Raw genomic sequence first — 50,000 nt, 5'->3', positions numbered from 1 at the left:
TCCGGATAACGCTTGCCACCTACGTATTACCGCGGCTGCTGGCACGTAGTTAGCCGTGGCTTTCTGGTTAGGTACCGTCAAGGTGCCAGCTTATTCAACTAGCACTTGTTCTTCCCTAACAACAGAGTTTTACGACCCGAAAGCCTTCATCACTCACGCGGCGTTGCTCCGTCAGACTTTCGTCCATTGCGGAAGATTCCCTACTGCTGCCTCCCGTAGGAGTCTGGGCCGTGTCTCAGTCCCAGTGTGGCCGATCACCCTCTCAGGTCGGCTACGCATCGTTGCCTTGGTGAGCCGTTACCTCACCAACTAGCTAATGCGACGCGGGTCCATCCATAAGTGACAGCCGAAGCCGCCTTTCAATTTCGAACCATGCAGTTCAAAATGTTATCCGGTATTAGCCCCGGTTTCCCGGAGTTATCCCAGTCTTATGGGCAGGTTACCCACGTGTTACTCACCCGTCCGCCGCTAACTTCATAAGAGCAAGCTCTTAATCCATTCGCTCGACTTGCATGTATTAGGCACGCCGCCAGCGTTCATCCTGAGCCAGGATCAAACTCTCCAATAAAGTTAGTTTGTCTAGCATCTAAAAATAAAAATTGACGTTTCACGTTGTTTGTTTCGTTCAGTTTTCAAAGAACTACTTGGTCGCTCAGAAGCGACTTTATCAATATAACATTTCGTTATATTCTCGTCAACAACTTTTTTCAATAAGTTGTTTTTCGTTTGTTTTGCTTGTTACCTTTCGTGGCAACGAATATAAATATACCAGTTTGATTATTAAAATGCAATAGTTTTTCTAATAAAATTTTTAACTTAGTAAAAAAGTATAAAAACAGCACATTTCTTCTATATAAGTATAATTTCTCGCACCATCAAGATCTATTATACTCACGCAACTCATACTCAAATAAAAAAAACTTTGGAGAAATCTCCAAAGCTTAATCTTGTTTATGGCGCATAGCAGGGAATAATAATACATCACGAATAGATGGTGCATTTGTTAATAACATAACTAGACGATCAATACCAATTCCTAATCCACCCGTAGGAGGCATACCGTACTCAAGAGCTTCAATATAATCGTCATCCATCATATGTGCTTCGTCATTACCTTGTTCGCGCTCTTTTAATTGCGCTTCAAAACGTTCTTTTTGATCGATCGGATCATTTAACTCAGTAAATGCATTTGCATGTTCACGTGCAACGATAAATAATTCGAAACGATCTGTGAATCGTGGATCTTGGTCATTCTTTTTCGCAAGTGGCGAAATTTCTACCGGATGACCGTAAATAAATGTTGGTTGGATTAATTTATCTTCTACTTTTTGCTCGAAGAACTCATTAATAATATGACCAACTTCCATTGTATCCTTAATTTCTACATTATGTTCTTTCGCAAGCTCACGTGCTTCTTCTACACTCATTGGATTCCAGAAATCCGCTCCAGAGTGTTGCTTAATTGCATCTACCATATGAAGACGTGTCCATTCTGGTTCTAGATTAATTTCATAATCACCATATTGGATTGTTGTTGTACCCAATACTTTTTTCGCAATATGAGCAACCATATTTTCTGTTAGTTTCATAATATCATTATAATCAGCGTACGCTTCATATAATTCAATCATCGTAAACTCAGGGTTATGACGAGTTGATACACCCTCATTACGGAATACACGGCCAATCTCATAAACTTTTTCTAATCCGCCCACAATAAGACGTTTTAAATGAAGTTCAATTGCGATACGCATATATAATTCCATATCTAACGCATTATGATGCGTAGTGAAAGGACGAGCAGATGCTCCACCTGCAATCGCGTGCATCATAGGCGTTTCTACTTCAAGATAACCGTTGTCATCTAAATATCTTCTCATTTCACGAATGATTTTACTACGAGTAACAAATGTTTCACGACTTTCCATACTTGTAATTAAATCTAAGTAACGTTGACGGTATCGTTGTTCAACATCTTTTAATCCATGGTATTTATCCGGTAACGGACGAAGAGATTTCGTTAAAAGCGTAAATCCTGTTGCTTTTACTGAAAGTTCTCCAACGTTTGTTTTGAACACTTTACCTTCAATACCTACTAAGTCACCTAAATCTGCTGTCGTAAATAACTCGTACTCTTCATCTCCAACAGTATCTTTACGAACGTAAATTTGAACTTGTCCGTGTAAATCTTGAATGTGCGCGAATCCAGCTTTTCCTTTACCGCGTTTTGTCATAATACGACCAGCGATAGCAACAGTGATTTCTTTCTCTTCTAATTCTTCTTTAGAGAATTCTCCATATAAACTTACTAAGTCGGTCGTTGAATTTGTGCGTTCAAATCGTTTACCGAACGGATCGATTCCTTGCTCACGTAAATTATGTAGCTTTTCACGACGAACAAGCAATTGGTCGTTTAATTCTTCGTGGTTCATGTTATCCATGATATTGATATCACTCCAGCTCTATTAATTTTTACAATATATACAGTATAGCATTTTCTACTCAACTAGAAAAACTGCCAGCAACTAACTGGCAGTTCTTCTTTCTTTCACGTAATTATAGGAAGTGTGTAGAAGAATGTCAATCTTCTCCGTCCCCCTTATTAACCAACGTAAATTGTTTGTTGTTTCGCTTCTACCTCTTCTACAAATGCACCTAATACATTCGCAAGGTCTTCACGTGTGTTGCAAGTATTGATACCACTACGCACACTCGCATTACCACGAACACCTTTTAAATACCAAGCCGCATGCTTTCTCATCTCTCTTACAGCAACATTTTCGTTCTTTAAATCGATAAGACGATCTAGATGCAACATACATACATCAATTTTCTCACGTACTGTTGGTTCCGGCATTAACTCACCTGTCTCTAAATACTTTACTGTACGATAAATCATCCATGGATCCCCAAGAGCCGCACGGCCAATCATAACACCATCTACACCAATCTCATCAAGCATACGCTTCGCATCTTGCGGTGTTTCGACATCACCATTTCCGATAACTGGGATATTCACAGCTTGCTTTACTTGTTTAATGATATCCCAATCCGCTTTACCTTCATACATTTGCACTCGCGTACGACCGTGAACCGCCACAGCTTGTCCACCAGCACGCTCAATAGCTCTAGCATTTTCTATTGCGAAAATATGTTCTTCATCCCAACCGATACGCATTTTAACTGTAACCGGCTTTTCAACGGCATCTACAACTGCTGCTACCATTTCATATATTTTATTTGGATCTAAAAGCCATCTTGCCCCCGCATCACATTTTACGATTTTCGGTACTGGGCAACCCATATTGATATCAATAATATCTGCTGTCGTATATTTATCTACGTATTTCGCAGCATCTACAAGAGTTTCTTTCTCTCCACCGAAAATTTGTAAACTTAATGGTTTTTCTCTTTCATCGATATATAACATATCTAATGTTCTTTTGTTATTAAGTAATATCGCCTTATCACTTACCATTTCAGCACAAACTAGACCTGCACCAAATTCTTTCACTGTTAAACGGAATGCAGAATTACACACTCCCGCCATCGGTGCTAATACAACCGGATTTTTCATCTCAATATTTGCAATCTTTAACAATCAACCTACTCCTTCCTGCACAGTCACTTTGGCATTAATTCATCTATCGAAACATTTAATGCCTTAGCAACTTCTACTACAAAATCTTGAGAAGGTGATCGATTCCCTCTCTCAACTTCACCTAAAACAGATACAGATACCCCTAATTCTTTAGCAAAACCTTCTTGCGTGTAGCCTTTTAGCTTTCGAAAAGCACGAATGCGTCTTCCCCATTTTTCTGCTTCCATACCGTTACTCCCTCTCGCCTTTTCATTTCTTCTACTTGTGAACGTGAAATGTTTTGTTTTATGTCTTGATTAATCTCTAACAACGGAACGATAACAAAAGCTCTTTCAAACATCCGCGGATGCGGAACAATAAGATTCTCTGCTTCAATATTCTCTTGATTATAAAGTAAAATGTCAAGGTCGATAGTCCTCGGCCCCCACCTAATTTCCCTTTTTCTTCCTAGGTCATTTTCTACTTTTTGTGTTACTTTCAATAATTCTTGTGGTGATAAATTGGTAGAAATTTTTATAACTAAATTTAAAAAGCAACTTTGGTCAGTATAGCCAACTGGCTCAGTTTCATATACAGATGAAATATCATCAACCTGAATATAAGGATTTTTATTTAAGAACTGAATCGCTTCGGTTAGATACGTATAACGCTCTCCAATATTTGACCCTAATGCAATGTATGCTACATTATTCATGGACGTTCTCTCGTAATTTCTACTGCTACAGCACGATAATGACCTGGTATCGGTGGATCCGGCTTAATTACCTTAATTGTACATCGTGAAATACTTTCATATTGTTTTAATATATCTGCAGCAATATTTTCAGCGATACTCTCCACAAGCTTATACTTTCTATCCTCAACAACTTTTCTACATAATTCGAAAAGCTCTCCATAATTGACCGAATGCTCTAATTCATCACTTTCCCCTGCACGCTTTAAATCCAACTCCACCGTTAAGTCAACTTTAAATCTCTGACCTAATTTATTTTCCTCCGGGAACACACCATGATAACCGTAAAACTCCATATCATGGATATAAATTTTATCCAATTACTTTACCCCCTTACCAATCATTGCATCCATCATTTTAGCCATACGCGCCATTTCTTTCACATCATGGACACGAACAAACTCACAACCCTTTTCAATACCAAGACAAACAGTAGCTCCAGTCCCCTCAAGGCGTTCCTCTACTGGCAAATCTAATACGTGCCCAATAAAGGACTTTCTCGAAGTACCTAAGAGAACCGGATAACCTAGCACATTTAACTGTTCTAAATTACGCATCACCTCTAAGTTTTGCTCAGGTGTTTTAGCAAAACCGATACCTGGATCTAAAATAATATTCTCATCTCGCACACCAGCATTTTTAGCAATTTTGATACTATCATACAAATCAGCAATCATATCCGCCATTAAATTACGATAATTCATATTATCGCGGTTATGCATTAAAATGATAGGTACATCATAACGAGCTGCGACTTCAGCAATTTTTGGCTCCGCCTTTGCTCCCCAAATATCATTAATAATATGAGCACCAGCCTCAATTGCTTGCTTTGCAACTTCAGCTTTATATGTATCGATAGATATAGGCAATTTTACTTCTTTTGAAACCGCTTGAATCATCGGGACAACTCGCTTTATTTCTTCTTCTACTGATACTTTAGCAAAACCCGGGCGAGTAGATTCGCCACCAATATCAATAATATGAGCACCTTCACCTTGCATTTCTTTTGCGTGACGTACCGCAGCATCTACCTCGTTGTAACTCCCACCATCAGAAAACGAATCTGGTGTTACATTTAAAATTCCCATAATTAATGTCTTTTCATTTAAATTCAATGTATATTCGCCGCAGCGTAAATCATAATCCCACTTCAAACTACACATCTCCTCTTCGTAATTCATTTCTGCTCCATAATTTCTCTCTCTGCATTCCATAAAGGTACATTAAACTTTTTGTAACCACTCCCACTTTCCCCGGGAAATCCTGCGCTTCTATACGATAAAGCGGAACAATTTCTTGAATTGAGTTTGTTACAAAGACTTCATCTGCTGAAAGTAATTCATCTTTTGTAAAGAAACCTTCCTTTACTTCTATATTCAATTCTTCAGCACTTTTTATAATAAACGCACGAGTGATACCATTTAAAATCCCTGTTTTTAACGAAGGTGTATATAAAACATCACCTTTCACAAAAAAGAGATTCGAAACAATACCCTCTGCAACATAACCTGCTTCAGTAAGGAAAATACCTTCCTTGCTCACTACATTTCCAATTTCACGCTTCCCTAAAATGTTATTTAGATAATGATGAGACTTCAGACGAAATGCTCCTTCTGGTGTATTTCGCACTTGTTTTAAAATAACCCCTTCTTTTTCTACTACATCTTCTGGAGCTGTTAAAGGTTTTATAAAAACAATAACCGAAGGGTCTTCATACATTTCCGTTTGTAATCCTATTTCATCTACACCTGCTGATACATTAAAACGTACATACGCATGTTCCAATTCATTCTTAGCGAGTAGATTTTTCAAAATAAGCATCACGTCATCTTTTGTCATTGTCCATTTAATTTGCAATATATCTAGCGCATCTATTAAACGGTTATAATGATCATCTAACAAAAAAGGATGACCATTATAAATACGAAATGTCTCAAAAACTCCCAGCCCATATAAATAACCATGGTCATAAGGGGAGATTTTCGCTTCACTCGCTTCTACATACTCGCCATTTACGTAAATTAACATGATGTCACACTTGGACTATATTTACGAATGAAGTTCTGTAGTAACTCTTTCCCATGAGAAGTCATAATAGATTCTGGGTGGAATTGCACACCCTCTATCGGCAGTGTCTTATGACGAATCGCCATAATTTCCCCTTCCTCTGTCCAAGATGTTACCTCTAAACAATCTGGCAATGACTCTTTCTTAACAATCAGGGAATGATAACGCGTTGCAGTAAATGGATTAGGAATATCTAAGAAAATTGTTTTCTCATCATGATGCATAAGCGATGTTTTCCCATGCATTAATCGCTCTGCACGAACAACTTCTCCACCAAATACTTGTGCAATCGATTGATGCCCAAGACAAACTCCAAAAATCGGAATCTCCCCAGCAAAGTATTTGATAACTTCCATACTAATCCCCGCTTCATTAGGACTACATGGACCTGGCGAAATCATTAAGAAATCTGGTTTCATATTCTCAATATCTGCAATACTCACTTCATCATTACGCTTAACAACAAGCTCTTGTCCAAGTTCTCCAAGAAACTGTACTAAATTAAATGTAAAAGAATCATAATTATCAATCATTAATATCATTTCTCTCACCTAACCGTTTCTTCGCTACTTTCTTTTGCACGCCATAAAGCAATTGCCTTTTTTAACGACTCTTTATATTCATTTTTCGGATTTGAATCAATTACAATTCCCGCTCCAGCTTGCACATGTGCTTGCCCATCTTTCGCAAGAAGCGTTCTAATGACAATATTTAATTCCGTATCTCCAGAATAACCAATCCAACCAATTGAACCTGTATAAATCCCTCGGCGAACAGGCTCTAATTCTTCTATAATCTCCATCGTACGTATTTTCGGTGCACCAGTAATTGTTCCACCAGGAAATACAGCTTTCACTAAATCGAAAGCATCCTTATCTTCTTCCACCTCACCACGCACATTGGAAACGATATGCATAACATGTGAGTACTTTTCAATTACCATAAATTCATCGACTTCTACAGTGCCATATTTACAAACGCGTCCTAAATCATTTCGCTCTAAATCTACAAGCATCACATGCTCTGCTCGTTCCTTTTCGTTCTCAATTAATTCCCTTGCTAAGTCTTGATCCTCTTGTTCATTTGCACCGCGGGATCTTGTACCTGCAATTGGTCGTGTACTTACTTCTTGCCCTTGTTTTTTAATTAGCAATTCAGGCGAAGCACTAACAATTTGAAAATCCCCAAGCTCTAAGTAACCCATATATGGAGATGGATTAATTTTACGAAGACTTGTATAAATTTCTAGTGGATGCGTTTGTAAAGTTCTTTCCTGTCTTGTCGACAAGTTTACTTGAAACACATCACCATTTCCAATATACTCTTGAATACGTTCAACAGCCTTCATAAAGCCCGCTTCTGTAAAGGCAACCGCTTCATTTTTCTTTTTAGGACGTTCAAACGGCATAGTCACTTCAGGCACTTCTGCCGTCCAAAGATCCTTCCATTCATTTAAACGTTCTTCCGCTTCTGCATGCTTATCTACATAATGTGTAATAATCCACAATACTTTTTCTTTTTGATCATAGACGAACACATCGTCAAATAATAAAAAGTATATATCGGGTATATTCAGATCATCCTCTGCAAGAGAAGGGAGTTTTTCGATATAACGGATACAATCATAACTAAAGTAGCCCATTGCACCACCTTGAAAAGGCGGGTACTCTGGATTGTAGTCTGTTTTCCATTGCTCCATATATTCTTGCATTAAATCTAATGGATTCCCTTTTTTTATTGTTTCCTTACCACTTTCACTTATATGTAACTTTTCACCCTTTCCTTGGATTACCGCTACCGGGTTTAAACCCACTATGTTATAACGACCGCCACGTCCACTTTCCAGCAAAATATGTTGCGGCTTATCCTGAGAAAGAAATTTATATTGCTTAAAGAAATCTAACTGATATGGAATAGAAAGCGCTAAAGATTTTCTTCGTTGCATATCAACACCCCGTCTTCTTTTATCCCACCCTCTTAGATGAACCACCTCAAACTACATAAGTTATTTATATAGAGATTGATTATACTCGAAGGCTAGTGAAAATAATTTAATTATACTACCTCTTATTTTACATGAAGTTTTCTAGTCATTCACTCTTTTCCTATTTCCAATCCAAAAAGAAAAAGCATCCTTTTTCAAGGATGCTTTTTCAATCGCATTTAATTATGATTCAAATTGATAAAGCGGTGTACTTAAATAACGTTCACCGTTACTTGGAATAATAACGAGTACCTTTTTCCCTTTACCTAACTTTTTCGCAACTTCTGTTGCTGCATAAATAACTGCTCCTGAAGAGATACCAACTAAAATACCTTCTTCTTTAGCCACTCTTCTCGCATATTCAAATGCTTGCTCTGTTTTCACTTGAATAATTTCATCATATACTTCTACATCCAATGTCTCTGGAACAAATCCCGCCCCAATTCCTTGGATTTTATGTGGACCTGGTTTCCCACCAGATAATACTGGTGAATCCGCAGGTTCTACTGCATAAATTTTAATACCTTCATATGCTTCCTTCAGCACTTCACCAGCACCAGTAATTGTTCCACCTGTACCAATACCTGCAATAAACGCATCTAATTGGTCGCCCATTTGTTCAATAATTTCTGGACCTGTTGTTAAACGGTGAATTTCTGGATTCGATTGGTTTTTGAACTGTTGTGGTATAAAGTAGCCATGCTCTTTCGCTAATTCAGTCGCTTTACGAATTGCTCCACCCATCCCTTCAGGACCTGGAGTCAATACTAATTCAGCACCGTAAGCACGTAATAAATTACGACGCTCAATACTCATTGTTTCTGGCATTACTAAAATTGCATTATATCCTTTAGCAGCCGCTACCATCGCTAAACCAATCCCTGTGTTACCACTTGTTGGCTCAATGATTGTATCGCCCTCTTTTAACAATCCCTTTTTTTCAGCATCTTCAATCATAGCTAGTGCAATACGATCTTTAACGCTACTCCCTGGATTCATAAATTCTAGTTTTAAGTATATATCTGCGCTGTCTGATTCTACGATGCGGTTCAACTTAACGATCGGCGTTTTCCCGATTAATTCTGAAACTGATTGTGCCACTCGCATTCCTGTCACTCCTAACACCGAGTATTTTTATTGGTTTTATCTATATTTAGATTTTGTCAGAAAATTCCCTGTTTGTCAATCTATTCGGAGGGTTAATCCCCTTATTACAAATTCTCAATTAAATTTGTAATATCTTCTTTAGAGAACTTGTATCGTTCATTACAGAAATGACAATGAACTTCTGTTTCTTCTTCTTCTTCACGAATTTGCTCTAACTCTGTTTTACCTAAACTAATTAACACACTCTCAATACGTTCACGTGAGCACGTACAATTAAATTGAACATCCATTGTTTCTAATACTTTTACTTTATCTTCTCCAAGGACTGCATATAGTAGCTCTTCTGGAGAAAGACCTTGTTCGATCAATGTTGATACAGGCGGGATTTTTTGCAAACGATCTTCAATGAATGAAATTGTTTCTTCCTGTGCGCCCGGCATAATTTGAAGGATAAATCCACCCGCCGCTAATACGCTGTCATCTCCATTTACAAGGACACCGACACCAACAGAAGAAGGCGTCTGCTCAGAAACTGCGAAATAATACGTGAAATCTTCCCCTAGTTCTCCCGAAACGATTGGGGATTGACCGATAAACGGCTCACGCATACCAATATCTTTAATTACTGTTACAAAACCTTCTGTACCTACCGCTTGATATACACGTAATTTTCCTTGTTCCGTTCCTTCAAAATCAACATGTGGATTCGTTACGTAGCCACGTACATCTCCATTTGCATGAGCATCCACTAAGATAGGGCCAATCGGACCATTACCTTCTACCTTAATCGTTAACTTTTGATCACCTTTTAACATCGCACCCATCATTGTACCTGCAGTTAAAGAACGACCAAGTGCCGCCGAAGCTGTCCTCCATGTATCATGACGTCTTTGTGCCTCACTTACTGTATTTGTTGTACGTACACTATACGCACGTACTTCTCCATCAAACGCTAACGCTTTTACTAAATAATCTTTCATACTTATTTATTCACCTTTCTCCTGCTGTAAATTTGCATTACGCTCATATAACATATACAAGCCTTTTAACGTTAAAAATGGATCTACAATATCAATTACATTCGATTCTTCTGAAATTAATTTCGCCAATCCACCTGTTGCAATAACTTTCGGTTCTTGTTTAGCTTCCTCTTTCATACGCTTAACAATACCTTCCACTTGTCCTACATAACCATAAAGAATACCTGATTGCATCGCACTTACTGTATTCTTCCCAACAACACTGCTCGGTTTTGTAATTTCAATACGAGGAAGTTTTGCCGCCCTACTATATAAAGCCTCTGCTGAAATCATAATTCCTGGCGTAATAACTCCACCCATATAATGCTTTTCTTCACTAATATAACAATATGTAGTAGCCGTACCAAAATCAACAATAATAAGTGGACTTCCATACAATTGGATTCCTGCTACTGCATTTACAATTCGATCTGCGCCTACTTCACGTGGATTTTCATATTTAATATTTAGCCCCGTTTTTATTCCAGGTCCTACTACAAGCGGTTTAATTTTAAAATATTTTTCACACATACGTTCTAAAGCGAACATAATTGGTGGTACGACTGAAGACACAATAATACCTTTCACATCTTCAAACGAGAGACCCTCATGATCAAGTAACTGTTTTACAAGCATTCCATATTCATCTTCTGTCTTATGACGATCTGTTTCCATGCGCCAATGCTGACGAAGTTCCCCCTCTTCAAACACGCCTAGTACAGCATTTGTGTTCCCTACATCCAATACAAAAATCATATTCTCACCACTTATCTTATTTAATCTATATTTGTGTAGTATGTATAAAACTTATAAAAACATCATATCACACATACTTATATAATCAGCTTTCCTATCCTCATCATTTTACAAAAAGATTGCTCTCTATTTCAATTTTTAATACTAGTTTTACTTAAATTACTTTATCCACTAAACCCTCAATAGTAATTAGCAAAAAACTTAACAAACAAAAAAGGAGTGACGATAGTCACTCCTTCATTTCTTACTTATCTTCTTTATCTTCATCGTCTTTCTTCATATTGATGTTTACTTTCACATCATCTGAAGATGTTGGACGCTCAGGTAATCTGCCATAATCATATAAATGATTAATTTGCTCTGCATCTAATGTTTCTACTTCAAGTAACGTTTTTGCGATAATATCAAGCTTATCTCGTTTTTCAGTAAGAATTTGTTTCGCACGAGCATAACAGTCTTTAATAATCGTTTGCATTTCCACATCAATTTCATGCGCAATTGCATCACTGTAGTTTTGTTCTGAATGGAAGTCTCTTCCTAAGAATACCTGACCACCTTGTGAGCTACCAAATTGCATCGGTCCAAGCTTATCACTCATACCGAATTCCGTAACCATACGTCTTGCAATACCAGTCGCACGTTGGAAGTCATTGTGAGCACCTGTACTTGCTTCACCAAATACAATCTCCTCAGCTACTCGACCACCAAGTAAACCAGTGATTTTATCAAGTAACTCTGGCTTTGTCATGAAGTAACGATCTTCCTTCGGAAGCATTACCGCATATCCACCAGCTTGACCACGAGGGACAATTGTTACTTTATGAACGACATCAGCTTCATCAAGAACAACACCAATTACAGTATGGCCTGCTTCATGGAAAGCAACGATATTACGTTCTTTTTCAGAGATAACACGACTTTTCTTAGCTGGACCTGCAATAACACGATCCGTTGCTTCATCGATATCACTCATATCAATTTTCTTCTTATCTCGACGTGCAGCTACTAAAGCAGCTTCGTTTAATAAGTTTTCAAGATCCGCACCAGAGAATCCTGGTGTACGAGTCGCAATTGCTCTTAAATTAATATGCTCATCAAGCGGTTTATTACGCGCATGTACTTTCAGTACAGCTTCACGGCCATTTACATCTGGACGATCTACTGTAATTTGACGGTCAAAACGACCTGGACGTAATAACGCTGGGTCAAGAATGTCTGGACGGTTTGTCGCAGCAATGATAATAATACCTTCGTTTGCACCGAATCCATCCATTTCAACAAGTAACTGGTTCAATGTTTGCTCACGCTCATCATGACCACCACCAAGACCTGCACCACGTTGACGACCTACTGCATCAATTTCATCAATGAAAATGATACAAGGAGCATTTTTCTTTGCATTTTCAAATAAATCACGTACACGTGATGCACCGACACCGACAAACATCTCTACAAAGTCAGAACCACTGATAGAGAAGAATGGAACGCCAGCCTCACCTGCAACAGCACGTGCTAATAAAGTTTTACCTGTACCTGGAGGTCCAACTAATAGGACACCCTTCGGAATACGGGCACCAACTTCAGAAAACTTACGAGGGTCTTTTAAGAATTCAACTACCTCAACAAGTTCTTGTTTCTCTTCATCCGCTCCAGCAACATCTCTGAAACGAACTTTTTTCTTTTCATCATTATATAACTTCGCCTTACTTTTCCCGAAGTTCATAACACGGCTACCGCCGCCTTGAGCTTGATTTAATAAGAAGAAGAATAAAATGAAGATGATGACAAACGGAATGATTGAAGTAAAGAATGTTACCCAAGCACTTGTTTCTTCTGCTGGTTGATACTTAACTTCGGCACCTTTCGCTTTATCATTGATTTTCTTTTGTAATTCCTCAGTATTTGGTGCATAAGTAACAAATTGTTCTCCTTGGCTAGAGTTATTGAATTGTCCTTTTACCTCAAATACACCATTTTTCGGTTGAAGTTGCACATTACGCACTTCACCGCTTTCTAGTTTAGTAATGAATTTGTCGTAGCTAACTGATGTCGTTTTTTGTGTCGAACCATTAAAATAGCTCACGATTCCAATTACTACTAAGAATATCAGTAAATAAAAGATGGTATTACGGAAGATACGATTCATTCCTAACCTCCTCTCACGGCATAAACACTATAGTAAATCGTAACATAGAAAAACTTTCCTATACAATTGTAAAGCCTGTATTTAATTAATTTGAGTAAACGCTTGGTTTTAATACGCCTACATAAGGAAGATTACGGTACTGCTCTTTATAATCTAATCCATATCCTACTACAAATTCATGTGGAACAGTAAATCCAACATAATCCGCTTTCAGATCAACCTTACGGCCTGTTGGCTTATCTAATAATGTAACAATTTTTACAGACTTCGCTTTACGATATTTGAATAAGTCTACTAAGTAGCTTAGTGTAAGACCACTATCAATAATATCTTCGACGATTAAAATATCGCGACCTTCTACAGAAGTATCAAGGTCTTTTAAAATTTTCACTTCGCCTGTTGAAACTGTAGAGTGACCATAACTAGATACAGCCATAAAATCCATTTCAAGATATGTATCTGTTCTCTTTAATAAATCTGCCATAAATGGCATTGCGCCTTTTAATACACCAATTGCAAGAGGTACTGTGTTTTTATAATCCTCTGCAATAACTGCACCTAGTTCGCGCACCTTTTCTTGTATTTGTTCTTCAGAAATTAATACTTTTTCGATATCTTGATTCATCATTTCATTATCCTCCCGGAAGACTCCTTGCTTTTGTAGTGAATAATCATATATTTACCCTTCTTTGCCATCTCTTTCGAAATTGCAAATGCAGATCGCTTCAACAAGGGTACCCAAATAATGTTCCCACTTGCATCACAAACGACCGGCCATTCTTCCCTTTTTTCTTTTGGTACTTTCGCTTCGATAAAAATAGCTTTTATCTTTTTCGTGCCATCCATACCTTGTATTGACATGCGATCTCCATTTTCCCTAGAACGAATACGAAGTGGATATGATATATCATTATACTTAGCAACAAATACTGTTTCATTCATGTTACTTGGTATATCTTCGCTCACCTCTGTTACAAATTCATCCCCGTTCAATAGTGTAATGATCCCGGGTACTGATAAATCTTGCAAAAAAGGAGAGACGATTTCTTGTTTAAATCTAAAGCTACACTCCTCGTATGTGCGAACAATTTTCAAATCACCTGGAAAATCAAGTGAACCTGAAGGTTGTGTCCGCTTAAAAAACTCAATCACCTTGTCAATATGTATAGAAGAAAGAGAAGATGGAATCTTATATTCATAAAGATAGTTTAATATTAGTTGAATCCCTCTTCTTTGTAAAGGCATAGACATGGATTCAAAGGCAGGAATTGATAAGCTAATTTGTTTATCACTTTTTTTTGTAATTACTTTATTCATTTTCTCAAAAGCTAATTCCTGCAAATAAGCCTCATCCTCTTGCATCTGCACGCTAAATTTTTGGAATTTCTCATGCATTTGTGGATTTTCTTCTTTTAAGTGAGGAAGGACATATTTACGTAATCGATTCCTTGTATATACTTCCTTTTTATTACTCGGATCTATACGTGGAATTAAATTTAGCTTATTACAGTAATCAACAATTTCTTCCTTCGTTACCCCAAGTAACGGCCTAATTAAATATCCATTATGAAAAGGACGCTTCACTGCAATTCCTGCATATCCTTTCGGAGTACTCCCTCTTACAAGACGCATTAAAATCGTCTCTACTTGATCATCTCCATGATGTCCAAGAGCAACATATCTTGCATCATATTTCTTCATTATTCTTTCCAAAAATGCATATCTGCATTCCCTAGCAGCAACCTGTGCATTCATCCCGTATTGCTGTTGATATTGTGATACATTAATCCTTATCGTTTCACAAATAATTCCCAGTTCTTCACAAAGGTCCTGCACAAACTGTAAATCCTCATGAGATTCATCACCTCTAAACATATGATCCACATGAGCTACTACAATTTCCAACTGTTTTTCCGCTCTTTTTTCTAATAAATAATATAAAAGGGCTAACGAGTCAGGACCACCAGAAACTCCCACAACAATTGTTGAATCATTCTTTAATACATCATGCTGCTTTACAAAGTCATCTACTTTTTCAACAAATGTATCTTTCAACTTCGCAATCACCTTTCATTAAACAAGAACAGCAACATTAGTCGCCTTGTCTATAATGGTACAACTTTTACAAACATTGTGCAAAAAAAAGATATACAAAAACTACATTTTTATCTTACATCCTCCGTCTGTATTCACAAAATCAATAGCATTACCTTTTCCCACAAAAAAACCTAGGTATTCGCCTAGGTTTTTAAAATCAAATTATAGATAAATATTCCACTTACATTTTACTGCGCCTGCATTCCTACAATCGGAATCGTAGCCCACTTCGGCATATTTTTCTTCACTTTTGCCACTACAATAGTCATATCATCATTTATATAACCATCACAAGAGCGAATCACTTCTTCCATAATGATATCAGCAATTTCTTGCGGGTCTTCGGTTTGTAATTCTTTAATTTTTCGTTTCATCCACAATTCATGATTCTCTACATGCTGCGCTCCCTCAAAAATTCCATCGCTCATCATAATAAGGATATCGCCCGTTTTTAATTGTTCACCCACCACATCAACTTCAACATCTTCGATGATTCCCATCGGCAAATTACTTGCTTCAATTTTCAAAATATTGTTCGCGCGTTTAACAAAACTCGGCGTTGATCCGATTTTTAAAAACCTTGCACTCGCATCTCGCAAATCTACCATAGCTAAGTCTAATGTCGTAAACATCTCTTCCGTCGTTCTCAAAGAAAGAATTGAATTAATAGACTTAATCGCTATTTCTTCGTCAATACCGGATTGGAGTATTTTTTGTAATAATTTCACCGTTTCCTTACTTTCCATATGAGCTCTTTGCCCATTCCCCATACCATCACTAATCGCAAGTGCATATTTGCCAACACTTAAATCCATCATCGCATAAGAGTCACCCGAAACAAATCCCCCGCCCTTTGCGGCTGTGGCCAATCCCGTATCAAGAGAATACGTCTTCGCCGAACCGAATGATATTAAACTGTGGCCATTCGGATAAGAAGACTTTTCTTCATGTTTAACGACAATATTTTCTTTAAGGATATCCGAAAGCATCGGTGCAACTAACTTTTCACATTCACCATGTTCATTAGATGCAACTGGAATCAACATTTCAATATCAATACTTCCTCTATCTAAACAATAGATATCAACATGCTCTACTTCGACACCAAAATCACGGAATGCTTGCATAATCTGTTCTTCCTGCACCTGATGATTTTCACGCTCTCGTTGTATCTCCTTAGCAAAATCCTCCATAACCTTTGATACACCTAATAGTTGCTCCGCAACTATTCTACGATTTTCCTTCATTTGTTTTCGTAATTTTTGTCCCTCATAGAAATGATCTAATTCACCTGCTACTAAATCCGTCACTTTTTTCCCTCTCACACAATGCTTGTCCCACTCACGAACTAATTTACGATTATGTTGCAGGGTTCCTTCTTCCGTTTCACTCATTATTTGTTTCATATAATCGTACGTTTTATCAAAATTCACTACCCAGCATTGATCCTTTTTAAAGCATGTTTGACATGTTTTCGCAGTAATTGTACTCAAAAACAAATCTGCTTCTGTCTCTTTATCTTCTTCCTCTACATACCCATATACAGAAAAGCTATTAGATAAAGCAGCAAATACATTTGCAAATTGGTTGATTTTGTTCGCTGTAACATCACGCATCCTTCTTAAATATTGTTGTTGATCTTGCGAATGCTCTTGTGTACCTGGCATAAATTTAGCAATACGATCCAAAACAAGCTTTGGCGTTAATAAGAAGATAGCAATCGCTACGGCTGACTCAATTAAAGTCGTTACAATATTTGTCTGTTTGTCTACATATAATGTAATTAAGCTTGTCCCAATTAATAAACCTAAACTAACACCTAAACGCTTCCCTTCTTTTAACAACCCACCAAGCAATCCAGAAAAAGCAAGAAGGCTAAGCTGAGACAAGCTAGATACATTTGCTAAACTTAATATCAATCCTGTTACGACCCCCACTGTAGATCCTGTAGCAGCACCCGCAATAAATGCAAATACTAGTACTAAATACCTTGTAAAAATATGTTGAATAGAAGCATCATATACAAACCAATCTGTTGTACCCGTTAAAACAGATGCTAGTAATATAATCAAACAAACAATTTCTTCCGTCTCTAACGCCTGTTGTTTTCCTTTCCTTTCCACTAAAAGCGGGACACTTTGTAAAAATATCATAGTTAATACGAAACTAAGCCCAGCCTCAATGGTACTAACGAGTAAATCGTACATGGTGACAGTTTGTTGTGCAAAATATACAACAACTAAGTGTGCGGTTAATGCGGAGATAAATACTTGAAATGGAACAAGTCCAACGGTTTTACGTGTAAATCTACTAAAGAAGATATTATAAATGAAGAAAGTAAAGATAGATGCAAAAGTAAAAAATAAATTATCTATCGAGACTGAAAGAGCTCCTCCCATTAGAGCTAAAAATGCTAGCGGCATCTTATCCCGCTTCATAACATAGACAGCAGCAAAAAACGGTAGTGCAAACGGTAAAATATTTGTTAATATATATGCTCTTCCCAAAAGAAAACCAATAACAACAATAATAAATCCCCATCTAAAGAAAACTTGTTCAAATTTCATTCGCAACTTACTCGTCCACTTTATTCCTCCAAGCTGACTCTCATTCATTGCCAATGCACTTGTATTCATAGTATTCCTTCCTGCTTTAGGCATACTTTTAACACCACCTGCATAGTTTAATTACTGTCATTATAAAAGATGATTGTTGGGATTTTTGTCAAAACAACAGTTTTCACTTTTATAATCGTTCGACTTTTTATTCGAAATAACTCTACAGATATACACGGTATGTAAGTTATTTTGAATTTTTTAATTAAATATTCAGAAAATATAGGGTGTTTTTGTAGAAGTGTTGTATGTCTTAATCCATTTAACAAAAAAAGATCATGCAAATTTGCATGATCTTTTTAGATGACCCGTACGGGATTCGAACCCGTGTTACCGCCGTGAAAGGGCGGTGTCTTAACCACTTGACCAACGGGCCGTTAAATTAAATATAGCGGCGGAGGGGATCGAACCCCCGACCTCACGGGTATGAACCGTACGCTCTAGCCAGCTGAGCTACACCGCCATGTCGTCGTATTTAACGGACAATTAGTATCTTACATCAGATATTATTTAAAGTCAACATATCTTGAAAAATTTTTAAAAATATATTTTAACATATAAAAAAGTACCCTGAGCCATCACTCTGGGTACCTCTCTATATGTTAAAAACTAAACGGCCTTATTATCCGCGACGTGCGCCACGGCCACCACGTTTAGACTCTGTGTTACGCTTTAAAGAAGTTAAACGATCTTCACTATCCTTTAAGAAGCGTGCCATCTTTTGCTCAAATGTTTCTTTTGGAGCTCGGTCGTTACCGCCACCGCGATTATCTCTGTTGAAAGAGCGATTATTACGTTGTGGACGTCCAGAACGTTGTTGATCACCACCGCGTTGATATTCACCGCGTGGACGATCTCCTTCTGTTTTTTCACGTTCTTTCGCTTTTTTGATAGATAAACCAATCTTTCCATCTTTTTCAACATTAATAACTTTTACTTCTACTTGGTCGCCCACTTTTAAGTGATCGTTAATATCTTTTACATAGTTATCAGCAACTTCACTAATATGAACAAGACCAGTTAAGCCTTCTGGCAGCTCCACAAAAGCCCCAAAATTTGTAATACCTGTTACTTTACCCTGTAACTTGCTGCCTACCTCGATTGACATAAAAAAAATGCTCCTCCTTAGTGGTTAAAAAGTCAAATTTTACTTTATTATATATAATCCTAAAATATAGTGTCAATAAGACATACTCTACTTCGAAACAGGAAAAATTATCTCCCCTTTACCAGAGAAGAAATAATCCCTTCTAGCAATCTTTAATACGTACTCTTCATCATTTAACTTTTGAACTTCGTCTTTTAGACTTTTTTCTTTATTCGTTAATGAATCCAGTTCTTTTTTCATGTCCTTAACTTTTGCTTCTTTTGCTTTAATGGAACTGTTTTGTTGATAAAACGTTACACTAATACTCGCAATAATTGTAAAAGTAAAGACAAGAAAAACCGCTAAACGGCGATAAAGTCGCTTCCTGTTCTCATCCGTTTGTATTATATGCTCTTTAACAGGATTTGGACTCTGTTTTTCGATTGTTCTTTGTCTCAGTTCCCTCATTTCCGAGGTCCCCCTAACTTCTTTTTTATACGCTCCCATATTTGGAAGATATGTCCCTTCAATTTTGCTATATATTGCAGGAACCCTATATGTTTCACTATAAAAAGTTTAACACGATTAGGGAGAAGTTTCCATATGAGCGAAGCAATAAATCGAACAGGCCAGAAAAAAACTTTCCATATGAAAAGTAATATCCAAATCACCATTTTCCATAACACATGTCCAATTGAAAGCAGTATACGAAATAAGAATAATATAAATGCAATAAATAGCTGCGCTATAATAATAACAGGTTTTATCATGAGTAGCTGTATAATTCGAACAAAAAAATATGTTGTTTGCATAAAAATATAGATGAGAAAATTTAACAGCTTCATGTATAGTGCTTTCAGTAAGCTTTGATATGCCGCAAAACCACATAATAATGCCAAAAACACATATATACGTAACTCAGCTTCATTTACGAGAAGCAATACATAAAAGACAAATAATGCTTGGACAATCCAAAATAGTATATCATGTATAAATACAAGCCAACGTTTACGTTCTTGACGCTTTAAAAAACGTTGATATGTATCTAAAGATGCTCCAATCCAAGCACCCATTCCAATCATTGAAAGCATTGTATACAACTGAATTGTTAAGCTCATTTAAACAACTTACTAAAGAAACCTTTAGTTTTTTCTCCTTGATTTTCATCAATATACAGCATCTCATGAACTTTCCCTTTAATCGACACAATACCTTTTTCTACATCTAAATTTTTCATTTGTAAATTTTGACCACGAATCGTTAAAAAACCCATTACGGTTTCGAGTAAAAACTCTTCGCTATCAAAACTCTCTACCTGCTTCACACCAGTAATATCAATTACACGCCTTCCACGCATAATAATATCATGCTCCACAGAAACATTTTGTTGATTAGAAGACGTAGGTGAGTAACCATTATTCACGTAAATCCCCCCATAGGTTTTTACTAGCTAATAGTAATGTATGAGGGGATAAATGATTTTAGAACAAGCCTTCTTCCGCTTTTACTTTTTCTTCGCGAACTAAGCTATACATATTTGCTGCATCTTCTTTTTTAGTTGTTTCTTTCAATTCATTTATTTTTACAGTCACTATTTTTTGACCAAAACGAATTGTTAATTCATCAGCTACTTTCACATCCGAACTTGCTTTTGCCACTTGACCATTAATAGATATTCTTCCTTGATCAGCTACTTCTTTCGCTAATGTTCTTCTTTTAATTAAACGTGACACTTTTAAAAACTTATCTAGACGCATCTCAAATCCCCCTATTAACGCTCTGTTTGTTTCGCTTCTTCCCATAAAACATCTAACTGTTCTAATGATAAATCTTCCATCTCTTTATTCATTTCAGCTACTTTTGCCTCCATGTATAAAAAACGACCAGTAAATTTCTCATTAGTTGAACGTAACGCCTCTTCTGGATCTATTTTATAATGACGAGCTATATTAACAAATGCAAATAGTAAATCACCAAACTCACCTAGCATCTTTTCCTCATCCATGTTTGTAACTTCTTGTTGGAACTCTTGCCATTCTTCCAAAGCTTTCTCTATCATAGGCTGCACATCAACCCAATCAAATCCAACCTTACCAGCTTTCTTCTGAATTTCATAGGCGCGTAGTAACTGCGGCAAACTTTTTGGAACGCCATTTAAAACAGATTCTTTCACGAATCCTTTTTCTTGTTTTTTAATTTCTTCCCAATTGGCAATCACTTCATCAGCATTGTTTACATCCGTATTTCCAAATACATGTGGATGGCGACGAACCATTTTCTCAGATAGAGTTCGAATGATATCATCTATAGAAAACCAACCTTCATCTTCTCCAATTTGAGCATGAAGCATAACTTGTAATAATATATCACCTAATTCTTCTACTAAGTGATCATCATCCTCTTCATCAATTGCTTCCAATACTTCATAAGCTTCCTCAATTAAATATTTCTTTAATGATTGATGTGTTTGCTTTTTATCCCACGGACAACCATTTGGGCCTCGAAGTTCTGCAATAATTTCTCTAAGTACATCGAACTGTTGATACAAGGATGCACGCTCCTGAACTGGCGGCACATACACACTCGTTAAATTATTCAATTCCGTTTCATGATCTAACATATACAACGGTACCTTCTTTACTTGTTCAAATGAAGTTCCTGCAGCTGTTACGATATACACTTCATAATCATCCGGCAACATCTCCATTAATGTTAATTTCACATCAGATGCAACGAATGCATCATATACTTGGCAAAAGATTAGATGTTGACGTAATTCTAATTGTCCTCTTTTAAATGATGTAGCGTCAAGTAATTGAAATCCTTCAATTGGATCAATCTTTAGGCTTGCAAACATAGGATCAAGGAAACTTTGTCCACCCTCAATTCGCACTTCAACATTTGAATCTTCACCTTTTTCCAACAGTAGCTGAACTGTTCTTTCTGCTACAAGCGGATGCCCTGGAACAGCATAGATAATTTCTGTACCTTCAGCTTGTTCTAGCAATTTATTCGCAATTGTTTCATATACAATTTCAAACGTATCATGCGCTTCATATACATCATCAAAAGCCGTATATTGTACGCCTTCTTTCTCCAATTCTTCTATAACTGGATGTTCCTTCGTCCTAACAAACAGATGATCTGCTTCTTTTATCTTTCGATATACACCCATCGTTAGCTGATCTAATTCACCAGCACCTAAACCTAAAATAGTAATGATTCCACTCACAATCTGTCACCTCTATCCACTCTTCTTCAATGAACCTTCTTTTTTCTCTTGTTTCATAACGGTTCCTAATTCTTTTTTTGTAAATACATGTAATTTCAAAATTAAAAACATATATGTCAATCCGCCGACAACTACACCTAGCAACGCTTCAAGCGTCGCGATTCCTCTATGTTCCGTATCAATTACTAATCCAGACACCTGCAACACACGTGTGAACATCATTAATACAAATCCCATACAGATACCACTAATCACTACACCTAACATATTTCGCTTATTGATAAGCGATCCTGATACAGCTCTCATAAGCAACAAACTATTTAGCCCAGAAATTATAATTAACGCACACAAAGTCGCAAAGGCTGCCCCTTTCACACCAAAATAAGGCATAAATATATAATTTAACGCTAACTTTAAGCAACCTCCAAATACAACAAATAATGCTGGCTTAAATGTTTGTCCCAACCCTTGTAAAATAGAAGCCGTCGTAATTGACAACGAACTAAATAAAATAGATAAAGATAAAATAGATAAAACATCTGATCCATCACTATTTTCAAACAACATAATATTCGTAGGTTGAATAATACAAGTTAGTCCAATAGCTGCTGCAAGTCCAATAACAAGTGTTATTTTCATTGCTAACTTTACCTTTTCTTGAATAAAGGAAAGATCTCCTCTTTCCTTCGCCGCTGTAATAATTGGAATAAGTGACAACGAGAAAGAAGTCGTCACAACAGTACCTAATTGCATTAGCGGAATACTTCTATCATAAACACCCTTTAATACCTTTGCACTTTCAACCTGTTCTCCCGCACCAATAAGTAAGGTGTACAAGGATATTGAATCTGCCATCTGTATAAAAATAAGCACTAAATTACTAACACAAATCGCTAACCCCTGCCAAAAAAGGATTTTAATTATCCTCCTTTTGCCCTTAATTCTCGCTACACTTTTGAAAAATATAGAACGAAAATCTCGACGCATATACAACATAAGTACAATAATCCCAATAAGTCCACCCGCAATTGAGCCTAACATAGCCCCTGCACCAACTGTATATAAATCAAATCCGTGAGCAATTAGGAATAGCGATAAAAATACAATAATAGAAACTCGAATTGTTTGTTCTATTACTTGCGAAACAGCTGTTGGCATCATATTATTGAAGCCTTGAAAATACCCTCTTGCTACAGACAAAAACGGCATCAATAAGAATGAAAATGAAATAACACGTAGTAACTTATCTAAGTATATATCGCCCATAGCTATCGCAATTGTTTTAGCCCCCAAAAACAATGTAAAGAAGCCTATAAAACCAATTCCTAATAAAAACCAAAAAGATACACAAATAATTTCTTCTGCTTCTTTTTGTTTTCCCCGCTCTAGTCGTTCTGCAACCATTTTCGAAATGATAATAGGAAACCCATAAGTAGCTAAAATTAAACAAAATCCATAAAACGGGTAAATTTGTTGGTAAATATAAAAACCAATATCACCCGCTATATTTTGATATGGAATACGGTAAAAAGCGCTTAATATTTTTGTAACAAAACTTGCAATCGTTAATATAATAGCCCCACGCCAAAAGGCTTGATACTTCTTCGCCTCCATACAAGAAAACTCCTTTTTCTATTCTCACCTCTCGTATTATATCATAAAGAAATGAACAAGCTGCCTTACCACTACGGGTAATAATAGGTTCCTGCACCGTTAAAAATACTCAACGAAAAAAGGTAGCAAAGCGCTACCTTCATTCAATATACATATATCTCCAAATAATTGATTTCTCAAAAAGAAAGATCATAATTAGGAAAGATTGCTACTTCTAAAATTATACACCCTTACTGTTCCATTTGTTTCGCTAAGAAACTGGCAGCAGTATTAACCGCTTTATGCTCGATTTCGCTTATAATAGCTTCTTTTGAAAAGATAATGACGGCTCCAATCGGGTCTCCGTTTGCAATAATCGGTCCAACTGTATAAGAATGAACCTTTTCTGTTACACCATCGATAATGGAAATATCACTTTCGTCCGTCATAATAACAGACTTTCGTTCTTCCATCGTTTTTTCGATTAAATCGCCAACACTTTTATTTAAGTATTCTTTTTTCGATACGCCTGATACTGCGATGATAGAATCTCGATCACAGACAAGCACATTATGTCCTAAGCTGTCATATAAAGCCTCAGCATATTCTTTTGCAAAATCACCTAGTTCACTAATTGGAGAATACTTCTTTAAAATTACCTCTCCATCGCGATCAACAAATATTTCTAGTGGGTCTCCTTCTCGAATACGTAAAGTTCTACGAATTTCCTTCGGGATTACTACCCTGCCTAAATCATCAATTCGACGTACGATTCCAGTTGCTTTCATTCTAATGCTGCCTCACTTTCTACTGATGATCAAAGTGGTGAATTTACCTGTTCATGTAAAAATCACCAACTGTTAGACATAGTATTTTACACATTAGTTCTTCTATGCACGTCGAATTGTATTTTTTTATCTTATTTTAGGCATTTATTACTTCTTTTTTTACATCTGGTAAGCCTTTTAATAAATTTTCAGCAATTGTTAACCACTTCGATGTCTCTAAACCATTTGTTTTCATAACAATTTTCAATTGTGATCCTTCCATTCCTAAACCGATCATACGTCCAAAACTATTTCCGAGCATGAATAATTTTCCACCATCAATATTTTGACTTGCTTGTTCAGAAAACAGGAATGTTACTTCAAATTTATTCTGTTTAATTAACTCAATTTGTTCTTTCATTGCCAATACTTTAATATTTGCAATTTGTAATAAATAACCAACTTCTTGTGGGTAATCACCGAATCTATCGATCATTTCTTCCTGCAATTCCTCAATATCCTCAATTGCAGAAACACCTCTAAATTGTTTATACATCATAATTTTTTGCTTACTATCTGAAATATAAGCATCTGGTAAGTATGCATCTACCTCTAAGTCAATTTCAACATTAACTGTATTTTCAGCCCCATCTGTTCCTCTACGCTGTTCAATTGCATCTTTTAACATTTGAGAATATAGATCAAATCCGACAGAATCAATAAATCCATGCTGCTCTGCCCCTAACAAATTACCCGCTCCACGAATAGATAAATCTCTCATTGCAATTTTGAAACCAGATCCAAGTTCCGTGAACTCTTTAATTGCTTGCAGACGCTTCTCTGCAACCTCTGACAGCACTTTGTCACGTTTATAGGCAAAGTATGCATATGCAACACGATTAGAACGTCCAACACGCCCACGAAGCTGATACAACTGTGATAATCCCATACGATCTGCATCAAATACAATTAACGTATTTACATTCGGAATATCTACACCCGTCTCAATAATTGTTGTACTTACAAGAACATCATGCTGTCCTTCTAAAAATGATAGCATAACAGACTCTAATTCACTTTCGTTCATTTTCCCATGTGCGTACGTTACGCGGGCATCTGGAACTAACATCGAAATTTCATCTGCTTTTCTTTCAATATCCTCTACACGGTTATATAGGAAGTAAATTTGACCGCCTCTTGCAAGCTCTCGCTCTATCGCCTCTCGCATTAATGCTGGATTATACTCTACTACATACGTTTGGACTGGGAAACGATTTTCTGGCGGTGTCTCAATAACAGATAAGTCGCGCACACCAAGCATAGACATATGAAGCGTCCGCGGAATCGGAGTTGCCGTTAATGTTAATACGTCAACATTCGCCTTCAATTGTTTAATTTTCTCTTTATGCGTCACACCAAATCTTTGTTCTTCATCAATAATAAGAAGCCCTAAATCTTTATAAGCAACATCTTTAGATAAAATACGATGTGTTCCGATTACAATATCTATTGTGCCATCCTTTAAACCCTTAATCGTTTCATTTTGTTGTTTTCTCGTACGGAATCTACTTAATAATCCTATATTGATTGGATAATCTTGAAAACGCTCTCGAATTGTTTCATAGTGTTGCTGCGCAAGAATCGTTGTCGGTACTAAAATTGCAACTTGTTTTTCATCCATAATTGCTTTAAATGCCGCACGAATAGCCACTTCAGTCTTTCCATACCCTACATCACCACAAAGGAGCCTATCCATCGGGCGTCCGCGTTCCATATCTTTTTTAATCTCGTCAATAGAACGTAACTGATCCTCTGTCTCTTGATATGGGAAAGATGATTCGAACTCTTGTTGTTCTGCTGTATCTGGCGTATATGCATAGCCTTTTGAAGCTTCGCGTTCAGCATATAGTTTAATTAGGTCATCCGCAATGTCTTGTACAGATTTTTCAACTTTCGTTTTAACCTTTTTCCAATCATTACCACCTAATTTGTAAACTTTTGGATCCTTACCTTCAGACCCTACATATTTTTGGACTTGATCAATTTGTTCAATTGGAACGTATAACTTATCATTACCTTGATATTTAATATTTAAATAATCTTTATGAACACCATTAATCTCTAATGTCTCAATACCTAAAAATTTACCTATACCATGATTTACATGAACTACATAATCTCCAACTTTTAATTCCGAATAACTTTTAATACGTTCAGCATTCGATAACTTTTGTTTACGTTGTGATTTTTTAACTTTCTTATGAAAAAGCTCCTTTTCAGTAATGACAACAAGCTTTTGCATCGGCATTTCAAATCCTGCATGTAAATCACCTACAGCAATTTGTAACCTTCCAGGCAATAAGATATCTGTACCTTCTACAATATCTGCCTCAATATCATAATCACTTAAAATATGTTGTAATTTTTTCACACGTTCATCATCTGTTCCAAGTACAACAGTCGTAAAATGCCCTTCATTCCATCTATCAATTTCTGTTTTTAACAAATTCATCTGTCCATGGAAATCTTGCATTGTTTTACATGTTACATTCACAATATTTTGCGGATGTGTGTGTGCAATATGACGCAAGAATAACGTTAAATATACAAAACTTCTTTTTTTATGATGAAGAAATCCCTCGAATGCGTGAGAGAAAGATAAATCTTGAATAATTGTTCCTTCACCAAGAAGTGATATATACCATTCCGCCTCTTCTGTTTCTAGATGTGATGCTGTTTCTTGAATACGGGAAATCTCATCTAAAATTACAACACCGTCTTCTGGTAAATAATCTATCAGACTAGCAGGTTCTTTATAGAAAATAGATAAGTATTTAAACATCTGTTCTATACTTTGCCCGTTTTTCAACATCTCAATTTCATGACTTACCGTCTCAAGTACTGTAGTCTTTAGTTTATCATCAGAAAGTTTTTGCATCGTCTTAGTCAAACCTTCTTCAAGATGCTGAATTCCTGATTTTAATTCTTCCTGTGAAAATAAAAACTCTGTTGCCGGACCAAACTTAACGCTTTCTTTTTTTCCTTGAGAACGCTGTTCATCCACATCAAATAATCGAATAGAATCGACTTCTGTATCGAAGAATTCAATACGAAATGGTAGTTCTTCAGTTAAAGGATAAATATCTAATATTCCCCCGCGCAAACTGAACTCCCCTGGAGCTTCTACCATCGACTTACGTTCATAGCCAATATGATGTAAAGTATGCAAGAGCGCATCTAAATCAATCTCTTGCCCTAGATTGATTTCAACTTGCTTTTGCTTCCACAATTCTTTTATTGGTAAAAATCTACGCAATCCTGCCACTGGAGCTACAATGATTCCATTCTCTCCCGCAGCCAAACGATTTAATACTTCTATACGTTGCGCCTTCAATTCTGGACTTGCAACCCCAATTTCCGATGCTATCAGTTCATTCACTGGATATAGCCACACATCTTTTTCACCAAGTAACGCCACTAAATCTTCATGTACTTTTTGCGCTTGATATAAGTTATGTGTCACGATTAATTGTGATTTTTTTGTTTTTTTATATAAAGCCGCCATTAATAATGAACGAGAAGACGTTGCCATCCCTGATATAAGTTGTTCCTTTAACCCATCTTCTAATCCATTAATAACCGATTGTATCTCTTCATTTTTATAAAATTGCTCTAATAAACCTATCATTTTTAAAACTCCTCTCAACATAAAGAGCAAGTCATTCTATTTTATGCAAATATTTCGGAAAAGGAAAACAGAAAAATGCTTTGGACATGCCAAAGCGACAACATTTTATTGCAGAAATTTTTCATATTCATAATACTCAGGATAAGATGCGAGCGTTTCTTGACACGATTCACAAATCGTTTTTATATATATATTTCCATTCTCATGAAAATGAATCATCTCTACTACTTCTTGCTCTGTTAGTTGAAATAAAACGTCGCTATATACTTTTTCTGCGTTAATGGAGCCTACATTACCTCCGCAGTGTCTGCAATAATAATACCCTTCCATACTAGCCTCCTAAAAATTAAATTACTACTAGTATGGGTAAAACAAAAGAGAACTATTCCTAATCTCATTTTTAACTATTGAAAGTATTCATGATTTGGAGAAAAGGCTTATTTAGCCACTCTTCACATGCATCCGCTGCTTTTTCAATAGAATGATTAACATCCGGAATCTCTTCAGATGTAAAGCGTCCTAATACATAATCGACTACCTTCATTCCATTTTTCGGGCGATCAATTCCCATACGGATACGTTGAAATTCTTGTGTTCCTAGGTGTGAAATCGTTGACTTTACACCATTATGTCCACCAGCACTACCTTTCATGCGAAGACGTAATTTACCTACAGGAATGTCTAAATCGTCGTACATAACAACGAAGTCCTCAACATCAATTTTATAATAATCCATGAGTGGACGAATACTTTCCCCAGATAAATTCATATATGTTAGCGGCTTTAATAAGATTACCTTTTCTCCATTAACAAACCCTGCACCAAATACACCTTTAAATTTTTGTTCATTCAAAGAAATGTTCCAACGCTTCGCAAGCTCATCAATGGCCATAAATCCAATATTATGCCTTGTTAATTCATATTCTCTACCTGGGTTCCCAAGTCCTACTATCAATTTCATTCTTGTACCACTACTTTCTTTTTTCGATACGAAAAGACGTAACCAATTTTGGTTACGTCTCATTCTATCCAATTAATTGAATAATACACTCACAGATTCTTCTTCGTATACACGAATGATTGCTTCTCCGATTAATGGAGCAACTGAAAGTTCATGTACTTTGTCGATTTTCTTCTCTTCCGGTAATACGATAGAGTTCGTTACAACTAACTCTTTAATATTTGAATTTTGAATACGCTCAATTGCTGGACCAGATAATACTGGGTGTGTACAGCAAGCATATACTTCAGAAGCGCCGTTCTCAACAAGAGCGTTTGCTGCTAATGTAATTGTACCAGCTGTATCAATGATGTCATCAATTAAAATCGCTGTTTTGCCTTCAATATTACCGATAATGTTCATTACCTCCGAAACGTTCGGGCGAGGACGACGCTTATCAATAATAGCGATTGGCGCTTTTAGACGATCTGCCATTTTTCTTGCACGAGTTACACCACCATGATCAGGAGACACGATTACGATATCTTTAAGACCTTTTGTTTCAAAGTAATCAGAAAGAATCGGTACACCCATTAAGTGGTCGATTGGGATATCAAAGAACCCTTGAATTTGTGGAGCATGTAAATCTAGAGTGATTACACGAGTTGCACCTGCTGTTTCAAGCAAGTTTGCTACAAGTTTCGATGTAATTGGTTCACGAGAACGCGCTTTACGGTCTTGACGCGCATAACCATAGTAAGGAATAACAATATTAATTGTTTTCGCAGATGCACGTTTTAATGCATCGATCATAATAAGTAATTCCATGATATGTTCGTTTACTGGGAAGCTTGTAGATTGAATAATGAATACATCGCAACCACGGATACTTTCTTCAATGTTAATTTGAACTTCTCCATCACTAAAACGATCAACAGAACATTTTCCTAGTCCTACTCCAATATGCTTTGCAATCTGCTCAGCAAGTTCCTTATTAGAGTTTAAAGAGAATACTTTCAAATTAGAATTTAGATATTGAGTCGACATCTAGATTAACCCTCCACATTATGATTTTTTCTTATTCAGCAATTGATCAACATAGTCTTCTTTGTTAACTTGACGTGCACGTGCTACCGATAATGCTTTTGATGGAACATTCTCTGTAATTGTAGAGCCTGCTGCCACATAAGCACCATCTTCAACTGTTACTGGAGCAACAAGGTTTGAATTACATCCAATAAATACCCCATTACCAATCACAGTTTTGAATTTATTCTTACCGTCATAGTTCACCGTAATTGAACCACAACCAAGATTCACGTCTTCTCCAACTTGTGCATCCCCGATATAACTCAAGTGTGAAGCTTTACTTCTATTACCAAAGACAGTCTTTTTGATTTCCACGAAGTTTCCAACGCGTACTTCATCTCCAATAACTGAATCTGGGCGAATATGTGCAAATGGACCAACCGATACTTCTGTACCAAGTTTACTATCATGTACAGTAGATTGACGAATTGTCGTACGATCTCCAATTTCACTATCACGAATTACTGTATGCGGTCCAATTTCACAATCAGAACCAATTACAGTGTTCCCCTCAATAATTGTTCCTGGATGAAGAACTGTATCACTACCGATAATTGCATCAGCAGAAATATAAGTGTTACTTGGATCAATAATTGTAACACCATTTACCATGTTCTTTCGGTTAATACGGTTTTTCATAATAATTTCCGCTTGCGATAGAGCGACTCTGTCGTTAACACCTAACGTTTCATCGAACTGCTCTGTTTGATAAGCTGATACGATATGACCTTCATTTTTTAAAATCTCAATAACATCTGGAAGGTAATATTCACCTTGTACGTTATCATTTGAAACTTTAGAAAGTGAAGCAAATAAAGCCTTATTATCAAAACAATACGTACCTGTATTGATTTCTTTAATAGCTAATTCTTTCTCATTTGCATCTTTATGCTCAACAATCTTTTCAACATGACCATTTTCATTACGAACAATACGGCCATATCCAGCAGGCTCTTCTATGTATGCTGTTAGCACCGTCGCCATTGCTCCTGCTTCTTTATGTTGCTGAAGTAATGCTTCCATCGTTTCAGCAGTTATTAGAGGCGTATCACCACAAATAACTAAAGTTGTTCCTTCTTCATTTGCAAGTACACTTGCAGCTTGATCTACAGCATGTGCTGTACCAAGTTGTTCTGCTTGTAATGCAAACTCACTTACGTTCCCTAGCTGTTCTTGTACCATTTCAGCACCATGTCCAACAACCGTTACAAGTTTCTGCAATCCTAATTGAGATACTTGATCGACTACGTGTTGTACCATAGGTTTTCCACATACAGGATGCAGCACTTTGTATAGCTTAGACTTCATACGTGTGCCTTTACCTGCAGCTAGAATCACTGCAAATCTGTTTGACATATAGACCCTCCATCGCAACCTATTTATCCATTAAAGATATTATCCTAAATCATCATATATTTCAAGAAACACATTTTAACTATTAAATTTTACCATAATTCTTATAAGATGTTTTACTCTTTAGTATCTTTTTTAAGAAATAAGCTATACTATTTAAAATGATTTTGAAAAAATTAGTAGTTTCTTCTTTTTATGTTAATGAATTATGAAATTTTCAAATATAAAGCCAAAAAAACAAACTCCTGTAAATGCTTACAGGAGTTTGCTACAAAATTATAAGGCTTTTCGTCAAAGCCCTTTTCATTCGAATTTTACGAAGCACCTGCTTCTTCAAACTCAACCTCTTCTAACTCGCCTAAACGATGATACTCTGTTAAAACCGCATCTTGAATTTTAGAGCGTGTACCAGAATTAATCGGATGTGCAATGTCACGGAACTCTCCATCTGGAGTACGTTTACTTGGCATTGCTACAAATAATCCATTATTACCATCAATTACACGAATATCATGAACAACAAATTCATGGTCCAAAGTAATAGAGGCAATTGCTCTCATGCGGCCTTCTGTGTTTACGCGGCGTAATCTTACGTCAGTCACTTCCATCTTGTGTTCACCACCCTTTTCTAAATAAGCGATATATTTGTATAAATTCCACAAATTTTCTATTTTCCCTTTAATTTTTTAAAAATTTTTAAGATAAAAATTTTTAATGTAGTTGAATATAGAGATTAGTGGAGGTTATCGCTTACAAAAGGTTACTTAACTAGGGCGATTACTTCAATTTCAACGGAAACATCTTTCGGTAATTTTGCTACTTGCACACAAGATCGAGCTGGTTTATGAGTAGAGAAATAAGAGCTATACACTTCATTCACAGCATTAAAATCATCCATGTCCTTTAAAAATACTGTTGTTTTTACGACTGTATCAAATGAAGCACCAGCTTCCTCTAATACCGCTTGTAAATTTTGAAATACTTGTTCTGTTTGTACTGTTACATCTCCTGTTACAAGCTCCCCATTTGCCGTCAATGGAATTTGTCCTGAGCTATAGAACATATTATTTACAATAATCCCTTGCGAGTAAGGTCCAATTGCTTGTGGTGCCTTGCTTGTTTGAACAACTTTCATACTTTTCACCCTTTTATTATTTATTTTACTCTTTAAAAATAGTGTACGAAAGGCAGTTTGTCCATCTATTTTATAATCTATAAATAAAATAAAAAAGATAGAGCTATCTAATCTGCTCTACCTTTTATTCAGCCTCTACAAGCCCTTCATCAAATGGTGCAAGAGAATAATTCCCTTTTTCCACTTGAATCGTTTTTTCTTTCACATCAACTTCCGATAGACGAATTAATGATACAAAATTATTAATTAGTCGTTCTTCAATATCTGTGGATTCTACTAATACACCAATACCAACAACATTAGCCTTGAACTCTTCTAACATACTCATCATACCTTGAATCGTTCCGCCAGCTTTCATGAAGTCATCAATAATTAAAACATTCGATCCTTCTGGAAGGCTGCGTTTTGCTAACGTCATTGTTTGAATTCGTTTAGAAGAACCCGACACATAGTTAATACTAACAGTCGGACCTTCTGTTACCTTATTATCTTTCCTTGCAATTACAACTGGTACATCTAAGTAATTTGCCACTGCATAAGCAAGTGGAATCCCTTTCGTTGCCACCGTCATAACTGCATCAATTGATTGCCTAGCAAAAACAGAAGCAAACAAACGACCTGCGCCATTAATATGGCGAGGATTACTCAATAAATCTGTCATGTACAAGTAACCGCCAGGCAAAATACGATCTGGATTTTCAAATAAGCCACAAAGCTCATCAATAATTAGATCTGCCTCTTCTTCACTTATATACGGTATATATTTCACTCCTCCTGCTGCTCCTGGTATCGTTTGCAATGTGCCGACCCCTTGTTGTTCAAACGTTTGCTTAATAATAACTAAATCTTCACTAATAGAAGACTTAGCCGATTGATACCTTTTAGCAAAAAAAGTGAGAGATACTAGCTGACGAGGGTTTTGTAGCAAGTAATAAGTCATATCGACTAATCTTGTACTTCTTCTAATTTTCATACTCTCACCTCAAATCACGAATATTCTAAACAAATCATAACGTATTATACGTCTTTATTCAAGCGTTTCTCGCTCTCCTAATAAACGTACCGCATAGACTTGTTCACAAAATCCTTTTAATCCGTTATAAATGCGATGCATTCGTGAATCATGGTGTACAAGTCCAAATACAGTTGGACCACTTCCACTCATCAATACAGCATCCGCTCCGAATCGCTTCATCTGTGATTTAATACGTGCAACTTCAGGATGCATTCCAAATGTTACATCTTCTAAAACGTTACCAACAGTATCACAAATCCCTTTATAATCCCCAGAATTTATGACATCAACCATTTTATCTACATTTGGATGTGTAACTCGATTTAACTTTAAATTTCCATACACATCAGCAGTAGATACACCTATATGTGGTTTCGCTAAAATAACCCAACAAGAAGGCGGAGTCTTTATATGCTCAATTTTCTCTCCTCTTCCAGTGGCAATTGCTGTGCCGCCGTATACACAGAACGATACATCTGATCCAATTTCTGCGCCAAGCTCTGCTAACTCATCAATTGTAAGCCCTAAATTCCATAATTTATTAAGACCACGTAATGTCGCTGCTGCATCACTACTTCCACCTGCTAATCCAGCTGCTACTGGAATCGTTTTTTCAATAGTAATAGATACACCTTTTTTTACATTGAACTTCTCTTTTAATAATTTCGCTGCCTGATAAGCTAAATTTCGTTGGTCGTCTGGGACATACCGATTATGGGATAAAATTTCAATACGGTCTTCTGCTAATTCCGTTAGTTCTAGACGATCTGCTAAATCAATGGTTGTCATAATCATTTTCACTTCATGATATCCGTCTTGTCTTTTTCCCAGTACATCTAACGACAGATTAATCTTTGCTGGTGCTTTCACTAGTAGCTTCAATCTATTCACCCACTCTATGTACTCAATCTTTTATCGTTTATTTTACCATAAATTTATAGTAAGACGATGACACTTCCCTAATTATAACGAAAAGCATTCAGAATGAAACTACTTATGTAAAATGATGGCACCTTTTCGAGTACAAAAAGCCGAGGAATGTCTCCTCGGCTACCGTAGCATAGAAAGTATCTTACAACTACTGGTTTCGTTTCATTAATTGCTGTTCTGCAATTTCTATAGCACGTTTCACCATGTTACCAGCATCTTTCGCACGAATTCCGCCCCATCCTTCTTTCTGAACAACATCATAAAAGCCAAGCTCTTTTGCTAGCTCTTCTTTAAATTGGTTTGACATGACACCTCTTCGTCTACTCAATGCAGAGTCCCTCCTTATTTTGCTACGGTACAGTTAGTATGCAAAATAATATAGCCTTTCATTTATGGGAATATATGTAATGTATACGGATTATAAAATGACCTCATTATGAGGGTCTCCATAAAATGTTAACTCTACTGTCTCTGTTAAAACATCTGCATAACTATAAGATACACGTTGCAACGCATCTTCTTGTTGATCCAATTGTACAACAAAAACGGAACGGTATGTTTCTGCTAGTACACCTGATTGCTCCACAGTTTTTCTTCTTCCACTATTTGCTTTTAACATAAGTCGCTGTCCAAGATGGTGATCTAATTCGCTTTTAATTTCATCTAAACGTTTTGACATATACTTCGCTACACCTCGCTGTAATTTAGATTGAACACTTAAAGCACGATATATCTATCCTAATTATTAACCGCGATTCACAGCTAATATCATCCTGCGTTTGAATAGATAGAAGAAATACTATATTGTAAAAGTATCATTATGTAGTCTGTACGTTCTTATCTCTTTTTATCCAAATTCATTTAAATCCTTCCATACAAAAAAGCAAGATACATATGTACCCTGCTTACTCTTCGTAATGTTGAAAAGGTAATCCCGTTCGTAAAATCCCTCTCGTTTCAATTCCACCTAGTCCCTTTTCACCAGTAATTGTATTACGTACGACATCCCATACATTGACTCTCTCCATAAATGAAGTAAAACTAATTTTACCAACTACATATACAGGATCTAGTGCATGAATATTAATTCTAGATGGTGAACTAGCGAAATTGGCCCCTGCACGAATTAGTGCCTCAAAGTGCGATTGACATGCCCCAGCAAAAATAACAAGTTGATCCAATGATGGATATTTTTTTCGCACTTCTCGAACAGCCTGTACAAAATGCCTTGAATGCCTATATGCCGCTAAATCCCCCTTCACTCCTTTCGATTTTGTATATGCATCATGCCCTGTAATAACGAGAATGTCTGGGCGAAAGTGATCTATTAAGTCTACTACTTTTTCATGCATCTCCGTTTCTTTACAATGAATACCTTGTACAGGAACGCCAATTTTGTTATATAAGTCTAAGCACTTGCGCAAATATAAAGGGTCTCCATCTATATGCAATACACGTCCCGGCATTTGAAAATAATTCACCTCACTTGTGTATCCACCAGTTGAAGTATGTTCATGCCTTTGTTTCATTAATACATAATCTTGTTGAAACAAACGATACGTGCGCTCCATTGTTTCTTTCTCACGCTTCACCCTTTTTTTATGTTCTCGTTGATCTATACTAATTAAATCTTCAAGTGGCGCATCCGCCACCAGTCTAATTTCCTCTCCAAACAATATAGCTATTTCGCCTTTTATTTCTATGATACGAAAAAGAATATCCCTCTTATGAGAATATCGTTCCACTAATTCTCCAACATGTAAAGCCATTCTCCTACCTCCAAACTCATTAGGCCATCTTACCTGTTTTTAAAATATGAATTTAGAGGGAGAAAGGTGACAAAAGGGACAGTTCAAGTTGAACTGTCCCTTTCATATTCTTATGATAATTTATGAAGAACTAATGCATTACTTAATGTTGCAAACTCTTCAATAGATAGCGTTTCGCCTCTTCGCTTTGGATCAATTCCCACTTCTGTTAAAATTCGATCCAATAACTCCTTATCTTTCGGGAAACCATTTAAATTATTTGATAAATTATTCATTAAAGTTTTACGGCGCTGTGCGAAACTCGCTCGTACTACTTCAAAGAAGAACGTTTCATCTGTCACCTCTACAACCGGTTTAGGACGCTTTAGAAGGCGAATAATTGCAGAATCAACATTTGGCTGTGGTACAAACACTGTACGCGGTACAGTCATAACTGTTTCAACTTCTGTATAATACTGAATGGCAATCGATAAAGAACCATACTCTTTCGTTCCAGGTTTAGCAGCTAAGCGATCTCCAACTTCTTTTTGCATCATAACAACAAATCCGCGAACTGGTAATTTTTCTTCAAGCAATTTAAATAAAATTGGCGTTGTAATATAGTATGGCAAGTTAGCTACTACCATTACATCTTGCCCTTCTTCAAATTGCTCATTAAATACTTCATGTACATCCGCTTTTAGTACGTCTTTATTAATAACTGTAACGTTACCATATGGCGCTAACGTCTCATCTAAAATTGGTAATAGTCTTTGATCAATTTCAAAAGCCACTACTTTTTTAGCACGCTTCGCTAATTGCTCTGTTAATGCACCGATACCTGGTCCAATTTCAATTGCACCACTTTCTGAACCAATTTCTGCATGATCGACAATACGATTTAATACATTTGTATCAATTAAAAAGTTTTGTCCTAAACTTTTTTTGAATGAAAATCCATACTTTTCAACAATGTCTTTTGTACGATTTGGCGTTGCGATATCCTTCATTTTTTTTCCTCCTGTATTACTTGCTTATAAGCTTCTCCAAATGATTCCTTTGAAACTTGAAACATCTGTAATCGTTTATGTAACTGTTTTGCATTTGTATAACCAATCTTTAATAGCTTACCCATTCTTTCTCTGCGGCTCTTTGCCATTTCTCCGCCCACTAAGCCTGCATCGACTAAATCACTCCAACTAATTTCACTTGTGTAAGCTTCCATTTCTTCATGTATATTCTCTAGAGCACGGCGAATCGACTCATTAGAAGCGTGTTCAATCCCAACACCCTTTTTCCTTTTAGCGAGCGCTTCTTCCTTCGGTAAAAAGGCATGCTTACAGCCAGGAACCTTATCAGAAATAATTTTTCGAATACGTTCTCCAGGATAATCCGGATCTGTGAAAATAATAACGCCCCTTTTTTGCTGCGCTAATTTAACTTGCTCAATAACATGATCACCGATTGCTGAACCGTTCGTTTCAATTGTATCCGCATCAACAGCACGCTTAATCGCAACTGTATCATCTTTACCTTCTACAACGATAATCTCTTTTATTTTCATGCTTGCCTCCACACTCGTTTCGTCTCTACTTAGTAAAACAAAAAAATGACGACTTTTCCATTATTATTTTCCCCATTCTTATATTTTAAAAAATAGAATAGAAAAATCTTTGTTCTCTGTCTTTATTGTAACACTTCATCATTCACATTTATTTTCTTCATCACTTCTACTAGTGTTTTTCAAAATAAAAAAGAACAGGTTTCCCCATTCTTTTTTATTCAACACCAAATAAAACTTTTGCATTTTTGGTTGTCATTTCTGCTACTTCCTCATAAGAAATTCCTTTTAAATTCGCAATTTCTTCTGCTACAAGCTTTACATAACTCGGTTCATTTCGTTTTCCTCGAAATGGATGTGGTGTTAAATATGGACAATCCGTCTCTATTAACAATTTCTCTAATGGAATCTCCGTGGCAACTTCTTTCGGTTTCTTAGCATTTTTAAATGTAACTGGGCCGCCTAACGAAATTAAAAAGTTCATATCAACACATCGCTCTGCTACTTCTACACTGCCGCTAAAACAATGCATAATGCCTCCCACTTCAGCTGCATTCTCTTCTTCTAGAATATCAACAATATCTTGAGTTGCATCGCGGTTATGTATAATAATCGGCAATTTCACTTTTTTAGCTAATGTAATTTGTTTACGGAATACTTCTTTCTGTATTTCTTTTGGAGACTTATCCCAGTGATAATCTAAACCCATTTCTCCAAGTGCAACGACTTTAGGATGAGAAGCAAGTTCTTCTAACCAAGCTAAATGTTCTTCTGTCATGTCAATTGCATCAACTGGATGCCATCCAACCGCAGCGTAAATAAAATCATAGGCTTCAGCTAATTCCATCGCCTTTTTTATCGTTACTTCATCAAAACCAACAACAACTGTATAAGTAACTCCCGCTTCTTTCATTCGGGCAATAACTTCTTGCAAATCTTCTTCGAATTGCTCTGCATTCAAATGTGAATGTGTATCAAACAACATAATACATAACTCCTTTTATATTGAAATCAAGTTTATTCTACAAAAATAAGTTCTTTAATAACTTAACGATAACAATACTACAATCTTAATGCAAAAATAGAGAGTGTAAAAAGAAAAAAGACGCTTCACACATGTTACACGTGAAACATCTCTTTTCTTGTCTTAATTACTTGATTTTTGTACCATTTGGTAGGTTTTGATCAATTGATGCTAATGACAATACGCCATTCTCTTCACCCGCTAAAATCATACCTTGCGATAATTCACCGCGTAATTTTACAGGTTTTAAGTTTGTTACACAAATAACCTTTTTACCTTTTAGGTCCTCTGGCGAATAGAATTTCGCAATTCCAGAAACAACTTGACGCTTTTCTGTGCCTAAGTCTAGTTGAATTTTTAACAACTTGTCTGCTTTTTTCACAGGTTCAGCAGATAGTACTTCAGCTACGCGTAATTCTACTTTAAAGAAATCATCAATTGTAATTTCTTCTGCCTTCGGTTCTTCTTCTTTTTTCTCTTCTACTTTAGGAGCAGAGCTTTTCATTTGTTCCTTAATGTACTCTACTTCCACTTCCATTTCTAAGCGAGGGAAAATTGGGTTTCCTTTTTCTACTTTTGTTCCAGCTGGAATACAGCCAATTGTAGATAGACTTTCCCAAGATTTATGAGCCTCATCAGTAAGGCCAAGCTGAGCGAACATCTTGCTTGGTGCTACTGTTAAGAATGGCATAAGCATAATACCTGTTTGACGAAGTACTTCTGCTAAATGAGCCATTACAGAAGCTAACTTTTCACGATCATTCTCATCTTTCGCTAATACCCATGGTTGTGTTTCATCAATATATTTGTTCGTACGACTAACCAATTGCCAAATAGATCCTAACGCTACAGAGAACTCCATATTCTCCATTGCCTCTTCTACTTTTTTCAATGTATCTTTTGCAAACGTTACTAACGTTTCATCAAATTCCGTTACATCCGCTTTAAATGCAGGGATTTCTCCATTAAAGTACTTATCAATCATAGCTACTGTACGATTTAATAAGTTACCTAAGTCATTTGCTAGATCGAAATTAATACGCTCCACAAATCCTTCTGGTGTGAATACACCGTCAGATCCGAATGGAACTTCACGAAGTAAGTAATAACGTAATGCATCTAATCCGTAACGATCGATCAATGTAACTGGATCTACTACGTTTCCTTTTGACTTACTCATCTTTCCATCCTTCATTAAAATCCAGCCATGAGCAAAGACTTTTTTCGGAAGAGGTAAATCTAATGCCATTAAAATGATTGGCCAATAAATTGTATGGAAACGAACGATTTCTTTTCCAACTAAATGCACATCTGCCGGCCAGAATTTCTTATACATCTCTTCATTTTCTGTTCCATAACCTAATGCTGTAATGTAGTTAGATAATGCGTCAACCCATACGTAAATAACGTGTTTCGGATTACCTGGAACACGAACTCCCCAGTCAAATGAAGTACGAGAAACTGCTAAATCTTCTAAGCCTGGTTTAATGAAGTTATTAATCATTTCATTCTTACGAGACTCTGGCTGAATGAAATGTGGATTATCTTCATAGAATTTTAATAGTCTGTCGACATATTTACCCATTCTAAAGAAATATGATTCTTCACGAACAAGTTCTACATCATGACCACTATCTGGACTTTTTCCTCCAACTACTTTGTCACCTTCCATAATTGGATCTACTAATTGATGCTCCGTATAGAATGTCTCATCTTGTACAGAATACCAACCTTCATATTCATCAAGATAAATATCACCTTGATCTACTAGTTGCTTAAAGATTTTTTCAACAACATCTTTATGACGATCTTCAGTTGTACGAATAAAATCATCATAAGAGATATCCATCTTCTCCCAAAGTTCTTTAATTCCTGCAACAATATTATCCACATATGCTTGTGGTGTAATATTTAATTGTTCTGCTTTTTTTTGGATTTTCTGTCCATGCTCATCAGTTCCTGTTAAATAATGAACATTGTATCCTTGCATACGCTTATATCGTGCCATTGCATCTCCTGCTACTGTCGTATAAGCATGTCCAATGTGTAATTTTCCACTTGGATAATAAATTGGGGTAGTAATATAAAAGGACTTATTTTCCTCTGTCATTGTTTTGGACCTCCCGAATAACCTCATATGTATTTATAAACAGTATATCAAAAACTCATATATAAAGTGAAACTTTAATCAGCGGGGTTTTTGTTCATCCCCACTGATTATTAGCCCACATCAATCGGGCTTTTACGAGCAGCCCGAATCTCACTTATCTTCTTTACCCCAACCTAATTTTGAATTTGGGTTCTTAATGCTCGATATCTTTATCATCTATTGCTCATATTCCAAAAAAATATACAATCTCCACTTAAAATTTGTTAATTTTTCAGAAAACAATGTAAATAATTGTGGAATTTCCTCTCAATCTATTATATATAAGAAATAAGAAATCTATAAATCTTTTTAAAAAATATAGAATTTAAGAATTGACGGAAATGTAAATGATTGGTATCATATGTCCATAGGGTATTTTGTCGAAAAATGACGAATCTAAAAATAGACTCGAAACTTATAAACTATTTATTTAGGAGGAAAAAAATTATGAAATCTACTGGTATTGTTCGTAAAGTTGATGAATTAGGTCGTGTAGTAATTCCAATCGAATTACGCCGTACTTTAGGTATTGCAGAAAAGGATGCTCTTGAAATCTATGTTGATGACGAAAAAATCATCTTAAAAAAATATAAACCAAACATGACTTGCCAAGTAACTGGTGAAGTATCTGACGGTAACCTTTCTTTAGCTGAAGGTAAAATCATCTTAAGCAAAGAAGGCGCTGAGCAAATCTTAAACGAACTTCAAGATTATATCGAAACAGCAAAATAAGCTTCTCAATTATGAGAAGCTTATTTTTTATCGACATGATAGATTTGATATACATCTCTTTTCGACAAATCTCGATCTTTAGCGACTGTTTTAATCGCTTCTTTTGAATTCATACTTTTTTCATTTATATAGTGTTCAATATGATCATATACTGAAAGAGATTCCCACCATTGTTCTTCTGGAGTAGGTTCTTCTGTTGAACCAGCTACTAAAATACAAAACTCACCACGTACTTCATTTTGCTTCGTCCACTCAATTGCTTCTTCGACTGTTCCTCGAATAAATTCCTCAAATTTTTTCGTTAACTCCCGACATAATACAATCTCTCTATTTCCCAACACTTCCTGCATCGAAATTAAAGTATCATCTAAACGATGAGGCGCTTCATAAAACATCATTGTAGTTTTTACATAACGAAGCTTTTCTAACTCCATCTTTCGTTCCTTTTTATTTCTCTGCAAGAAACCATAGAAATAAAACTGCTTTGTTTCAAGACCAGATGCAATTAATGCTGTAAGGGCTGCATTTGCTCCAGGAAGCGGAATTACATGATATTGCTCAGCTACTGCCTCAACAACAATATCGTAACCTGGATCAGAAATACACGGCATACCAGCGTCACTAACAAGTGCTACATTCTTTCCATCCTCTAATTTCTCTAATATTTTCTTCCCACTTACTTCTTTATTGTGCTCATGATAACTCGTGACAGGTGTTTCAATTTCAAAATAATTACAAAGTTTTTTCGTTTGTCTCGTATCTTCAGCAGCAATTAAATCAACTTCTTTTAAAATTCGTATTGCACGAAATGTCATATCTTCTAGATTTCCAATAGGAGTTGGTACTAAATATAAAACTCCCTTTTCATTTTGTTGAAAGCTTTTTTGTTGCCACATAGCGTTCTCCTTTTTGCATATATGCCTCTTTTTGTTTTCTCGTTAATTGCTTAAAATAATACTCCGCTTGCATAGCTGTACGCTTATCATCGTGGGTCTCTACATATTTTAAAACGACAGGACGCCTGACGCGTGTATACCTAGCTCCTTTGCCGCTATTATGAGTCTCAATTCGTTTTTCTATATGGTTTGTATATCCAGCATAATAACTTCCATCAGAGCACTCTACCACATAAAAAAAATGCTTATTCTTCTCCATATAAAATTGAACGTATCTCCTTTGTATATTCGTTATTGTCCTCATATACAACGAGGGGTGGTAAAATTTTCAAATCTGCATTTCCATCCTTAATTCCTTCAATTAACAATGTATTTGCTTCTTTTCCAATCTTAGGATAAACAAATCGCACACGCTTTGGTTCAATTTTATATTTACGCATTAATGTGACAATGTCGAGTAATCGTCCTGGACGATGTACAAACGCTACTTTCCCGCCTTGTTTTACTAACTGACTACTTGCAGATACAACATCTTCTAATGTACACATAATTTCATGACGAGCTATCGCTAAATGTTCATTCATATTTTTCTCTGAAGTTTGAGGCGTTTGAAAATATGGTGGATTACATGTAACAACATCATATTGATGACGCCCGAGTTTCTCTGGCATATCTTTCAAATCTCCATGTATGAGGTGAATTCTTTCTTCCAACCCATTGTATTGCACACTTCTTACTCCCATATCATATAAGCGTTCTTGAATTTCTACACCAGTAATCTTTCCTTTTGTTCTTGTACTTAATAGAAGGGGGACAACCGCGTTACCTGTACACAAATCAAGTAAATTTCCCTTTTGAATCGGTACCCATGCAAAATCTGCAAGTAAAACAGCATCTAAAGAAAAATTAAATACTGATGGGCTTTGTATAATCTTCATGTCTTGCGCTAATAAGTAATCTAAACGTTCATCTTCATATAAATTCATATACTGCTCCTTTTCTTACCCTTAACCTACCCTATTTCATGTATAAAAAATTACCTTTCCAATTATAATTGGAAAGGTAATTTCACTTTTTATTTAAGAATGACAGACAGAACAAACAATCTCCCTCTTTACGTACACTTCCATAATGAAGATTGCAAATATGAAAACCTTCTTGATACAGTCTCGCTAAATTGTCATAGCCTTCACCAATATCTGTTTTCGGCTTCACTTCTTTACGTTTTTGAGTTTTTTGTTTTTCTTTATTCTGCACTTCTTCAAAACGGTGTCGCAAATTGTTATTTTCCATTTTTATATGCTGGTTTTCTTCCAACAACTCTGCAAGATGCTGTTTTAACTCTCCCAACTGTTTGTATAAATGTCCAATTTGCTCTTCCATACTAGAAACCGATTCAAAAATATCTTTTTTCTCCACAAGCACCCACCTCATTAATCTGTGGTTTGACTCGAAACGACCCCTTTATTCACTAACTCATCTAACGTATATTCTACTATCCGTTCCTTGTCTACTAGTTCCACTTGAATTAATCTTTCTAAAATATTTAATCCGATAACACGGCCAGTACCATGCGGGGTTTGTATACGTTGATCTAAATCAGGAAGTTGTTCCTTTGCTGCCTCATATTCATCATTCTCATATTTTAAGCAACACATTAAGCGACCACATAAACCAGAGATTTTTGCAGGATTTAATGATAAATTTTGATCCTTTGCCATTTTAATGGATACAGGTTCAAAATCTCCTAAAAAAGTAGAACAACAAAGCATACGACCACATGGACCAATACCACCTAGCATCTTCGCTTCATCACGAACACCAATTTGTCTTAGTTCAATTCTTGTTCTAAAAATTGCCGCTAAGTCCTTCACTAGTTCGCGGAAATCGATCCGACCATCCGCAGTAAAATAGAAAATAATCTTATTACGATCGAATGTATACTCTACATCTACAAGTTTCATATCAAGATTATGCTCTACTACCTTTTGCTGACAGACTTGATATGCTTCTTTTGCAGCATGTTTGTTCTCTTCAACAATGGTACGATCATTTTCATTTGCAATACGAATAACCTTTTTTAGCGGTAATACAACGTCGTTTTCATCAACTTGCTTTTTGGTAATAACTACTTTTCCATATTCAATACCTCTTACCGTTTCTACAATGACAAACTCATTTTCAGAGATATCGAACTGATTTGGATCAAAGTAATATACCTTTCCGGCCTTCTTAAAGCGAACACCTACTACATCATACAAAACGGTCATCCCTCCTGCAACCGCAACACTAACTGTTCGAACACAAGCTGCGCATTTACATTAGCGTTGATTCTATTTTTTGCCTCTAATATATTAAAGAGAGCTGATACAATGCGCTTCTGAGCATAGGAAAATGATTCAAACATCTCTTTCTGCTCATGAAAAACAAGACGATCTTCTTCTCCAAGTTGAACATATAGTAAATCCTTATAAATAAGGAGTAACATATCTAAACCTTGCTGTAATTGTTCTTTCTCTCCAAAGTGTTTTCCCCATTTTTCTTGTACAAAAAAAATAGAGGTTTTATCTTTTTCGAGCGCTTCACATAATTTTATCACTAAAGCTCGTGCTTGTGCAAACCATTCATCACTACATAAAGCTAAAGCTTCATCAAAACTATTTGTGAGTTGAGCAGCAAGTGTCGATAAAGATGCTGTAATACCTTCTTCCTGTAATCTTCTAATTAAAGATTCCGTAGGTAACGGTCTAAACGTAACAACTTGGCAGCGAGATAAAATCGTATTTAAAATTTGATGACTTTGTTCAGTAAGTAAAATAGCGGTTGTATCACTACTTGGTTCTTCTAAAAATTTCAAAAGTGTATTTGCCGCATTTGCTGTCATACGATCTGCGTGCTCAATAATATATAATTTTTTATTTGCCTCTAATCCTGTTTTTGAAAACTCTCCTTGTAAATCATGAATTTGCTGCTTCTTAATAGATAATCCGTCTGGTTTTACAATATGTAAGTTAGGGTGGTTACCTGAATCAATTCGCTTACAATTTGTGCATACATGACAGGGCTCTACTCCATTCCGCTGAGAACAGAGGAAACTCTTTGCCATTTGAATTGCTGTCGCAAACTTTCCCGTACCTTTCCCTCCCTCTAACAAGTAAGCGTGGGATATACGCTCTTTTGCAATGCTATTCATCAACATTTTTACACCGATGGGTTGTATAGCAGAAAGCTGCTCCCACGTCTTCATCATAATGCATACCTCACTTATTTCATTCTTTCCTTCTATTATAACAATTTATCTTCTATAATCTGAACAACTTCTTCTATAAGTTTTTCCATCGGCTGATCAGCATTTACCAATACAATACGATCCGAGAAACGTTCTACAACTTGTAAATACCCCTCGCGTACACGTTTATGGAAAGAGATATCTTCCATATCTAGTCGATTTACTTCACGTCCTGCATCTTTTTCAATCCGAGCCAAACCAACCTCAGGCTCAATGTCTAGATAAATTGTTAAACTAGGCATACAGTCCTCTGTTGCGAAACGATTTATTTCAAATACCTTATCCATACCCAATCCTCTTGCATAGCCTTGATATGCTAAAGAGCTATCTATAAAACGATCACATAACACGAGATAGTTCTCATTAAGTGCTGGCATAACTTTTTCTACTAAATGTTGTCTGCGCGCAGCAGCATAAAGAAGCGCTTCTGTACGTGCTTCCATCATCGTATATTCTTGTTTATGTAAAATCGTCCTAATATCCTCAGAAATTGCAATACCACCTGGTTCCCTTGTCGCCATTACCTTTTGTGCTCTTTGTTCAAAATATGGCAATAAGCTTTTAATTAACGTTGTTTTACCTGAACCTTCTGGGCCCTCAATTGTTACAAATAATCCCTTCATCCTAAAACCTACTTTCTATATCATACACTTTCATATATTTCGTATTACCTTGAAAACGAGCTCCTGCTCTCTCTAAATACATAATTTGCTCTTTATGCTCTGAAGTAATTCTCTCTCCATACATAACCAATGGAATTCCAGGTGGATACGGAATTACCATTTCCGCCGCTATCATTCCAACAGCCTCTTCTATAGATACTACCTTTGTTCCATATCCTTCTAGTTGTTTATACGTATACGGCAAAGGAGAGAATTCATCTTTATAAGTATAACGAATAGATTCCCTCTTGTCTTTCACGTCATAATGTTGCAATGCTACTCGAATCATCTCTATAACCTTCATATACCCCTCATTTACTTGCAGGGGTAAAATAAATAGGACATTGTACGGATCAGCCATCTCTGTATATATACCGACCTTTTCAAATACGGACTGTAATTCGTACCCTGATAACTGACAACGAGTTTGTACGGTAACCTTTAACTCGTCTTGCAACGGATATTCTAAAATGGCGATTTGGGGAATAGAACGTAACCGTTCCTTAAATCTCCGTAAAAACTCAACAATTTCACCATGTCCTTCTTCTTTTATACGCGCCATTGTAAAGCGTGCTATATCCAAGGAAGCCATAATTGGATACGATGGACTACTAGATTGTAGCATACTTAAATAAGTAGTAACCTTCTCTTCGTCTACTAAGTGACTATTTATATGTAAATAGGAACCCATTGTCATTGCGGGTAATGTTTTATGTGCAGAATGAACTACAATATCTGCACCATATGTTAACGCTGATTTCGGGAATGGTTCTCCCAAACAAAGATGTGCCCCATGTGCCTCATCTACCAAAACAGGTATTTTATGTGCATGTGCAAAAGCGATGCTTGCCTCTAAATCCATCCCCATACCATAATAATTAGGATGCGTTAAAATGAGTGCTTTCGCATTTGGATATTTTCCAATTGCTTTCTTAATAATTTCATTACGAACTCCCACTGGTACGTTATAAACTTCATCAATCCATGGATCTAAAAAAATGGGATTTGCTCCCGCTAGTTTTAAACCATTAATAATTGATTTATGACAATTTCTTTGTACAAGAACAATATCATGTTCCCTGCAACAAGACAAAATCATTGCTAAGTTCCCGACTGTTGAACCATTAATTAAAAAATAACTTCTCTTTGTATCATACACTTCAGTCAATAATTGTTGTGCCTCATCTATACATTCAAACGGACTATGCAAATCATCTAGTCCTGCTAACTCAGTTACATCAATAGATAGAATATCTTTAAACTCTCTTATTGCCTTCTGTGGGAAGTTTAAACCATTCTTATGACCTGGAACATGAAAGGATAACGGCCCTCTTTCTTTAAACTCTATTAACGCCTCATATAAAGGCATATGATTTTGATTCATCTACATCTCTTCCTTATTATTCATTCTCTATCTATTATACAGAACAAAAAAAATAATAGGCATATGCCTATTTAAAAATATGATACTTCTAATTTTCGAAGTTGCTTTAAATAATATATATATTTCGGATCACCTGTCTCTGTATTCACCATATCCTTTTCACATTCATAACATATTAAATTATTATAAACATATATACCTTCTTTTCTTTTTGTCTCACAAACAATACAAACTTCACTTTGTAATTTCATAACCTTCCCTCCCTATTTAAGTGAACTTATTTTATACTTCTAATCCTTAACAATTTCCAGAAAAATATACACCCATCTCTTATATAATATGATTAACCCTTGGGCAACGTGTTTGTATTACCATTACTTCTTTCCCATTCTTTTTAACAATACAAAAAAACACGAGTCAAATGACTCGTGTTTTAGTTGCTTGGCGACGTCCTACTCTCACAGGGACAAGGTCCCAACTACCATCGGCGCTAGAGAGCTTAACTTCCGTGTTCGGTATGGGAACGGGTGTGACCTCTCTGCCATCATCACCAAACTATGAAGGCATATTCCTTCAAAACTAGATAACATTTGCTACATATTATATGGTTAAGTCCTCGATCTATTAGTATTCGTCAGCTCCACATGTCACCATGCTTCCACCTCGAACCTATCAACCTGATCATCTTTCAGGGATCTTACTAGCTTACGCTATGGGAAATCTCATCTTGAGGGGGGCTTCATGCTTAGATGCTTTCAGCACTTATCCCTTCCGCACATAGCTACCCAGCTATGCCCTTGGCAGAACAACTGGTACACCAGCGGTGCGTCCATCCCGGTCCTCTCGTACTAAGGACAGCTCCTCTCAAATTTCCTACGCCCACGACGGATAGGGACCGAACTGTCTCACGACGTTCTGAACCCAGCTCGCGTACCGCTTTAATGGGCGAACAGCCCAACCCTTGGGACCGACTACAGCCCCAGGATGCGATGAGCCGACATCGAGGTGCCAAACCTCCCCGTCGATGTGGACTCTTGGGGGAGATAAGCCTGTTATCCCCGGGGTAGCTTTTATCCGTTGAGCGATGGCCCTTCCATGCGGAACCACCGGATCACTAAGCCCGACTTTCGTCCCTGCTCGACTTGTAGGTCTCGCAGTCAAGCTCCCTTATGCCTTTGCACTCTACGAATGATTTCCAACCATTCTGAGGGAACCTTTGGGCGCCTCCGTTACACTTTAGGAGGCGACCGCCCCAGTCAAACTGCCCACCTGACACTGTCTCCCGGGTCGATAAGACCCGTAGGTTAGAATTTCAATACAGTCAGGGCGGTATCCCACCAGCGCCTCCACCGAAGCTAGCGCTCCGGTTTCAATGGCTCCCGCCTATCCTGTACAAACTGTACCAAAATTCAATATCAGGCTACAGTAAAGCTCCACGGGGTCTTTCCGTCCTGTCGCGGGTAACCTGCATCTTCACAGGTACTATAATTTCACCGAGTCTCTGGTTGAGACAGTGCCCAAATCGTTACACCTTTCGTGCGGGTCGGAACTTACCCGACAAGGAATTTCGCTACCTTAGGACCGTTATAGTTACGGCCGCC

General features: G+C 36.5%; 50 protein-coding genes, 2 tRNA genes and 3 rRNA genes (2 of these 55 running past the window's edge). 1 reads left to right on the top strand and 54 read right to left on the bottom strand.

Annotation, left to right across the window (positions count from 1 at the left end; genetic code table 11):
• The 43 genes from MHI26_RS00435 to metG form a co-directional block, all read right to left on the bottom strand.
• Positions 1 to 568, bottom strand: a 16S ribosomal RNA gene (locus MHI26_RS00435); it reaches 984 nt to the left of the window's first position.
• A gap of 373 nt (positions 569 to 941) precedes the next feature.
• Positions 942 to 2,441, bottom strand: coding sequence for a lysine--tRNA ligase (lysS, locus tag MHI26_RS00430; RefSeq protein ID WP_000369679.1), 1,500 nt, complete (start codon positions 2,439 to 2,441; stop codon positions 942 to 944).
• Positions 2,442 to 2,602: 161 nt separating this feature from the next.
• A complete protein-coding gene (dusB, locus tag MHI26_RS00425; RefSeq protein ID WP_000912243.1) occupies positions 2,603 to 3,601 on the bottom strand; it encodes a tRNA dihydrouridine synthase DusB in 999 nt (332 codons plus the stop codon).
• 23 nt (positions 3,602 to 3,624) lie between these two features.
• Positions 3,625 to 3,828 (bottom strand): helix-turn-helix domain-containing protein, encoded by a 204-nt coding sequence (locus tag MHI26_RS00420; RefSeq protein WP_000387030.1) that lies wholly within the window; start codon positions 3,826 to 3,828, stop codon positions 3,625 to 3,627.
• The gene (gene folK / locus MHI26_RS00415; protein WP_001066691.1) at positions 3,780 to 4,295 is read right to left on the bottom strand and encodes a 2-amino-4-hydroxy-6-hydroxymethyldihydropteridine diphosphokinase; all 516 of its coding nucleotides are present in this window, start codon (positions 4,293 to 4,295) and stop codon (positions 3,780 to 3,782) included. Before folK ends, MHI26_RS00420 begins: the two co-directional genes overlap by 49 nt.
• Complete coding sequence (folB, locus tag MHI26_RS00410) at positions 4,292 to 4,654, bottom strand: dihydroneopterin aldolase (protein WP_000358066.1); 363 nt, start codon at positions 4,652 to 4,654, stop codon at positions 4,292 to 4,294. The genes folK and folB overlap by 4 nt, the downstream gene beginning before the upstream one ends.
• Positions 4,655 to 5,515, bottom strand: a complete 861-nt coding sequence (gene folP, locus MHI26_RS00405) for a dihydropteroate synthase (protein WP_042972332.1) — start codon at positions 5,513 to 5,515, stop codon at positions 4,655 to 4,657.
• A complete protein-coding gene (gene pabC / locus MHI26_RS00400; RefSeq protein WP_000909862.1) occupies positions 5,490 to 6,362 on the bottom strand; it encodes an aminodeoxychorismate lyase in 873 nt (290 codons plus the stop codon). Before pabC ends, folP begins: the two co-directional genes overlap by 26 nt.
• Entirely contained in the window at positions 6,356 to 6,943 is a 588-nt protein-coding gene (pabA, locus tag MHI26_RS00395) for an aminodeoxychorismate/anthranilate synthase component II (RefSeq protein WP_000602283.1), read from the bottom strand. The genes pabC and pabA overlap by 7 nt, the downstream gene beginning before the upstream one ends.
• 5 nt (positions 6,944 to 6,948) lie before the next feature.
• Positions 6,949 to 8,346 (bottom strand): anthranilate synthase component I, encoded by a 1,398-nt coding sequence (gene trpE, locus MHI26_RS00390; RefSeq protein WP_061666996.1) that lies wholly within the window; start codon positions 8,344 to 8,346, stop codon positions 6,949 to 6,951.
• Positions 8,347 to 8,568: 222 nt separating this feature from the next.
• Positions 8,569 to 9,492, bottom strand: a complete 924-nt coding sequence (gene cysK / locus MHI26_RS00385) for a cysteine synthase A (protein ID WP_001261711.1) — start codon at positions 9,490 to 9,492, stop codon at positions 8,569 to 8,571.
• Positions 9,493 to 9,596: 104 nt separating this feature from the next.
• On the bottom strand, positions 9,597 to 10,472 hold the full coding sequence (gene hslO / locus MHI26_RS00380) for a redox-regulated molecular chaperone HslO (protein WP_000656367.1): 876 nt from the start codon (positions 10,470 to 10,472) through the stop codon (positions 9,597 to 9,599).
• Positions 10,473 to 10,478: 6 nt separating this feature from the next.
• Positions 10,479 to 11,267 (bottom strand): type III pantothenate kinase, encoded by a 789-nt coding sequence (locus MHI26_RS00375; RefSeq protein WP_061666995.1) that lies wholly within the window; start codon positions 11,265 to 11,267, stop codon positions 10,479 to 10,481.
• A 244-nt stretch (positions 11,268 to 11,511) separates the two neighbouring features.
• Positions 11,512 to 13,413, bottom strand: coding sequence for an ATP-dependent zinc metalloprotease FtsH (ftsH, locus tag MHI26_RS00370; protein ID WP_001079668.1), 1,902 nt, complete (start codon positions 13,411 to 13,413; stop codon positions 11,512 to 11,514).
• Positions 13,414 to 13,498: 85 nt separating this feature from the next.
• Positions 13,499 to 14,041, bottom strand: a complete 543-nt coding sequence (hpt, locus tag MHI26_RS00365) for a hypoxanthine phosphoribosyltransferase (RefSeq protein WP_000981846.1) — start codon at positions 14,039 to 14,041, stop codon at positions 13,499 to 13,501.
• Positions 14,038 to 15,468, bottom strand: coding sequence for a tRNA lysidine(34) synthetase TilS (gene tilS / locus MHI26_RS00360; protein WP_000655456.1), 1,431 nt, complete (start codon positions 15,466 to 15,468; stop codon positions 14,038 to 14,040). The genes hpt and tilS overlap by 4 nt, the downstream gene beginning before the upstream one ends.
• Positions 15,469 to 15,698: 230 nt before the next feature.
• Positions 15,699 to 18,170, bottom strand: coding sequence for a stage II sporulation protein E (gene spoIIE, locus MHI26_RS00355; protein ID WP_001123549.1), 2,472 nt, complete (start codon positions 18,168 to 18,170; stop codon positions 15,699 to 15,701).
• Between the two features lie 259 nt (positions 18,171 to 18,429).
• Positions 18,430 to 18,501: transfer RNA gene (locus MHI26_RS00350), tRNA-Glu, on the bottom strand.
• Between the two features lie 13 nt (positions 18,502 to 18,514).
• Positions 18,515 to 18,588: transfer RNA gene (locus tag MHI26_RS00345), tRNA-Met, on the bottom strand.
• 159 nt (positions 18,589 to 18,747) lie between these two features.
• On the bottom strand, positions 18,748 to 19,233 hold the full coding sequence (locus tag MHI26_RS00340; RefSeq protein ID WP_000021451.1) for a S1 domain-containing RNA-binding protein: 486 nt from the start codon (positions 19,231 to 19,233) through the stop codon (positions 18,748 to 18,750).
• Between the two features lie 87 nt (positions 19,234 to 19,320).
• Positions 19,321 to 19,680: a cell division protein DivIC gene (gene divIC / locus MHI26_RS00335; protein WP_001208739.1), complete on the bottom strand. Its 360-nt coding sequence runs from the start codon at positions 19,678 to 19,680 to the stop codon at positions 19,321 to 19,323.
• Positions 19,677 to 20,330: a spore cortex biosynthesis protein YabQ gene (yabQ, locus tag MHI26_RS00330; protein ID WP_000059770.1), complete on the bottom strand. Its 654-nt coding sequence runs from the start codon at positions 20,328 to 20,330 to the stop codon at positions 19,677 to 19,679. Before yabQ ends, divIC begins: the two co-directional genes overlap by 4 nt.
• Positions 20,327 to 20,635, bottom strand: a complete 309-nt coding sequence (gene yabP, locus MHI26_RS00325; protein ID WP_001059105.1) for a sporulation protein YabP — start codon at positions 20,633 to 20,635, stop codon at positions 20,327 to 20,329. The genes yabQ and yabP overlap by 4 nt, the downstream gene beginning before the upstream one ends.
• Positions 20,636 to 20,693: 58 nt before the next feature.
• Positions 20,694 to 20,969 (bottom strand): RNA-binding S4 domain-containing protein, encoded by a 276-nt coding sequence (locus tag MHI26_RS00320; RefSeq protein ID WP_001234876.1) that lies wholly within the window; start codon positions 20,967 to 20,969, stop codon positions 20,694 to 20,696.
• Positions 20,970 to 20,983: 14 nt separating this feature from the next.
• The gene (gene mazG, locus MHI26_RS00315) at positions 20,984 to 22,444 is read right to left on the bottom strand and encodes a nucleoside triphosphate pyrophosphohydrolase (protein ID WP_061666994.1); all 1,461 of its coding nucleotides are present in this window, start codon (positions 22,442 to 22,444) and stop codon (positions 20,984 to 20,986) included.
• 12 nt (positions 22,445 to 22,456) lie between these two features.
• Entirely contained in the window at positions 22,457 to 24,058 is a 1,602-nt protein-coding gene (locus tag MHI26_RS00310; protein ID WP_061666993.1) for a putative polysaccharide biosynthesis protein, read from the bottom strand.
• A gap of 230 nt (positions 24,059 to 24,288) precedes the next feature.
• Positions 24,289 to 24,825 carry a stage V sporulation protein T gene (gene spoVT, locus MHI26_RS00305; protein WP_000648305.1) on the bottom strand — a complete coding sequence of 179 codons (537 nt, stop codon included), beginning with the start codon at positions 24,823 to 24,825 and terminating at the stop codon, positions 24,289 to 24,291.
• 136 nt (positions 24,826 to 24,961) lie between these two features.
• Positions 24,962 to 28,492 carry a transcription-repair coupling factor gene (gene mfd / locus MHI26_RS00300; RefSeq protein WP_061666992.1) on the bottom strand — a complete coding sequence of 1,177 codons (3,531 nt, stop codon included), beginning with the start codon at positions 28,490 to 28,492 and terminating at the stop codon, positions 24,962 to 24,964.
• 105 nt (positions 28,493 to 28,597) lie between these two features.
• Positions 28,598 to 28,822: an anti-sigma-F factor Fin family protein gene (locus tag MHI26_RS00295; RefSeq protein WP_000399438.1), complete on the bottom strand. Its 225-nt coding sequence runs from the start codon at positions 28,820 to 28,822 to the stop codon at positions 28,598 to 28,600.
• Between the two features lie 70 nt (positions 28,823 to 28,892).
• A complete protein-coding gene (gene pth, locus MHI26_RS00290) occupies positions 28,893 to 29,453 on the bottom strand; it encodes an aminoacyl-tRNA hydrolase (protein WP_000767702.1) in 561 nt (186 codons plus the stop codon).
• 72 nt (positions 29,454 to 29,525) lie between these two features.
• Positions 29,526 to 30,479 (bottom strand): ribose-phosphate diphosphokinase, encoded by a 954-nt coding sequence (locus MHI26_RS00285; protein WP_000107420.1) that lies wholly within the window; start codon positions 30,477 to 30,479, stop codon positions 29,526 to 29,528.
• A gap of 18 nt (positions 30,480 to 30,497) precedes the next feature.
• Positions 30,498 to 31,877: a bifunctional UDP-N-acetylglucosamine diphosphorylase/glucosamine-1-phosphate N-acetyltransferase GlmU gene (glmU, locus tag MHI26_RS00280; protein WP_000071039.1), complete on the bottom strand. Its 1,380-nt coding sequence runs from the start codon at positions 31,875 to 31,877 to the stop codon at positions 30,498 to 30,500.
• A gap of 311 nt (positions 31,878 to 32,188) precedes the next feature.
• Positions 32,189 to 32,482: a septation regulator SpoVG gene (gene spoVG / locus MHI26_RS00275; RefSeq protein WP_000454041.1), complete on the bottom strand. Its 294-nt coding sequence runs from the start codon at positions 32,480 to 32,482 to the stop codon at positions 32,189 to 32,191.
• Positions 32,483 to 32,634: 152 nt separating this feature from the next.
• Positions 32,635 to 33,009, bottom strand: a complete 375-nt coding sequence (locus MHI26_RS00270; RefSeq protein ID WP_000869815.1) for a RidA family protein — start codon at positions 33,007 to 33,009, stop codon at positions 32,635 to 32,637.
• Positions 33,010 to 33,133: 124 nt separating this feature from the next.
• Entirely contained in the window at positions 33,134 to 33,982 is an 849-nt protein-coding gene (gene purR / locus MHI26_RS00265) for a pur operon repressor (protein WP_061666991.1), read from the bottom strand.
• A gap of 54 nt (positions 33,983 to 34,036) precedes the next feature.
• Positions 34,037 to 34,906 carry a 4-(cytidine 5'-diphospho)-2-C-methyl-D-erythritol kinase gene (gene ispE, locus MHI26_RS00260; protein WP_000772104.1) on the bottom strand — a complete coding sequence of 290 codons (870 nt, stop codon included), beginning with the start codon at positions 34,904 to 34,906 and terminating at the stop codon, positions 34,037 to 34,039.
• Positions 34,907 to 35,102: 196 nt separating this feature from the next.
• The gene (sspF, locus tag MHI26_RS00255; RefSeq protein ID WP_002094215.1) at positions 35,103 to 35,282 is read right to left on the bottom strand and encodes an acid-soluble spore protein SspF; all 180 of its coding nucleotides are present in this window, start codon (positions 35,280 to 35,282) and stop codon (positions 35,103 to 35,105) included.
• Positions 35,283 to 35,372: 90 nt separating this feature from the next.
• Positions 35,373 to 35,633 carry a biofilm formation stimulator Veg gene (veg, locus tag MHI26_RS00250; RefSeq protein ID WP_000044347.1) on the bottom strand — a complete coding sequence of 87 codons (261 nt, stop codon included), beginning with the start codon at positions 35,631 to 35,633 and terminating at the stop codon, positions 35,373 to 35,375.
• 226 nt (positions 35,634 to 35,859) lie between these two features.
• Positions 35,860 to 36,723 carry a sporulation peptidase YabG gene (yabG, locus tag MHI26_RS00245; RefSeq protein ID WP_001173734.1) on the bottom strand — a complete coding sequence of 288 codons (864 nt, stop codon included), beginning with the start codon at positions 36,721 to 36,723 and terminating at the stop codon, positions 35,860 to 35,862.
• A gap of 110 nt (positions 36,724 to 36,833) precedes the next feature.
• Positions 36,834 to 37,712, bottom strand: a complete 879-nt coding sequence (gene rsmA, locus MHI26_RS00240) for a 16S rRNA (adenine(1518)-N(6)/adenine(1519)-N(6))-dimethyltransferase RsmA (RefSeq protein ID WP_000651548.1) — start codon at positions 37,710 to 37,712, stop codon at positions 36,834 to 36,836.
• Entirely contained in the window at positions 37,709 to 38,266 is a 558-nt protein-coding gene (rnmV, locus tag MHI26_RS00235) for a ribonuclease M5 (protein WP_000692837.1), read from the bottom strand. Before rnmV ends, rsmA begins: the two co-directional genes overlap by 4 nt.
• A gap of 214 nt (positions 38,267 to 38,480) precedes the next feature.
• Positions 38,481 to 39,248, bottom strand: coding sequence for a TatD family hydrolase (locus MHI26_RS00230; protein WP_061666990.1), 768 nt, complete (start codon positions 39,246 to 39,248; stop codon positions 38,481 to 38,483).
• Between the two features lie 166 nt (positions 39,249 to 39,414).
• Positions 39,415 to 41,397, bottom strand: a complete 1,983-nt coding sequence (gene metG / locus MHI26_RS00225; RefSeq protein ID WP_061666989.1) for a methionine--tRNA ligase — start codon at positions 41,395 to 41,397, stop codon at positions 39,415 to 39,417.
• A gap of 486 nt (positions 41,398 to 41,883) precedes the next feature.
• Between metG and MHI26_RS00220 the strand changes: the two genes are divergently transcribed.
• Positions 41,884 to 42,168 (top strand): AbrB/MazE/SpoVT family DNA-binding domain-containing protein, encoded by a 285-nt coding sequence (locus MHI26_RS00220; RefSeq protein ID WP_000843036.1) that lies wholly within the window; start codon positions 41,884 to 41,886, stop codon positions 42,166 to 42,168.
• Positions 42,169 to 42,188: 20 nt separating this feature from the next.
• Here the strand turns inward: MHI26_RS00220 and rsmI are convergent, their stop codons facing one another.
• The 11 genes from rsmI to MHI26_RS00165 all read right to left on the bottom strand — a co-directional run.
• Positions 42,189 to 43,064 carry a 16S rRNA (cytidine(1402)-2'-O)-methyltransferase gene (gene rsmI, locus MHI26_RS00215; protein ID WP_061666988.1) on the bottom strand — a complete coding sequence of 292 codons (876 nt, stop codon included), beginning with the start codon at positions 43,062 to 43,064 and terminating at the stop codon, positions 42,189 to 42,191.
• Entirely contained in the window at positions 43,033 to 43,323 is a 291-nt protein-coding gene (locus MHI26_RS00210) for a GIY-YIG nuclease family protein (protein WP_061666987.1), read from the bottom strand. The genes rsmI and MHI26_RS00210 overlap by 32 nt, the downstream gene beginning before the upstream one ends.
• Positions 43,310 to 44,050, bottom strand: a complete 741-nt coding sequence (locus MHI26_RS00205) for a tRNA1(Val) (adenine(37)-N6)-methyltransferase (protein ID WP_001055354.1) — start codon at positions 44,048 to 44,050, stop codon at positions 43,310 to 43,312. Before MHI26_RS00205 ends, MHI26_RS00210 begins: the two co-directional genes overlap by 14 nt.
• A gap of 82 nt (positions 44,051 to 44,132) precedes the next feature.
• Positions 44,133 to 44,483, bottom strand: coding sequence for a DNA replication initiation control protein YabA (gene yabA / locus MHI26_RS00200; RefSeq protein WP_000412063.1), 351 nt, complete (start codon positions 44,481 to 44,483; stop codon positions 44,133 to 44,135).
• A gap of 14 nt (positions 44,484 to 44,497) precedes the next feature.
• Positions 44,498 to 45,325, bottom strand: a complete 828-nt coding sequence (locus tag MHI26_RS00195; RefSeq protein ID WP_000272429.1) for a PSP1 domain-containing protein — start codon at positions 45,323 to 45,325, stop codon at positions 44,498 to 44,500.
• A 5-nt stretch (positions 45,326 to 45,330) separates the two neighbouring features.
• Positions 45,331 to 46,314 (bottom strand): DNA polymerase III subunit delta', encoded by a 984-nt coding sequence (gene holB / locus MHI26_RS00190; RefSeq protein WP_000978586.1) that lies wholly within the window; start codon positions 46,312 to 46,314, stop codon positions 45,331 to 45,333.
• A 35-nt stretch (positions 46,315 to 46,349) separates the two neighbouring features.
• Positions 46,350 to 46,976 carry a dTMP kinase gene (gene tmk, locus MHI26_RS00185; RefSeq protein WP_000677227.1) on the bottom strand — a complete coding sequence of 209 codons (627 nt, stop codon included), beginning with the start codon at positions 46,974 to 46,976 and terminating at the stop codon, positions 46,350 to 46,352.
• A 1-nt stretch (position 46,977) separates the two neighbouring features.
• Positions 46,978 to 48,399 carry an aminotransferase class I/II-fold pyridoxal phosphate-dependent enzyme gene (locus MHI26_RS00180; protein WP_001073006.1) on the bottom strand — a complete coding sequence of 474 codons (1,422 nt, stop codon included), beginning with the start codon at positions 48,397 to 48,399 and terminating at the stop codon, positions 46,978 to 46,980.
• 71 nt (positions 48,400 to 48,470) lie between these two features.
• A complete protein-coding gene (locus MHI26_RS00175) occupies positions 48,471 to 48,650 on the bottom strand; it encodes a sigma factor G inhibitor Gin (protein ID WP_000776280.1) in 180 nt (59 codons plus the stop codon).
• A 188-nt stretch (positions 48,651 to 48,838) separates the two neighbouring features.
• Positions 48,839 to 48,954, bottom strand: a 5S ribosomal RNA gene (gene rrf / locus MHI26_RS00170).
• A 49-nt stretch (positions 48,955 to 49,003) separates the two neighbouring features.
• Positions 49,004 to 50,000: ribosomal RNA gene (locus MHI26_RS00165) — 23S ribosomal RNA — on the bottom strand; it runs 1,925 nt beyond the window's last position.

It is taken from the genome of Bacillus sp. FSL K6-1218 (assembly GCF_038006445.1).
In the GTDB taxonomy this organism is placed as follows: domain Bacteria; phylum Bacillota; class Bacilli; order Bacillales; family Bacillaceae_G; genus Bacillus_A; species Bacillus_A thuringiensis_S.
This window is presented reverse-complemented; position numbering and strand designations above follow the sequence as displayed.

What these genes read in the sequence shown, in the direction of transcription:
- lysS (WP_000369679.1), bottom strand. Translation starts at nt 2,441, where the DNA reads ATGGATAACATGAACCACGAAGAATTAAACGACCAATTGCTTGTTCGT.
- MHI26_RS00210 (WP_061666987.1), bottom strand. Translation starts at nt 43,323, where the DNA reads ATGGAGAAGAATAAGCATTTTTTTTATGTGGTAGAGTGCTCTGATGGA.
- MHI26_RS00230 (WP_061666990.1), bottom strand. Translation starts at nt 39,248, where the DNA reads ATGTTGTTTGATACACATTCACATTTGAATGCAGAGCAATTCGAAGAA.
- MHI26_RS00180 (WP_001073006.1), bottom strand. Translation starts at nt 48,399, where the DNA reads ATGAATCAAAATCATATGCCTTTATATGAGGCGTTAATAGAGTTTAAA.
- rsmA (WP_000651548.1), bottom strand. Translation starts at nt 37,712, where the DNA reads ATGAAGGATATCGCAACGCCAAATCGTACAAAAGACATTGTTGAAAAG.
- MHI26_RS00205 (WP_001055354.1), bottom strand. Translation starts at nt 44,050, where the DNA reads ATGAATTTATATGAAGATGAACGTTTAGATTACTTATTAGCGCAAGAC.
- cysK (WP_001261711.1), bottom strand. Translation starts at nt 9,492, where the DNA reads ATGCGAGTGGCACAATCAGTTTCAGAATTAATCGGGAAAACGCCGATC.
- folK (WP_001066691.1), bottom strand. Translation starts at nt 4,295, where the DNA reads ATGAATAATGTAGCATACATTGCATTAGGGTCAAATATTGGAGAGCGT.
- rsmI (WP_061666988.1), bottom strand. Translation starts at nt 43,064, where the DNA reads ATGTGGCAACAAAAAAGCTTTCAACAAAATGAAAAGGGAGTTTTATAT.
- glmU (WP_000071039.1), bottom strand. Translation starts at nt 31,877, where the DNA reads ATGTCAAACAGATTTGCAGTGATTCTAGCTGCAGGTAAAGGCACACGT.
- spoVT (WP_000648305.1), bottom strand. Translation starts at nt 24,825, where the DNA reads ATGAAAGCAACTGGAATCGTACGTCGAATTGATGATTTAGGCAGGGTA.
- pabC (WP_000909862.1), bottom strand. Translation starts at nt 6,362, where the DNA reads ATGTTAATTTACGTAAATGGCGAGTATGTAGAAGCGAGTGAAGCGAAA.
- MHI26_RS00285 (WP_000107420.1), bottom strand. Translation starts at nt 30,479, where the DNA reads ATGTCGACTCAATATCTAAATTCTAATTTGAAAGTATTCTCTTTAAAC.
- MHI26_RS00310 (WP_061666993.1), bottom strand. Translation starts at nt 24,058, where the DNA reads ATGGAGGCGAAGAAGTATCAAGCCTTTTGGCGTGGGGCTATTATATTA.
- mfd (WP_061666992.1), bottom strand. Translation starts at nt 28,492, where the DNA reads ATGATAGGTTTATTAGAGCAATTTTATAAAAATGAAGAGATACAATCG.
- ftsH (WP_001079668.1), bottom strand. Translation starts at nt 13,413, where the DNA reads ATGAATCGTATCTTCCGTAATACCATCTTTTATTTACTGATATTCTTA.
- MHI26_RS00375 (WP_061666995.1), bottom strand. Translation starts at nt 11,267, where the DNA reads ATGATTTTTGTATTGGATGTAGGGAACACAAATGCTGTACTAGGCGTG.
- spoVG (WP_000454041.1), bottom strand. Translation starts at nt 32,482, where the DNA reads ATGGAAGTGACTGACGTAAGATTACGCCGCGTAAACACAGAAGGCCGC.
- yabQ (WP_000059770.1), bottom strand. Translation starts at nt 20,330, where the DNA reads ATGAGCTTAACAATTCAGTTGTATACAATGCTTTCAATGATTGGAATG.
- MHI26_RS00340 (WP_000021451.1), bottom strand. Translation starts at nt 19,233, where the DNA reads ATGTCAATCGAGGTAGGCAGCAAGTTACAGGGTAAAGTAACAGGTATT.
- MHI26_RS00320 (WP_001234876.1), bottom strand. Translation starts at nt 20,969, where the DNA reads ATGCGTCTAGATAAGTTTTTAAAAGTGTCACGTTTAATTAAAAGAAGA.
- metG (WP_061666989.1), bottom strand. Translation starts at nt 41,397, where the DNA reads ATGACAGAGGAAAATAAGTCCTTTTATATTACTACCCCAATTTATTAT.
- veg (WP_000044347.1), bottom strand. Translation starts at nt 35,633, where the DNA reads ATGTCAAAACGTTTAGATGAAATTAAAAGCGAATTAGATCACCATCTT.
- yabG (WP_001173734.1), bottom strand. Translation starts at nt 36,723, where the DNA reads ATGGCTTTACATGTTGGAGAATTAGTGGAACGATATTCTCATAAGAGG.
- pabA (WP_000602283.1), bottom strand. Translation starts at nt 6,943, where the DNA reads ATGATATTAATGATTGATAATTATGATTCTTTTACATTTAATTTAGTA.
- pth (WP_000767702.1), bottom strand. Translation starts at nt 29,453, where the DNA reads ATGAAATTGATAGTAGGACTTGGGAACCCAGGTAGAGAATATGAATTA.
- MHI26_RS00175 (WP_000776280.1), bottom strand. Translation starts at nt 48,650, where the DNA reads ATGAAATTACAAAGTGAAGTTTGTATTGTTTGTGAGACAAAAAGAAAA.
- folP (WP_042972332.1), bottom strand. Translation starts at nt 5,515, where the DNA reads ATGAATTACGAAGAGGAGATGTGTAGTTTGAAGTGGGATTATGATTTA.
- MHI26_RS00220 (WP_000843036.1), top strand. Translation starts at nt 41,884, where the DNA reads ATGAAATCTACTGGTATTGTTCGTAAAGTTGATGAATTAGGTCGTGTA.
- hpt (WP_000981846.1), bottom strand. Translation starts at nt 14,041, where the DNA reads ATGATGAATCAAGATATCGAAAAAGTATTAATTTCTGAAGAACAAATA.
- MHI26_RS00270 (WP_000869815.1), bottom strand. Translation starts at nt 33,009, where the DNA reads ATGAAAGTTGTTCAAACAAGCAAGGCACCACAAGCAATTGGACCTTAC.
- purR (WP_061666991.1), bottom strand. Translation starts at nt 33,982, where the DNA reads ATGAAAATTAGAAGAAGTACAAGATTAGTCGATATGACTTATTACTTG.
- divIC (WP_001208739.1), bottom strand. Translation starts at nt 19,680, where the DNA reads ATGAGGGAACTGAGACAAAGAACAATCGAAAAACAGAGTCCAAATCCT.
- tmk (WP_000677227.1), bottom strand. Translation starts at nt 46,976, where the DNA reads ATGAAGGGATTATTTGTAACAATTGAGGGCCCAGAAGGTTCAGGTAAA.
- hslO (WP_000656367.1), bottom strand. Translation starts at nt 10,472, where the DNA reads ATGAAAGATTATTTAGTAAAAGCGTTAGCGTTTGATGGAGAAGTACGT.
- holB (WP_000978586.1), bottom strand. Translation starts at nt 46,314, where the DNA reads ATGATGAAGACGTGGGAGCAGCTTTCTGCTATACAACCCATCGGTGTA.
- MHI26_RS00420 (WP_000387030.1), bottom strand. Translation starts at nt 3,828, where the DNA reads ATGGAAGCAGAAAAATGGGGAAGACGCATTCGTGCTTTTCGAAAGCTA.
- rnmV (WP_000692837.1), bottom strand. Translation starts at nt 38,266, where the DNA reads ATGAAAATAAAAGAGATTATCGTTGTAGAAGGTAAAGATGATACAGTT.
- MHI26_RS00295 (WP_000399438.1), bottom strand. Translation starts at nt 28,822, where the DNA reads ATGGAAGGGTATTATTATTGCAGACACTGCGGAGGTAATGTAGGCTCC.
- trpE (WP_061666996.1), bottom strand. Translation starts at nt 8,346, where the DNA reads ATGCAACGAAGAAAATCTTTAGCGCTTTCTATTCCATATCAGTTAGAT.
- spoIIE (WP_001123549.1), bottom strand. Translation starts at nt 18,170, where the DNA reads ATGCCTAAAGCAGGAAGGAATACTATGAATACAAGTGCATTGGCAATG.